Annotated in this window: 54 protein-coding genes and 1 pseudogene; 27 read left to right on the top strand and 28 right to left on the bottom strand. The window is 65.7% G+C overall.

What is annotated here, in order from left to right; all coding sequences use genetic code 11:
- Positions 1-1,040 (bottom strand): aminotransferase class I/II-fold pyridoxal phosphate-dependent enzyme (locus tag JNL31_RS06880; RefSeq protein WP_294971470.1); only part of this gene is annotated, 1,040 nt, incomplete at its 3' end.
- 87 nt (positions 1,041-1,127) lie between these two features.
- On the opposite strand from JNL31_RS06880, the gene JNL31_RS06875 reads away from it, so the two are divergent.
- Positions 1,128-2,003: a LysR family transcriptional regulator gene (locus JNL31_RS06875; RefSeq protein WP_294971467.1), complete on the top strand. Its 876-nt coding sequence runs from the start codon at positions 1,128-1,130 to the stop codon at positions 2,001-2,003.
- On the opposite strand, the gene deoD is transcribed toward JNL31_RS06875, so the two are convergent.
- From deoD to JNL31_RS06850, 5 genes are all read right to left on the bottom strand, one after another.
- On the bottom strand, positions 1,985-2,689 hold the full coding sequence (gene deoD, locus JNL31_RS06870) for a purine-nucleoside phosphorylase (RefSeq protein WP_294971464.1): 705 nt from the start codon (positions 2,687-2,689) through the stop codon (positions 1,985-1,987). The two genes, JNL31_RS06875 and deoD, sit on opposite strands and share 19 nt — an antisense overlap.
- A 281-nt stretch (positions 2,690-2,970) precedes the next feature.
- Positions 2,971-3,324 carry a DUF6455 family protein gene (locus tag JNL31_RS06865; RefSeq protein ID WP_294971463.1) on the bottom strand — a complete coding sequence of 118 codons (354 nt, stop codon included), beginning with the start codon at positions 3,322-3,324 and terminating at the stop codon, positions 2,971-2,973.
- A gap of 86 nt (positions 3,325-3,410) precedes the next feature.
- On the bottom strand, positions 3,411-3,875 hold the full coding sequence (locus tag JNL31_RS06860; RefSeq protein ID WP_294971462.1) for a hypothetical protein: 465 nt from the start codon (positions 3,873-3,875) through the stop codon (positions 3,411-3,413).
- Entirely contained in the window at positions 3,860-4,255 is a 396-nt protein-coding gene (locus JNL31_RS06855) for a hypothetical protein (RefSeq protein WP_294971460.1), read from the bottom strand. Before JNL31_RS06855 ends, JNL31_RS06860 begins: the two co-directional genes overlap by 16 nt.
- Before the next feature lie 71 nt (positions 4,256-4,326).
- Positions 4,327-6,279, bottom strand: coding sequence for a methylmalonyl-CoA mutase family protein (locus tag JNL31_RS06850; protein ID WP_294971457.1), 1,953 nt, complete (start codon positions 6,277-6,279; stop codon positions 4,327-4,329).
- Positions 6,280-6,465: 186 nt separating this feature from the next.
- Between JNL31_RS06850 and JNL31_RS06845 the strand changes: the two genes are divergently transcribed.
- From JNL31_RS06845 to JNL31_RS06825, 5 genes are all read left to right on the top strand, one after another.
- Positions 6,466-7,800 carry a 1-acyl-sn-glycerol-3-phosphate acyltransferase gene (locus JNL31_RS06845; protein ID WP_294971454.1) on the top strand — a complete coding sequence of 445 codons (1,335 nt, stop codon included), beginning with the start codon at positions 6,466-6,468 and terminating at the stop codon, positions 7,798-7,800.
- Positions 7,801-7,932: 132 nt separating this feature from the next.
- Positions 7,933-9,222 (top strand): crotonyl-CoA carboxylase/reductase, encoded by a 1,290-nt coding sequence (gene ccrA / locus JNL31_RS06840; RefSeq protein ID WP_294971451.1) that lies wholly within the window; start codon positions 7,933-7,935, stop codon positions 9,220-9,222.
- A gap of 131 nt (positions 9,223-9,353) precedes the next feature.
- Complete coding sequence (locus JNL31_RS06835) at positions 9,354-9,542, top strand: hypothetical protein (protein WP_294971448.1); 189 nt, start codon at positions 9,354-9,356, stop codon at positions 9,540-9,542.
- 38 nt (positions 9,543-9,580) lie between these two features.
- Entirely contained in the window at positions 9,581-11,113 is a 1,533-nt protein-coding gene (locus JNL31_RS06830) for an AAA family ATPase (protein WP_294971446.1), read from the top strand.
- Positions 11,114-11,198: 85 nt separating this feature from the next.
- Positions 11,199-11,435: an Lrp/AsnC ligand binding domain-containing protein gene (locus JNL31_RS06825; protein ID WP_294971443.1), complete on the top strand. Its 237-nt coding sequence runs from the start codon at positions 11,199-11,201 to the stop codon at positions 11,433-11,435.
- A gap of 134 nt (positions 11,436-11,569) precedes the next feature.
- Here JNL31_RS06825 and JNL31_RS06820 read toward each other — a convergent pair whose 3' ends face one another.
- Both JNL31_RS06820 and JNL31_RS06815 read right to left on the bottom strand, forming a co-directional pair.
- Entirely contained in the window at positions 11,570-12,631 is a 1,062-nt protein-coding gene (locus tag JNL31_RS06820) for a quinone-dependent dihydroorotate dehydrogenase (protein ID WP_294971440.1), read from the bottom strand.
- On the bottom strand, positions 12,628-12,966 hold the full coding sequence (locus JNL31_RS06815; protein WP_294971437.1) for a DUF952 domain-containing protein: 339 nt from the start codon (positions 12,964-12,966) through the stop codon (positions 12,628-12,630). The genes JNL31_RS06820 and JNL31_RS06815 overlap by 4 nt, the downstream gene beginning before the upstream one ends.
- Positions 12,967-13,161: 195 nt before the next feature.
- Here JNL31_RS06815 and JNL31_RS06810 point away from each other — a divergent pair, with 195 nt between their 5' ends.
- Entirely contained in the window at positions 13,162-14,616 is a 1,455-nt protein-coding gene (locus JNL31_RS06810; protein WP_294971434.1) for a bifunctional UDP-sugar hydrolase/5'-nucleotidase, read from the top strand.
- 86 nt (positions 14,617-14,702) lie between these two features.
- Here the strand turns inward: JNL31_RS06810 and JNL31_RS06805 are convergent, their stop codons facing one another.
- The 6 genes from JNL31_RS06805 to JNL31_RS06780 all read right to left on the bottom strand — a co-directional run bounded on the left by JNL31_RS06805 (position 14,703) and on the right by JNL31_RS06780 (position 20,110).
- Positions 14,703-15,413 (bottom strand): aspartate/glutamate racemase family protein, encoded by a 711-nt coding sequence (locus JNL31_RS06805; protein WP_294971433.1) that lies wholly within the window; start codon positions 15,411-15,413, stop codon positions 14,703-14,705.
- Between the two features lie 2 nt (positions 15,414-15,415).
- Entirely contained in the window at positions 15,416-16,129 is a 714-nt protein-coding gene (locus JNL31_RS06800; protein ID WP_294971478.1) for an ABC transporter ATP-binding protein, read from the bottom strand.
- Between the two features lie 42 nt (positions 16,130-16,171).
- Positions 16,172-16,957 carry an ABC transporter ATP-binding protein gene (locus tag JNL31_RS06795; RefSeq protein WP_294971432.1) on the bottom strand — a complete coding sequence of 262 codons (786 nt, stop codon included), beginning with the start codon at positions 16,955-16,957 and terminating at the stop codon, positions 16,172-16,174.
- Positions 16,954-17,961, bottom strand: coding sequence for a branched-chain amino acid ABC transporter permease (locus JNL31_RS06790; RefSeq protein ID WP_294971429.1), 1,008 nt, complete (start codon positions 17,959-17,961; stop codon positions 16,954-16,956). Before JNL31_RS06790 ends, JNL31_RS06795 begins: the two co-directional genes overlap by 4 nt.
- A gap of 4 nt (positions 17,962-17,965) precedes the next feature.
- Positions 17,966-18,835, bottom strand: coding sequence for a branched-chain amino acid ABC transporter permease (locus JNL31_RS06785; RefSeq protein WP_294971425.1), 870 nt, complete (start codon positions 18,833-18,835; stop codon positions 17,966-17,968).
- Positions 18,836-18,922: 87 nt separating this feature from the next.
- Positions 18,923-20,110, bottom strand: a complete 1,188-nt coding sequence (locus JNL31_RS06780) for an ABC transporter substrate-binding protein (protein ID WP_294971422.1) — start codon at positions 20,108-20,110, stop codon at positions 18,923-18,925.
- Between the two features lie 176 nt (positions 20,111-20,286).
- On the opposite strand from JNL31_RS06780, the gene JNL31_RS06775 reads away from it, so the two are divergent.
- Positions 20,287-20,997 carry a GntR family transcriptional regulator gene (locus JNL31_RS06775; RefSeq protein ID WP_294971420.1) on the top strand — a complete coding sequence of 237 codons (711 nt, stop codon included), beginning with the start codon at positions 20,287-20,289 and terminating at the stop codon, positions 20,995-20,997.
- Between the two features lie 1,560 nt (positions 20,998-22,557).
- Here the strand turns inward: JNL31_RS06775 and JNL31_RS06770 are convergent.
- Complete coding sequence (locus JNL31_RS06770; protein WP_294971418.1) at positions 22,558-23,478, bottom strand: fatty acid desaturase; 921 nt, start codon at positions 23,476-23,478, stop codon at positions 22,558-22,560.
- A gap of 193 nt (positions 23,479-23,671) precedes the next feature.
- Between JNL31_RS06770 and JNL31_RS06765 the strand changes: the two genes are divergently transcribed.
- Together JNL31_RS06765 and JNL31_RS06760 are read left to right on the top strand one after the other, a co-directional pair.
- Complete coding sequence (locus JNL31_RS06765; RefSeq protein ID WP_294971417.1) at positions 23,672-24,592, top strand: LysR family transcriptional regulator ArgP; 921 nt, start codon at positions 23,672-23,674, stop codon at positions 24,590-24,592.
- Between the two features lie 236 nt (positions 24,593-24,828).
- The gene (locus JNL31_RS06760) at positions 24,829-25,110 is read left to right on the top strand and encodes a hypothetical protein (RefSeq protein WP_294971414.1); all 282 of its coding nucleotides are present in this window, start codon (positions 24,829-24,831) and stop codon (positions 25,108-25,110) included.
- 46 nt (positions 25,111-25,156) lie between these two features.
- Here the strand turns inward: JNL31_RS06760 and JNL31_RS06755 are convergent.
- A pseudogene (locus JNL31_RS06755) lies at positions 25,157-25,403 on the bottom strand (transposase); the annotation flags it as partial.
- Positions 25,404-25,452: 49 nt separating this feature from the next.
- Positions 25,453-27,621 carry a catalase/peroxidase HPI gene (katG, locus tag JNL31_RS06750; RefSeq protein WP_294971411.1) on the bottom strand — a complete coding sequence of 723 codons (2,169 nt, stop codon included), beginning with the start codon at positions 27,619-27,621 and terminating at the stop codon, positions 25,453-25,455.
- 163 nt (positions 27,622-27,784) lie between these two features.
- Between katG and JNL31_RS06745 the strand changes: the two genes are divergently transcribed.
- Positions 27,785-28,678, top strand: coding sequence for a hydrogen peroxide-inducible genes activator (locus JNL31_RS06745; protein ID WP_294971409.1), 894 nt, complete (start codon positions 27,785-27,787; stop codon positions 28,676-28,678).
- Between the two features lie 9 nt (positions 28,679-28,687).
- On the opposite strand, the gene JNL31_RS06740 is transcribed toward JNL31_RS06745, so the two are convergent.
- Positions 28,688-29,755 carry a dipeptidase gene (locus JNL31_RS06740; RefSeq protein WP_294971406.1) on the bottom strand — a complete coding sequence of 356 codons (1,068 nt, stop codon included), beginning with the start codon at positions 29,753-29,755 and terminating at the stop codon, positions 28,688-28,690.
- Positions 29,756-29,883: 128 nt separating this feature from the next.
- Between JNL31_RS06740 and JNL31_RS06735 the strand changes: the two genes are divergently transcribed.
- The 5 genes from JNL31_RS06735 (at position 29,884) to JNL31_RS06715 (ending at position 34,073) form a co-directional block, all read left to right on the top strand.
- The gene (locus JNL31_RS06735; protein ID WP_294971404.1) at positions 29,884-30,249 is read left to right on the top strand and encodes a hypothetical protein; all 366 of its coding nucleotides are present in this window, start codon (positions 29,884-29,886) and stop codon (positions 30,247-30,249) included.
- A 93-nt stretch (positions 30,250-30,342) separates the two neighbouring features.
- Positions 30,343-31,710, top strand: coding sequence for a PepSY domain-containing protein (locus JNL31_RS06730; RefSeq protein ID WP_294971402.1), 1,368 nt, complete (start codon positions 30,343-30,345; stop codon positions 31,708-31,710).
- A 32-nt stretch (positions 31,711-31,742) separates the two neighbouring features.
- On the top strand, positions 31,743-32,243 hold the full coding sequence (locus JNL31_RS06725; protein ID WP_294971398.1) for a copper chaperone PCu(A)C: 501 nt from the start codon (positions 31,743-31,745) through the stop codon (positions 32,241-32,243).
- A 61-nt stretch (positions 32,244-32,304) separates the two neighbouring features.
- The gene (locus tag JNL31_RS06720; protein WP_294971395.1) at positions 32,305-32,805 is read left to right on the top strand and encodes a TrmO family methyltransferase; all 501 of its coding nucleotides are present in this window, start codon (positions 32,305-32,307) and stop codon (positions 32,803-32,805) included.
- A 59-nt stretch (positions 32,806-32,864) separates the two neighbouring features.
- Complete coding sequence (locus JNL31_RS06715; RefSeq protein WP_294971392.1) at positions 32,865-34,073, top strand: FAD-binding oxidoreductase; 1,209 nt, start codon at positions 32,865-32,867, stop codon at positions 34,071-34,073.
- A gap of 6 nt (positions 34,074-34,079) precedes the next feature.
- Here the strand turns inward: JNL31_RS06715 and JNL31_RS06710 are convergent, their stop codons facing one another.
- The 6 genes from JNL31_RS06710 to JNL31_RS06685 form a co-directional block, all read right to left on the bottom strand.
- Positions 34,080-34,235 carry a hypothetical protein gene (locus tag JNL31_RS06710; RefSeq protein ID WP_294971390.1) on the bottom strand — a complete coding sequence of 52 codons (156 nt, stop codon included), beginning with the start codon at positions 34,233-34,235 and terminating at the stop codon, positions 34,080-34,082.
- 379 nt (positions 34,236-34,614) lie between these two features.
- Positions 34,615-36,333, bottom strand: coding sequence for a methionine--tRNA ligase (gene metG / locus JNL31_RS06705; RefSeq protein ID WP_294971387.1), 1,719 nt, complete (start codon positions 36,331-36,333; stop codon positions 34,615-34,617).
- Between the two features lie 61 nt (positions 36,334-36,394).
- On the bottom strand, positions 36,395-36,937 hold the full coding sequence (locus JNL31_RS06700) for a cytochrome b (protein ID WP_294971385.1): 543 nt from the start codon (positions 36,935-36,937) through the stop codon (positions 36,395-36,397).
- A gap of 3 nt (positions 36,938-36,940) precedes the next feature.
- On the bottom strand, positions 36,941-37,507 hold the full coding sequence (locus tag JNL31_RS06695; RefSeq protein WP_294971383.1) for a YceI family protein: 567 nt from the start codon (positions 37,505-37,507) through the stop codon (positions 36,941-36,943).
- Between the two features lie 81 nt (positions 37,508-37,588).
- Positions 37,589-38,344 (bottom strand): SDR family oxidoreductase, encoded by a 756-nt coding sequence (locus tag JNL31_RS06690; RefSeq protein ID WP_294971381.1) that lies wholly within the window; start codon positions 38,342-38,344, stop codon positions 37,589-37,591.
- Positions 38,345-38,447: 103 nt separating this feature from the next.
- Complete coding sequence (locus JNL31_RS06685; RefSeq protein ID WP_294971380.1) at positions 38,448-39,086, bottom strand: hypothetical protein; 639 nt, start codon at positions 39,084-39,086, stop codon at positions 38,448-38,450.
- Between the two features lie 99 nt (positions 39,087-39,185).
- Between JNL31_RS06685 and JNL31_RS06680 the strand changes: the two genes are divergently transcribed.
- The 3 genes from JNL31_RS06680 to JNL31_RS06670 are packed head-to-tail and all read left to right on the top strand — an operon-like array spanning position 39,186 to position 41,332.
- Positions 39,186-40,226: an aldo/keto reductase gene (locus tag JNL31_RS06680; RefSeq protein ID WP_294971378.1), complete on the top strand. Its 1,041-nt coding sequence runs from the start codon at positions 39,186-39,188 to the stop codon at positions 40,224-40,226.
- Positions 40,227-40,283: 57 nt separating this feature from the next.
- Positions 40,284-40,853, top strand: a complete 570-nt coding sequence (locus JNL31_RS06675) for a hypothetical protein (RefSeq protein WP_294971375.1) — start codon at positions 40,284-40,286, stop codon at positions 40,851-40,853.
- A complete protein-coding gene (locus tag JNL31_RS06670) occupies positions 40,841-41,332 on the top strand; it encodes a lipocalin (protein ID WP_294971372.1) in 492 nt (163 codons plus the stop codon). Before JNL31_RS06675 ends, JNL31_RS06670 begins: the two co-directional genes overlap by 13 nt.
- Here JNL31_RS06670 and JNL31_RS06665 read toward each other — a convergent pair.
- Positions 41,329-42,186, bottom strand: a complete 858-nt coding sequence (locus tag JNL31_RS06665) for a helix-turn-helix transcriptional regulator (protein ID WP_294971370.1) — start codon at positions 42,184-42,186, stop codon at positions 41,329-41,331. The two genes, JNL31_RS06670 and JNL31_RS06665, sit on opposite strands and share 4 nt — an antisense overlap.
- A gap of 108 nt (positions 42,187-42,294) precedes the next feature.
- Here JNL31_RS06665 and JNL31_RS06660 point away from each other — a divergent pair, with 108 nt between their 5' ends.
- Complete coding sequence (locus JNL31_RS06660; protein WP_294971368.1) at positions 42,295-43,206, top strand: fatty acid desaturase; 912 nt, start codon at positions 42,295-42,297, stop codon at positions 43,204-43,206.
- A 20-nt stretch (positions 43,207-43,226) separates the two neighbouring features.
- Here the strand turns inward: JNL31_RS06660 and JNL31_RS06655 are convergent, their stop codons facing one another.
- Both JNL31_RS06655 and JNL31_RS06650 read right to left on the bottom strand, forming a co-directional pair.
- Positions 43,227-43,838, bottom strand: coding sequence for an NUDIX hydrolase (locus JNL31_RS06655; RefSeq protein ID WP_294971366.1), 612 nt, complete (start codon positions 43,836-43,838; stop codon positions 43,227-43,229).
- 8 nt (positions 43,839-43,846) lie between these two features.
- Positions 43,847-44,248: a DUF983 domain-containing protein gene (locus tag JNL31_RS06650; protein WP_294971476.1), complete on the bottom strand. Its 402-nt coding sequence runs from the start codon at positions 44,246-44,248 to the stop codon at positions 43,847-43,849.
- A gap of 190 nt (positions 44,249-44,438) precedes the next feature.
- Between JNL31_RS06650 and JNL31_RS06645 the strand changes: the two genes are divergently transcribed.
- Genes JNL31_RS06645 through JNL31_RS06630 form a run of 4 tightly spaced genes read left to right on the top strand, consistent with a single transcriptional unit; the run spans position 44,439 to position 46,439 of the window.
- Positions 44,439-44,966: an EF-hand domain-containing protein gene (locus JNL31_RS06645; protein ID WP_294971364.1), complete on the top strand. Its 528-nt coding sequence runs from the start codon at positions 44,439-44,441 to the stop codon at positions 44,964-44,966.
- 37 nt (positions 44,967-45,003) lie between these two features.
- Positions 45,004-45,612 (top strand): RNA polymerase sigma factor, encoded by a 609-nt coding sequence (locus JNL31_RS06640; RefSeq protein ID WP_294971363.1) that lies wholly within the window; start codon positions 45,004-45,006, stop codon positions 45,610-45,612.
- Positions 45,602-45,937 (top strand): hypothetical protein, encoded by a 336-nt coding sequence (locus tag JNL31_RS06635; protein ID WP_294971362.1) that lies wholly within the window; start codon positions 45,602-45,604, stop codon positions 45,935-45,937. Before JNL31_RS06640 ends, JNL31_RS06635 begins: the two co-directional genes overlap by 11 nt.
- Positions 45,938-45,941: 4 nt before the next feature.
- The gene (locus JNL31_RS06630) at positions 45,942-46,439 is read left to right on the top strand and encodes a periplasmic heavy metal sensor (protein WP_294971359.1); all 498 of its coding nucleotides are present in this window, start codon (positions 45,942-45,944) and stop codon (positions 46,437-46,439) included.
- Between the two features lie 35 nt (positions 46,440-46,474).
- On the opposite strand, the gene JNL31_RS06625 is transcribed toward JNL31_RS06630, so the two are convergent.
- The gene (locus JNL31_RS06625; RefSeq protein WP_294971357.1) at positions 46,475-47,863 is read right to left on the bottom strand and encodes a diguanylate cyclase; all 1,389 of its coding nucleotides are present in this window, start codon (positions 47,861-47,863) and stop codon (positions 46,475-46,477) included.
- A 135-nt stretch (positions 47,864-47,998) separates the two neighbouring features.
- Between JNL31_RS06625 and JNL31_RS06620 the strand changes: the two genes are divergently transcribed.
- From JNL31_RS06620 to JNL31_RS06610, 3 genes are all read left to right on the top strand, one after another.
- Positions 47,999-48,277, top strand: a complete 279-nt coding sequence (locus JNL31_RS06620; protein ID WP_294971356.1) for a DUF3572 domain-containing protein — start codon at positions 47,999-48,001, stop codon at positions 48,275-48,277.
- Between the two features lie 14 nt (positions 48,278-48,291).
- A complete protein-coding gene (locus JNL31_RS06615; protein WP_294971473.1) occupies positions 48,292-48,984 on the top strand; it encodes an HAD family hydrolase in 693 nt (230 codons plus the stop codon).
- Positions 48,985-49,089: 105 nt separating this feature from the next.
- On the top strand, positions 49,090-50,646 hold the full coding sequence (locus tag JNL31_RS06610) for a trimethylamine methyltransferase family protein (protein ID WP_294971353.1): 1,557 nt from the start codon (positions 49,090-49,092) through the stop codon (positions 50,644-50,646).
- The last annotated feature ends 198 nt before the right edge of the window (positions 50,647-50,844 follow it).

Raw genomic sequence — 50,844 nt, 5'->3', positions numbered from 1 at the left:
GCCTCGATGGCGAACTGGTGCGAGGTGGTGGCGCCGCGGTCGAAGGCGAAGACGGGGAGGCCGAGGTTCCGAAGTTCCGTCGCGAGGGCGCGGGCGAGGTCGACCATGGCTTTCGCATAGGCCGCGCCATGGTCGCGCCAGTCGAGGAGGGTGTAAGCGAGGGCAGCGGATTTGGCGGCGTCGAAGTTGGCGGTGAGGCCGGGGAAGGCGATGGCGTCGAGGGCCTTGGCGATCCCGGCGTCGTTGGTGACGATCAGGCCGCCGGCGGGGCCACCGAGCGATTTATAGGTGCTCATCGTCATCAGATGCGCGCCTTCGGTCAGGGGGTTGGCCCAGACGCCCCCGGCGATGATGCCGCATTGGTGGGCGGCGTCGAACAGCACCTTCGCGCCGACCTGATCGGCGATCTTGCGGACCTCGGCGACGGGGTGAGGGAAGAGATTCAGGCTGCCGCCGACGGTGATGATCTTCGGGCGGACGGCATGGGCGAGGTCGTGGAGCGCCGCAAGATCAAGGGTATAGCCGTCGGCGTTGATCGGTGCGTTGTGGGTGGTCAACCCGAAAAGCCCGGCGCAGCCCGCTGCATGGTGGGTGACGTGACCGCCGATGGTGGCAGGGGGCGCGATGATGCTGTCGCCGGGTTTGGCAAGGGCCATGAAGCCGTAGAGGTTGGCGAGAGCGCCGGAGGCCACGCGGATTTCGGCGTATTTCGCCTGGAAGACCTCGGCGGCAAGCTCGGCGGCGATGACCTCGATTTCCTCGATGGCCTCAAGCCCCATCTCGTACTTGTCGCCGGGATAGCCGAGCGAGGGGCGGGAGCCGATGCCGGAGGCGAGCGCGGCCTCGGCGCGGGGGTTCATCACGTTGGTCGCCGGGTTGAGATTGAAGCAATCCTGATCGTGGATTTCCCGGTTCTTCGCGATGAGTGCGTCGAGACGGGTGGCAACTTGCGTGGTCGGTTTCCCGGCGTCGGTGGCGAGGCGCTGGATGTAGGTTTCGCAGGCGGTGGGAACCCAGGGGCGGGGGGCGAGATGGGGCATGGCGGTCTCCTTTTGGGAGAGACTAGCCAGTAGGGGACTTGCGCACAAATCAGTTCTGCGGAAAATTAGGGTCAGGAAAGTTAAGCCATGCCTGTTGCGCCACCACCCCTGACCCGCCTGCCGCTGAACGCGCTGCGTGCCTTCGAGGCGGCGGCGCGGACGGGGGCGTTCACGCTGGCGGCGGCGGAGCTTGGGGTGACGCCGGGGGCTGTGACGGCGCATGTGAAGGCGCTGGAGGAGCGGCTGGGGGCGGCTTTGTTCGAGCGGCAGGCCCGGGGGGTGCGGCTGACGGCGCTGGGACTGGCGGCGGTGGAAGAGCTGACCGGGGCCTTCGACGCGCTGGCGGGGGCGGAGGCGCGGATGCGGGCGCTGGCGCTGCCGCGGGAGGTGCATATCGCCACGCTGCCCGCGATTGCGCAACTGTGGCTGTCGCCGCGGTTGCCTGCGCTTCGGGCGGCGGCGCCGGAGATTTCCGTCTCGATCACCGCGCTGGAGGCCCCGCCGAACCTCAAGCGCAGCCTGCACGACCTGAGCCTGTTTCCGGGGACAAGCGGGGGGCGGCTGGTGGCCGAGGATGCGCTGTTTCCCGTCTGCTCCCCTGCGCTTGCGGCGCGGTTGCGGCAGGTGGAGGATCTGGCCGGAGTGCCGTGTCTGTCGGACACGGCCTGGGACCGGGATTGGGAGGTCTGGCTGGCCGCAGCCGGAGCGCAGGTGGCGGTGCGGGGGCCGGTGTTCTCGCTGTACGCGCTGGCGGTGGAAGAGGCGGTAAACGGGGCGGGGGTGCTGATCGGGCACGGGCCGTTGGTGGCGGGGCATCTGGAGCGGGGCACGCTGGTCGCGCCATTTCCCCGGAGGGTCAGTCTGGCAGCGGGGTTCCGGCTGTGGTCCGCCCGGCCCATGCAGCGGGGTGGGGCGGTGGAGCGGGTCGCCGAGTTTCTGGCCGGTCAGGCGAAGGCGGCGTGAAGCGCGATCTCGATCATGGCACCGAAGCTGCGTTCGCGCTGGTCAGCGGGAAGCGCCTCTCCGGTGGTGATGTGGTCCGAGACGGTGAGGACCGCGAGCGCCCGGGCGCCGTGGCGGGCGGCGACAATGTAAAGCTCGGCGGCTTCCATCTCGACCCCCAGGCAGCCGTGGCGGAGGAGCTGTTCGGAAAGGTCGGGGCGTTCGTCGTAGAAGGTGTCGGAGGAGTAGATGCCGCCGACATGGACCGGGATATCCTTGGCGGTGGCGGCGGCGTAAGCCTTTGACAAAAGGCCGAAATCGGCGCAGGGGGCGAAGTTCAGCTCCTTGAAGATGGTGCGCGAGGGCGAGCCGACGGTGGAGGCCGTCTGCGCGAGGATCACGTCGCGCACCTTCACGCTTTCGGGCAGGGCCCCGGCGGAACCGATGCGGATCAGGGTCTTCGCGCCATAGTCGCGGATCAGCTCGTTGGCGTAGATTGACAGCGATGGCATCCCCATGCCGGAGCCGTGGATGGTGACGCGGTGGCCGTTCCAGGTGCCGGTGAAGCCGAGCATGCCCCGGACCTCGTTCACCAGGACAGCGTCCTTGAGGAAGGTCTGGGCGGCCCAGCGGGCGCGGTAGGGGTCGCCGGGCAGAAGCACGGTTTCGGCGATCTCGCCGGGTTTGGCACCAATGTGGAAAGTCATGACTGTGTCTCCGTGCGGGAAGCGCGGGGCCGGACCCTGCATCCCGTCATTTTCCTGCCTTGCGTGGGTCGTCCGCAGGCCTTCGTCATTTGAAGGCAAACGAAATGACCAACGTGCCATTAATGGGCTGCGCGTCGCGCCCCGGCAAGAGAGGAAAAATCCGGGTGGCGTGGAAGCGCAGTGACGCCAAGTGCGGGATGCGGGTTCGGGGACCCGACATCCCGGACATCAGGGCGCAGCGACAAGCCTGCGCCGGACAGGCCCGCCGAAGGTCATTGACTCTACTGTGCGCTCAGAGTGCCGAAGGTGGCGCGGTTGCCACAGAAATGGGTCTCGGACGGCTGCGCCTTATCGCCCTTCGCCAGCACATGCGCGCAGGCGGCGCGGTCGGCGCACTGGCCGCAGACGGTGAGAAGATCGACCCATTGGCTGTGATCGCGTTTGAGCTCCACTTCGGAGAGGCCGAAGATCTTGCCCATGGCGGCGACCCTTTCGCTGATGTCGCGGGGCATGCGCAAGAAGCCGAGCACTTGCTCACGGCTCATGCCCAGGTCATCGAGGTCGCGGTCGGACAGGGAATTGACCTCCTGAACCTCGTGCAGGCGATCAATGAGAGAGCGGATACGTTCGAACATGGCGGACTCCGGGGCTGGCCTGAAGTCTGGATAGGATCGGCACGGGCCGGGAGCCTTGATTTGTGTCAAGCCGTTTCGGGCGCGGGTCACTTATCTTGATTGATTTCAATCAGGCTGTTCCTGGTTTCGTCCCAGGTCATGAGGAAGGTTCCAGGTTCGGGCTTGTTCAGAAGCGCGCCCGCGATGGTGACTTGCAGGAGCTGGTCGTTGCCCTCGGGGACAAGCGACCAGCCTTGCACGATCAGGCTATGCTGCGCTTCGCCCACGAAGACATTGAGTTCGCAGCCGATGATGTCGGCGCAGAACATGCCGGGGGCGGTTGAGCAGGAAAGCCTGGCGCTGTCCAGGATCGCGGCCGCATCGCCGGTGCCACGGAGACGGGCTTCGGTCACGGCGTCATCCGGGACGAAAAGGTTGCCGCCCTGCGCCGTGCAGGCGGCGGCGTGGTAGTCAAGCAGCACTTGCAGGGCTTGCGGGCGGGTCGTGTCAGTCAGCGCCGGGGTGGTCGTCAGGGCGAGGAGCAGGATCGGGCGGATCATTGGATCTGCCATTCGCCATTGCCCCAGAGGAAGTGTGTGGTTCCGCCAGAGTCGTTCGGGGCGGTGAGGTATGTGATGCCGTTTTCGGTTTCGGTATCCCAGTCGTGCAGCGTGAAGCTGCCGCGTTCCCCGTCGATTATCGTGTCGACGCTGCAACCCTCCGTGCCGCAGTAGAAGCTTGCGCTTGTGGAGCACTGGAATGTTCCGCTGTCGATGACCCAATCAGGGGTGCCGTCACCATTCAGATCGCGTTGGGTGACGGCCTCAGGTCCGGCGGTGAAGGTGCCGTCGCAGACGGTGCGGGCCTCGTCGATGATGGCAGCGACTTCGGGCGGCCAGTCCTGTGCGAGTGCGGGCGTGGCGAGGAGGATCAGGGCGAGGGCGTGGCGCATGGCGGGCCTTTCCAGTTGCGATCTGCCCAGTGCTAACGCTCGGGCCAGACTGCTGGAAAGGCAGGAAAACCCTATTCGGCGGCAACCGGGGTGGGGTCGGCCAATGCCACGAGGTCCAGCATGATGCGGTTCAGCTGGAAGTCCTTGGGCGTGTAGACTTGGGCCACGCCCATTGCCTTGAGGGTCTTCGCGTCGTCATCCGGGATGATGCCGCCGACGACGAGGGGTTGCGACAGACCCGCGTCGCGCATCCGCTCCAGCGTCTCGCGGATCAGGGGCAGGTGGCTGCCGGAGAGGATGGAGAGGCCGATGACGTCGGGTTGTCTGTCAGTGGCGGCGGTGACGATCTCCTCGGGGGTCAGGCGGATGCCGTCATAGGTGATCTCCATCCCGCAGTCGCGGGCGCGGGCGGCGATCTGCTCGGCGCCGTTGGAATGGCCGTCGAGGCCGGGCTTGCCGAGGAGGAGGCGGAGCGGGCGGCCGAGTTTGGTGGCAACCTGTGCCACGGCGTCGCGGACGGGTTCCAGGCCTTCGGTGCGGTTCGAGGGGTGCTGGCTCACGCCGGTCGGGGCGCGGTATTCGCCGTAGAGGTTGCGCATGGCGCCGCCCCATTCGCCGGTGGTGACACCCGCCTTGGCGCAGGCGATGGAGGCGGGCATGATGTTCTCGCCCGTCTGCGCGGCCTGCCGCAGCGCGGCGAGGGCATCCGCGACCTTGGCCGGGTCGCGGCTGGCGCGCCAGTCGGCGAGGCGGGCGCATTGGTCGGCTTCGGCCTTGGGATCGGCCTGCATGATCGCGCCGTCGCCGGTGGCGAGGGGGGAGGGCTCGGTGGTGGTGAAGCGGTTCACGCCGACGACGGTGGTCTCGCCGGATTCGATCTTCGCCAGGCGGTCGGCATTGGCCTCCACCAGACGGGATTTCATGTAGGCGATGGCGGCAACAGCGCCACCCATCGCGTCGATATGGGCCAGTTCCTCCAGCGCGCCTTTCTTCAGCGCGCCGACCTTGCGATCCACGGCAGGGTTGCCGTCGAAGAGGTCGTCGTAGTCCAGAAGGTCGGTCTCGTAGGCGAGGATCTGCTGCATCCGGAGCGACCATTGCTGGTCGAAGGGGCGGGGAAGACCCAGCGCCTCGTTCCAGGCCGGAAGCTGGACGGCGCGGGCGCGGGCGTTCTTGGACAGGGTGACGGCCAGCATCTCAATCAGGATGCGGTAGACGTTGTTTTCCGGCTGCTGCTCGGTGAGGCCGAGGGAGTTGACCTGGACGCCGTAGCGGAAACGGCGGTGTTTGGCGTCGGTGATGCCGTAGCGGGTTTCGAGGAGTTCGTCCCAGAGCGCGGTGAAGGCGCGCATCTTGCAAAGCTCGGTCACGAAGCGGATGCCGGCATTGACAAAAAACGACATTCTGCCCGCCATTGCGGGGAAATCCGCCGGGGAAACTTTCACTTTCAGATCATCCAGCACGGCGCAGGCCGTGGCGAGCGCGAAGGCCAGTTCCTGTTCCGGCGTGGCCCCAGCCTCTTGCAGGTGGTAGCTGCACACGTTCATCGGGTTCCATTTCGGGAGGTGGGTCCCGGTGTAGGCGGCGACATCGGTGATCAGCCGCAGCGAGGGCTGCGGCGGCAGGATGTAGGTGCCGCGCGAGAGGTATTCCTTGATGATGTCGTTCTGGACGGTGCCCTGAAGGGCCGCGACGTCGGCGCCCTGCTCCTCGGCCACGGCGATATACAGCGCCAGCAGCCAGGGGGCGGTGGCGTTGATCGTCATCGAGGTGTTCATCTGGTCGAGCGGGATGTCCGAAAAAAGCGCCCGCATGTCGCCGAGATGGGCGACGGGGACCCCCACCTTGCCGACCTCGCCCCGGCTACGCGGGTCATCGCTGTCGTAGCCGGTCTGGGTGGGCAGGTCGAAGGCGACGGAGAGGCCGGTCTGCCCCTTGGCCAGGTTGGTGCGGTAGAGCGCGTTCGAGGCCGCGGCGGTGGAATGGCCGGCATAGGTGCGGAAGAGCCAGGGCTTTTCGGTCATGGTCGCCTCGTGAGTCGCATCGGTAATTTTATTGCGTCACGGACGGGATACGCGACAGATCATGCCAATGTCAATCGCTGCGCTGCGGCGACGGAGGTGAGCGGGGGCCAGCCCCCGCACCCCCGGGATATTTGCACCAGTATGAAAGGCATTGTGAGAGCATGGGTTCCGGGTAGTCTTCCAGCCATGTTCGGCACAGTGGTGGTTCCGGTCTGGCTTCTGATCCTGATCCTTGGCTTCGCCGCGATCAGCTTTGCCACGCATTTCCTGTTCCCGTCCGTGCGCTGGTTCTTCCGGCGGCGGGCCGAGAAGGCGCTGGCCCGGCTGAACGCGCGGCTGGACCGCAAGATCGACCTCTTCAAGCTGGCGCAGCGGACGGACATGGTGGCGCGGCTGGCCTATGACCAGAAGGTGGTCGAGGCGGCGATGGCGCATGCGGCAGAAACCGGGGTGCCGGGGGAGGTCGCCTTCGAGGAGGCGCAGCGCTATGCCCGCGAGATCGTGCCGGGGTTCTCGGCGACGGTCTATTTCGGCTTTGGGACCAGGGCGGCGAAATGGCTAAGCCGTCTCTTGTTCCGAGTGCGGGTCGGCAAGATCGACAAGGAACTGGAGCAGCTTGATCCGAAAGCGACGGTGATCTTCGTGATGAACCACCGCTCGAATGTCGACTATGTACTTGTGACATGGCTGGTCGCGGGGCGGTCGGCGGTCAGCTATGCGGTGGGGGAATGGGCGCGGGTTTGGCCCTTGTCGGCGCTGATCCGGTCGATGGGGGCCTATTTCATCCGGCGCGGCAGTCGCAACGCGCTCTATCGCAAGGTGCTGGCGCGCTACGTGCAGATGGCGACCGAGGAGGGGACGACACAGGCGATGTTCCCGGAAGGCGGGCTGTCGCTGGACGGGCGTGTGGGTCCGGCGAAGCTGGGGCTTCTGAGCTATGTCGTCGAGGGCTGGCAGCCGGACGACCGCGATGTGGTTTTCGTGCCGGTGGGGCTGGCCTATGACCGGGTGCTGGAGGACCGGGTGCTGGTCGAGGCGGGGAAGGCGGGGACGCGGCGGTTCAGGAACCGGCCGCTCTGGGTCGCTTGGCATGCGGCGCGTTTCCTCTGGGCGCGGTTCCGGGGGCGGACGAAAGGGTTCGGCACGGCGGCGGCGGGGTTTGGCGCCCCGGTCCATCTTCGCGCGCACCTGGCTGACGGCGGGACGGTCGAAACATTGGGCGAACGGCTGATGGTGGCGATTGCCGCGGTCGTGCCGGTCTTGCCGGTGCCGCTGGTGGCGAAGGCGCTGGGCGAGGGTGCGGCCACGCGCGAGGAACTTCTGGCGCGGGTGGAGGCCCTTGTTGAACGGCTGAAACTGGCGGGAGCAGTACTGAAGCTTCCGCCGCAGGGGATTTCGGCTGCGCTTGAGGAGGGGCTGACGCCGTTGATCCGTCGCGGGCTGGTGACGGGGGCGCTTCAGCCGGTGGCGGCGGAGCGGGCGGTTCTGGACTTTTACGCGGCTTCGGTTCCCGAGGCCTAGGCGCTGCTGCGACGCGGCGGACATAAAATTTCAATATTACCCATACGGACTATTGCAAAGTTGCGCGATGGGGGTTTATCTGCGGGCAAGAGCGCAGCGATTCTGCGGCGCGGCATCAGGCTGGAGGCTTAGTTGGCTTTGGACACGCAAACCGCACCCGCGATCTATGACGCCCCGAAGAAAGATCTGTACGAGATCGGCGAGATGCCCCCAATGGGTCATGTGCCGAAGCAGATGTACGCCTGGGCGATCCGCCGCGAACGCCATGGAGCCCCGGAAACCGCGATGGAGCTTGAGGTCGTCGATACCTGGAAGATCGACAGCAACGAGGTTCTGGTCCTCGTGATGGCGGCAGGCGTCAACTATAACGGGGTCTGGGCGGGGCTGGGGCAGCCGATCTCGCCGTTCGACGGGCACAAGGCGGCGTACCATATCGCGGGCTCGGATGCTGCGGGCATCGTCTGGGCGGTGGGCGACAAGGTGAAGCGCTGGAAGGTCGGCGACGAGGTGGTGATCCATTGCAACCAGGACGACGGCGACGACGAGGAATGCAACGGCGGCGACCCGATGTTCAGCCCTAGCCAGCGCATCTGGGGCTACGAGACGCCGGACGGGTCGTTCAGCCAATTCACCCGGGTGCAGGCGCAGCAGCTGATGCCGCGACCGAAGCACCTGACCTGGGAGGAAAGCGCCTGCTACACGCTGACGCTGGCGACGGCCTACCGGATGCTCTTCGGTCATGCGCCGCATGACCTGCAGCCGGGGCAGAACGTGCTGGTCTGGGGGTCTTCGGGGGGCCTCGGGTCCTATGCGATCCAGCTGATCAACACGGCGGGGGCCAACGCGATCGGGGTGATCAGCGACGAATCGAAGCGCGACTTCGTCATGTCGCTGGGTGCGAAGGGCGTGATCAACCGCAACGAGTTCAAATGCTGGGGACAGCTGCCGAAGGTGAACTCGGAAGAGTACAACACCTGGCTGAAAGAGGCGCGGCGCTTTGGCAAGGCGATCTGGGACATCACCGGCAAGGGCGTGAACGTCGACATGGTGTTCGAACATCCGGGCGAGGCGACCTTCCCGGTGTCGAGCCTCGTCTGCAAGAAGGGCGGCATGGTGGTGATCTGCGCCGGAACCAGCGGGTTCAACTGCACCTTCGACGTGCGCTACATGTGGATGCACCAGAAGCGCCTGCAGGGCAGCCATTTCGCCCATCTGAAACAGGCGGCGGCGGCGAACAAGCTGATGTGCGAGCGCAGGCTCGACCCCTGCATGTCCGAGGTCTTCCCCTGGGCCGAGATTCCGCGGGCGCATACGCTGATGTGGAAGAACCAGCACAAGCCGGGCAACATGGCGGTGCTCGTGCAGGCCCCGCGCACGGGCCTGCGGACCTTCGAGGACACGCTGGAGGCGAGCAAACAGTAATTGAGTCAACCTTTAACAACGAATTCACCCATCGCCTGATTATCTGTGCTTAAGTGACTTCGCCATGGCCTTCGGGTGCCGGTTTCGGGACCCGAAAGCCATGGCAGCACAGTTGTCCGGCCGAGGGTTACATGCGTCACGAATGGGTCTTTGACGTTCTGTCGGATCTTCTAACCTACGCGACCCAGAACGGCTTGCCCCGCCTCGCGGCGAAGGTTTCCGAAACCATCGACGTGGCGCGCAGCGAGACTGTTGCAGGGGACGGTGGGCCGGACGAACCTCCGCAATCGCCGCCGACGAGGGGCAGGCGGATGCACTGACACTACCGCTTGGGTCGCGCAGGGGATATGGTCGCAGGATGCAGGCCACCGCGCTGACCTTTTCCGACGACCAGGCCGAGGCTTACGACCGGCTGGCGGCTGCCTTTCTGGGTGCCGGGATCGACCTGGCCGAGAGTGAGTTGCGGCCTGCGGCCGAGGGGCGGACCTCGGTGTTGGCGGTGGTGGGAAAGGCCGGGTCGGGCAAGACCATGCTTCTGGCCGAACTCTACCGGGGCCTGAAGGCCGCAGGGGTCGACGTGGTTTCCGGGGATTACGAGGGGCGCAGGCGCAAGGACCGGCGGACGCTGGCAATCCTCGCTCCGACCAACAAGGCGGCGTCGGTGTTGCGGCTTCGTGGTGTCCCGGCGACGACGATCCACCGCATCCTCTACACCCCGGTCTATGCCCCGGAATACGAGAAGATTGCCGAATGGCTCGCAGGCACCGGGACGCGGCCCGTGGTCGAGGGGATGACTGAGGTCGCGCTGGACCGGGCTTATGCCTTCTATCAACAGATCGCTTCGATTCCCGGGGCACTGGCGGCCGCAGGGTTGAAGGGCAGCGATTTCATCACCGGGTGGAAGCGGCGGGAAGAGCCGCTGGATGTGGGCTTCGTGGATGAGTCGTCCATGCTGGACGAACGCCAGCTCGACGACCTTCGCGAAATCTTCCCGACGCTGGTGCTGTTCGGCGATCCGGCGCAGCTGGCGCCAGTGGGTGCGTCGGGGGAGATGGTGTTCGACAAGCTGTCCGAGGGGCGGAAGCTGGTACTGCACCGCATCCACCGGCAGACCGAGGACAACCCGATCCTGGACCTTGCGCATGCGCTGGGCGACGCGCGACTGGGGTTCGAGGAGTTCGAGGCTCTGGTGCAGGAGAAGGCCCGTGCGGATGACCGGGTGGTTTGGGCCGAGCGGGTGGAAGCGGGGCTGATGGCGCGGTCCCCCGTGCTGGTCTGGCGCAATGTCACGCGGGTGCGGCTGATACAGGCTTTCCGCAACGCCTATGGCGCGCCGGAGGACCAGCTGCTGCCGGGAGAGCCGCTGATCTGCGACGGGATCGAACTGCCCTTGAAGCACCGCAAGAGGCGGATCGACCTGGAAGCGCGCGGGCTGATCAAGGGCGCGCAGGTGATCTATCTGGGCGAGGGTAGTCGCCCCGGCTTTGCACGGCTTCATGTCGTGGGGGCGGAAGAGCCCCAGGTCAGCGCGGCGAGCATCATCAAGATCGAGAAGCCGGACGAGGAGGAGCCTTTCATTCCGCATGCCGCAACGATGGGGGCGGCCTTCCTGCACGGGGCGGCGGTGACAATCCACAAGGCACAGGGGTCGCAGTGGGAGGAAGTGCAGGTCTTTGCACCCGACCTTTATGCCGCCGCGCAATCGGGGCGGAGCGAAGCGGGGGTGCCTCTGTGGAAGCGGCTAGCCTATGTCGCGATCACCCGGGCGCAGCACCGGCTGTTCTGGGTGGTGCGGAACCGGCTGGCGCGGCCGTCCGGACCGCTTTCGATCGACGATCTGAGGCGGGAGCCGTCGCCGCTGGCGCTGGGCGAGATTGAGCCGGGGGTCTGAAAATCCTCGCCAAAAAAATTTGGACTCGGGCTGTTCAGCTTCCGGTGCTTCTCGCCTATCTTTCCGCCAAAGAAGGAGCGTTCCCATGGCCCTGGTTTTCGTCCAGTTCCGCTGCACCCCCGGCCAGACCTATGCGGTGGCCAATGCGATCTGGGACCGGGAAGTGGTGAGCGAGCTGTATTCCACCAGCGGCGACTATGACCTGATCGCCAAGGTCTACATCCCCGAGGATCAGGATGTGGGGCACTACCTGTCGTCGAAGCTGTTCGATATTCCGGGAATCCAGCGGACGCTCACGACGATGACCTTCAAAGCTTTCTGATTGCCTTCGCGATCGGGCAAGGCGTTCTGATCTCCATCGCGCTTGGGCGACGTTCTGAGGCGGACACGCCGGGGGCGCTTCGTCCCCAGAGCCCCAGACCATACTGGTGCAAGGATGAGAGGGCTTGCGCGGCTCTATAGCCAGGCGCTGCGACCGGTGCCGACAGCCATCGCGACATTGGCAAACCCGTCGCGGGCAAGCGCCGCGTCGAGGCCGCGAGCGATCTCGGGCACCAGCGAAATGCCCCGGAAAACCATCGCGGTGTAAAGCTGCACCGCAGAGGCCCCGGCGCGGATCTTCTGGTAGGCCTCTTCGGCCGAAGAGATGCCGCCGACGCCGATCAGCGGCAGCAGTCCGTGCGTCATTTGAGATAGCTGCGCCAGGACGCGAGTAGACTTTTCGAACAACGGTGCACCGGAAAGGCCGCCTGCTTCGCCCTTGCTTGCAGATTTCAAACCTTCGCGCGACAGCGTTGTGTTGGTGGCGATGATGCCCGCGATGCCGGAGGCCAGCGCGACCTCGGCGATCTGGGCAAGGTCGTCGGCGGTCAGGTCGGGGGCGATCTTCAGGAAGACGGGGATCGGCACGGGCAGGGCGGCCCGGGCGTCCATCACTCCGGCAAGAAGGGCGGCGAGGGCGGCGGGGCCTTGCAGGTCGCGCAGGCGTTCGGTGTTGGGGGAACTGACGTTGACGGTCGCGAAATCGACGTGCGGGCCGCAGGTGGCAAGCACCCCGGCGAAATCTGCGGCGCGGTTTTCGCTGGCCTTGTTCGCCCCGAGGTTCAGGCCCACCGGGACCGGCCCGCGCGGGCGTTGTGCCAGGCGCTGGCCGATGGCCTCGGCCCCCTGATTGTTGAACCCGAAGCGGTTGATGGCCGCGCGATCCTCGGTCAGCCGGAAGAGGCGCGGTTTCGGGTTGCCGGGCTGGGGCAGGGGGGTGGCGGCGCCGACCTCGACGAAGCCGAAGCCGACGCGGGAGAGGGCGGCGAGGGCGGTGGCGTTCTTGTCATAGCCCGCCGCAAGCCCGACCGGGTTCAGAAGCGGCATCCCCGCCAACGTGACATGCAGCCGGGGCAGGTCGACCGGGCCGGGCAGCGGGGCCAGGCCAGAGCGCAGCGCCATGAGGGAAAGCGCGTGAGCGCGCTCGGGGTCGATGCGGTGCAGGAGCGAGAGCCCGACCGATTCAAGCAGGCTCACAGCAGGCCCTCGGGAAAGATGTGGCCGGTGGCACCGAGCGGCAGGGATTTGTCCCAGACCACCTCGTCAAGCCTGAGCGCTCGGTAGAGATGCGGGAAAAGCTGCCCGCCACGCGAGGGTTCCCATTTCAGCGCCGCGCCGAGCCGGTCGGGGTTGAAGGCCACCAGCACCAGATCGCTTTCGGTCGCGAACCATTTCGCGGCGGTTTCCGCCACCTGGGCAGGGGTGGAGAAATGGATGTAGCCATCGGCCAGATCGACCGGCGCGCCAAGGGTTTCCCCTGCGGCGCGGAAGGCATCCCATTCGGGGCGGCGGAAGATCTTCAGGATCAGCATGGGCGCGGCATAGCGGCTGGCGCGGCTTCTGGCAATGCTCTGGCAGACGTCACGCCTGTGTCACCCGGCACGGTGATGTTCCTTTGACACCAGCGCCCTGCGCGGCGCAGAGTCCAGGGATTCGGTAGCCAAATCGAGGAGAGAGTAGCGATGCGTGGAATTTCCAGACTGGCATTTCTTGCGGCAGTTGCGGCAATGCCCGCCGGGGCCGAGACGGTCAAGCTTACCCTTCTGGGCGTGGGTGATGTCTATAACTTCGAGGAAGAGGATGGTCGCGGCGGCTTTGCCCGGCTGAACGCGGTGGCGAAGGCGGAACGCGCGGCGAACCCGAACACGCTCTACCTCTTCAACGGCGACATGCTGAGCCCGTCGCTGGCTTCGGGCTTCGACAAGGGGCAGAATACCATCGACTTCACCAATCTGGTGCCCTTCGACCTGGCGGTGCCGGGCAACCATGAATTCGACTTCGGGCCGGAGAATTTCTACGAGAAGATGAAGGCGTCGAAATACCCCTGGGCCGCAGTCAACATCACCAAGGACGACGGCTCGCCCGTGGAGGGGCTGAACGGGGTGATGGTGAAAGAGATCGCGGGTCTGAAGATCGCACTGATCCCTGTGGCGCAGGACACCTCGCCCGAAGTCAGTTCGACCGGCAGCCTGAAATTCCTGCCCACGGTCGACAGTGGCATCGCGGCAGCGGAGAAGGCCATCGAGGAAGGGGCCGACCTGGTGGTGGGCGTCGTGCAGACCGACATGGAGAACGACCGCAAGCTGATTGCGAGCCATGCCTTCGACGTGATCCTGTCGGGCGACGACCATTCCTATGCAACGGCCTATGACGGGGTGACGGCCTATGTCGAGACCTCGGTTGATGCGCAACTGCTGACCCCCGTAGACCTCATGGTCGACATCAAGGTGACAGAGGATGGCAAGCGGGAAATCAGCTGGACGCCGACCTTCCGCTTCATCGACACGGCGACGGTGACGCCAGACCCCGAGACGGCGGCGTTGGCGGATGCCCTGCGCGCCAAGATGGACGAGGCGCTGAATGTCGAGATCGGCACTCTGGAGGCGCCCTTGGACAGCCGCCGCAACGTGGTGCGGGCCGAGGAATCCACCATGGGCAACCTGATTGCCGACGGAATGCGCGATGCGACGGGCGCGGACATTGCCATCATGAACGGCGGCGGCATCCGCGGCGACACGACCTATGACGCGGGCCGGAAGCTGACCCGCCGCGACATCCTGACCGAGCTGCCCTTCGGCAACACGACGGTCGTGACCGAACTGCCGGGGTCGCAGGTGCTGCTGGCGCTGGAGAACGGGGTGAGCCAAGTCGAAAAGGGTGCCGGGCGCTTTGCGCAGGTTTCCGGTCTGACCTATGTCTTCGACGCGGCGGCCGAGCCGGGAAGCCGGATCAGCGAGGTGATGGTGGGCGGCGCACCGCTGGAGGCCGACAAGCTCTACAAGGTCGCGGTCAACGACTACATCCTGGGCGGGGGCGATGGCTATGCGGCGCTTGGCGGAGGGAGAATCCTTACCGACGGGCCGACCGGGCAGCTCGTGGCCAATGACGTGATGGCCTATGTCGAGAAGCTGGGCACGGTGAAGCTGGCCGTCGAGGGCCGGATCAAGAAGCTGGGGCAGTAGTGGCGTTCCATCTGTCCGCCATGAGGGGTGACGGGTGCTATCCCGTTGCCCCCTGCGGGCGGGGGGGGGCCGCGGCCGATGCGCCGTCAGGCCGTCGCCCGCAGTTTCTGGACGCTGGCCGGGGCGTAGCCACCCAGGCGCGAGGTGCGCAGGCCAAGGCCGACCATCGCCTCGGCCAGCCGCACGGCGCAGGTGACGCCGTCGAGCACGGGCAGGCCATGCTCATCCGCCAGTCGGTCGGCCAGGTCGGCCATTCCGGCGCAACCAAGGACGATGGCTTCCGCCCGGTCTTCTTCGATGGCCCGGCCGATCTCGGCACTGATCCGGTTGCAGGCATCCGATCCCGGATGTTCCAGTTCCAGCACGGCGACCTCTGACGACCGCACCCGGGCACAGCGGGCCGCAAGCCCGTATTTGTGCAGGTTGTGCTCCAGCGCCGGGACGGATCGGGCCAGCGTCGTGACAACCGAGAACTTGTTCGCAAGCATCGAGGCGAAATGATAGGCGGCCTCGCCGATCCCGATCACCGGGCGGTCGGTCAGGCACCGCGCGGCGTCAAGGCCGGTGTCGTCGAAGCAGGCGATGATCACCGCGTCGAAGCCGGGCGCGGTCTGGATCAGGTGCAGCAAGCCCGGCACGCTGAGCGCTTCGTCGTAGTAGCCCTCGATGGAGACCGGGCCGCTGGCGGGGTTCATCGCCATGATCTCGGTGCCCGGGCTGGCGGCGCCCTTGGCGGCGATGCCGATCTTTTCGGTCATCGAGGCGGTGGTGTTCGGGTTGATCACCAGAAGGCGCATTTCTATAGCTCCCCGCCCAGGTAGGCGGCCTTGATCCGGTCGTCGTGCATCAGGTCCTTCGAGACGCCGGACAGCACGACCTGGCCCGTCGACATGGCGTAGGCGCGGTTCGAGATCGACAGCGCCATCCGGCTGTTCTGTTCAACCAGAAGGACGCTGACCCCCTCGTCCCGGCTGATCGCCACGATGGCGCGGGCGATGTCCTGCACCAGCTTCGGCGCGATGCCGAGCGAGGGTTCGTCGAGGAGGAGGAGCTTGGGCTTCGCCATCAGCGCGCGGCCGATCACCATCATCTGCTGCTCGCCGCCCGAAAGGGTGGAGGCCTGCTGGTGGAAGCGTTCCTTCAGGCGGGGGAAGCGGGTGAGGACGCTTTCCAGCGTCGCCTCGATCCCCTGCTTGTCGGTACGGGTGAAGGCCCCCATGAGGAGGTTGTCCTTCACGCTCATCAGCGGAAAGACGCGGCGGCCCTCGGGGACCATGGCGATCCCGCGCTTGACGATTTCGGCGGCCGGGCGCCCGTCGATCCGGTCGCCGAGATAGCTGATCGTGCCGGACTTGATCTTGCGAAGCCCGGTGATGGCGCGGAGGATCGAGGACTTGCCCGCGCCATTGGCCCCGATCAGGGCGACGGTCTCGCCCTCCATCAGGTCGATGGAGACGCCTTTCAGCGCGTAGACGTGGTCATAGTACAGCTCGACATTGTCGAAGCTGAGCATCTTGCGGGCGGGTTCCAGGTTGGTCGCTGGCTGGGTCATGTCTCACATCCCGATGGCGGCGTCTTCGCTGCCGAGATAGGCCTCGATCACGCGGGGGTTGGCCTGGATTTCTGCCGGAGTGCCCTCGGCGATCTTCTCGCCGAAGTTGATGCAGACGATCCGGTCGGAAATCTTCATTACCGCCGGCATGTCGTGTTCGACCAGCAGGACCGTCAGCCCGCGTTCGTCGCGCAAGCGGCGGACAAGCGCGACCATCCTCATCGTCTCGTCATGGTTCATACCCGCGAAGGGTTCGTCGAGGAGTATCACCTCGGGCTGTGTCGCCAGCCCGATGGCCATGCCCAAAGCGCGCAGGTGCCCCTGCGGCAGGTTTGAGGCGGTTTCGTTGCGGATCGCCTGAAGGCCGAGGAAGTCGATGATGTCATCCGCCGACTTGCCGAACTCCGCTTCGTCCGCCTTGGCCTGGCTCGACCCGAAGAAGAAGCCCAGAAGCGAGGCCTTGGAGCGCAGGTGATGCGAGACGATGACATTCTCGCGCACGGTCATCGACTTGAAGATCGTCGTCTCCTGGAAGGTCCGCACCACCCCCATCCGCGCCACCTTGTGCGGCGGCAGGCCGGAGATCTTGGTGCCCTTGTAGATCACCTCGCCCGTCGTCGGCGTGACGAACCCGGCGATCTGCTTGAACAGCGTGGATTTCCCCGCCCCGTTCGGGCCGATCACCGACAGGATCTCCTGCGGTGCGACGTCGAAGCTGATGTCGTTGTTGGCCGTCAAGCCGCCATAGCGCTTGGTGACGCCCTTCACTTGCAGGATCGGCGCGGTCATTTGCGGCCCCCTTTCCGGTCCAGAAGGCTGAGGACGCCGTTCGGCAGCACCAGCATCAGCGCGATCAGCGCGCCGGAGTAGATGAGGAGCTGATACTCCTTGGCGACCGACAGCAGGTCCCAGCCGAAGTAAAGGAGGAGGGTGCCGAGCATCGGGCCGAACACGTAGCCAAGCCCGCCGAGGAAGCAGTAGAGCATGAAGTTCACGCTGTCCTGCACCACGAAGGACGACGGGTAGATCGACTGCGAGATGGCGACGAAGATCGCGCCTGCCAGCCCGCCGAAGAAGGAGGAGATGGCATAGGCCAGCACCCGCAGCATTGCGGTGTTGACACCGATAGAGGCCGACAGTTCCTCGTTCTGCTGCAAGGACCGGCAGAGATGCCCGAGGCGGGAGTTCACGATGCGCCAGAGGACAAGGTAGGTCACGACCATCAGGACGGCGGCCATCAGGTAAAAGGCAAGCTTCGGGTTCTCCAGCGTGGCAAAGTCGGGGATGATCGTCAGGCCGAAGATCGACAGCTCGCCCGGCAACGGGATCGAGGTGATCCCCTTTGCGCCGTTGGTGATCGGCAAGGCGAGGGCGGTCAGGCGGGCGACCTCGGTCAGGACCAGCGTGACCATGGCGAAGTAGACGCCCCGCAGCCGCAGGATCGGCAGGCCGATCAGCACCGACACAGCCGCGCAGAAGACGCCTGCCAGCGGCAGGGTCAGCCAGAAGCTGATCCCGTGTTGCGTGATCAGGATCGCCGAGACATAGCCCCCGGTCAGGGCATAGGCACCCTGGCCGATGTTGATCCGGCCGATGTAGAAGGTCAGCCAGACCCCGGCGGCGGCTACCGAAAGGAGCGCGACCGAGGTCAGCGTGTAGTAGAAGTCCCAGCGTCCGGTCAGGGCGATGAAAGCCGGAACCAGGACGAAGACGCCCACGAGGAAGGCCAGAACGCCGAGAAGGCGCGGGGTGGAGATGCGGCTCGGGGCCATGGCTTGCGTTTGATCGGTCATCGGCTCAACCCCAGGGCTTGCCCATCAGGCCCTGCGGCCGGATGGCGAGGAAGATCATCAGGGTGACGAAGATCACCAGGTAGGTGACGTCGCCATAGGCGGCGAGGACGGTCAGGCCGATGCTCTCCATCATCCCGAGGATGAACCCGCCCGCGATGGCGCCGGAAATCACCCCGGCCCCGCCTATCATGATCATGAGGAAAGCCTTGACAGAGGTCGGCCCGCCCATGCCGAGGTTGATGCCAGTGATCGTGACCAGCAGGCCCCCGACGAGGCCCGCAAGCATGGCCCCCAGGGCGAAGCCGATCATCGAATAGCGGTCGACGTCGACGCCCATCAGCTGCGCGGCCATCCGATCCTGCGCCAGGGCGCGCATGGCACGACCGGTGCGCGAATACTGCATGAAGAGGATGAAGCCGACGATCAGCGCGATGGCAAGCACCGCGATCAGGATGCGGTCATAGGGCATGATCAGCCGCATGTCCCAGTTGAAGACGCCATTCACCACCTTCGGCACCCCGCGCTGCTTTTCCCCGAAGAGGAGAAGGATCACCGCGTCGAGGAAGAAGGCGATCCCTGCGGCCAAGAGCATGGTGGATTCATCGCGCTTCGATTTGCGGATCACGGGGCGGAACAGAAACCGCTCGATCAGCGCCCCCATCACCGCCAGCACCAAGGCCGAGGCGATCAGCCCGACGATGAAGGGCAATCCAAACTGGGCCACAACTGTGTAGGTCACGAAGCCGCCGAAGACATACATCTGCCCGTGGGCGAAGTTCAGCACGTTCATCAGCGAGAAGATCAGCGTCAGGCCAAGCGCGATCAGGGCATATTGCGCGCCAAGATAGAGGCCGTTGGCAAGGATCTGTTCCATCAGGGCGGTCCTTTGCGACGAAGACATGAGGGCCCGGTCCGGGAGCGTGCCCCGGGCCCTCGCAAGACTCTGAACCGTCGTCGGGTCTTAGTCGACCTGCGCGACGAACAGCGTCTCGAACTTGCCATCCTTGAACTCGTTCACCACCAGCGGCACCGAGACCTGGCGCTTCTGGCCGAACGAGGTGGTGCCGACATAGCTCAGCTTGGCATCGCCCACCATGAACGGGTTCGGCGCGCTGAACGTGTCCATCGTCTTCTTGAACTCTTCGACGTTGTCGATGGCTGCCGGGTTCGCCTTCAGCGTCTCGATGATGTATTCCAGCGCATAGACCTTGGTGTTCGACTCGTCGTTGTATTCGCCGAACATGTCGGTGTAGCGCTTCACGAATTCCTTCATCGCATCGCTGGCCAGCTCGGGCGTCGACGCCCCGCCGACCGAGATGAAGCCGTTCGCCAGCTCGCCCGCGCCTTCGGCCAGCACCGCGGCATCCTGCGCGGTTTCGGTGGAGATCAGGCCGGTATAGCCCAGTTCCCGCGCCGACCGGATCAGTTGCGGCGCGTTGGCGGGCGAGACGCCCGACAAGACCAGAAGGTCCGGCGCGGTCTGGATCACCGGCAACAGGACCGGGGTGAAGTCGGTCGTGTCCATCTGGTAGGTCACGGTGTCCGACACCACCTCCAGCCCCAGCGCCTTGGCGGCGGCAGAGCCGGAATCGCGCTGCGACAGCGGGTCGGATTCGTTGCCGGCGATGAAAGCAACCTTCTTCACGCCCTTGTTTTCCATCAGGTATTTGTAGATCGCCGGGCCCGACTGGTAGTTCGCCACCATCCCCAGGATCGCGTTGGAGGCGGGTGCGGTGTACAGCTCTTTCGGGAAGGCATAGGGGAAATACATGATCCCGTTCTGCTCGGCCACCGGGCGGACGGCCGCAGCGCCGTCATCGACGTTCGGGCCGACGACATAGTGGATGCCGTCCTGCGCCATCTTCTCCATGCCCGCGATGGCGCGCTTGGGGTCCTTCTGGTCGTCGAAGGGGACGATCTCGATGTCATAGGTGACATCACCGATCTTGACCCCGCCCAACTCGTTCAGCCAGGCCGCCCGGGTTTCCATCGAGCGCTGGTTGGAAATCCCCCAGGCCGCTGCCGGGCCCGAGGTGACGCCGACGAAGCCGATCTTCAACTTGGCATTCTCGGCCCAGGCCGAGGTGGTTGCCGCTACGGCAAGTACAAGAGACAAGCCGGTCGTTGCGAGGAAATTGCGTCTCTTCATTCTGGTGACTCCCTGTTGTTGGTCTGCGGAATGCGAGTCCGTGACAGGTCGATTGACGAACGTGCTGACAAAATTGTCAACAAAAAAGTTATGCATGGTTCACGATGTGCCCCTTGAAGGCGCCGCTTGTTCCCCTGTAGCGTAGAAAGCGGTCACTTTTGGAACGGGCATCTGGCATGGGCACCCTCGGCACTGTCGCCGAACAGGACGCGCGCGACGACGAACTTGGCGAGGAAGAGATCGTCGAGCGAATTTTCGAGGCGATCATCGACCAGCGCCTGCCACCCGGCACCAAACTGTCCGAGGCTGCGCTCTGCGAGGCGTTCGGGGTCGGTCGCATGCGGATCCGGCAAAGCCTGCTCCTGCTTGCCAGCCGCGAGGTGGTGGAACTTCTTCCGAACCGGGGCGCCTATGTCGCCTCGCCCTCGGCCGAGCAGGCGCGCGAAGTATTCGAGGCCCGCCTGATGATCGAGCCGAACGTGGCGCGGCTGGCGGCGGAGCGCGCAACGGACGAGAGCCTGAGGATGCTGGACCGGCATCTCCGGCTGGAGCACGAGGCCCACCACGGCAACAAGCGCCGCGATGCGATCCGGTTGTCGGGCCAATTTCATGTCCTGCTGGCCGAGATTGCCGACAATGCCGTCACGCTGCGCATGGTGAAGGAACTGGTCACGCGCACTTCGCTGATCATCGGCATCTTCGGCAGCCCTGGCGTGTCGAACTGCCGGGACGAGGATCACGACGAGATCTTCGAGGCGTTCCGCACCCGCGACCCGGAGGCGGCAGCGCGGCTGATGTCGGCTCATCTGCGTCGGATCCAGGAGAATCTGGAGCTGAGCGGGCCGGCCGAAGGCGCGAGCGATCTGGTAGCGATCTTCCGGAAATAGGGTGGCGGGGGACGTGCGGTCCCGTTATGCCTTGACGAAGCCGAGGCGGCTAACGCGGTTGGTGGATGATGCGGGCCGAGGCCTTCCAGGCCAAAGCCCTGATCTTCACTGCCATCTTTGAACGAGCAACCTTGAACAATGCATCTCGGTTTCGAGATGCCTTACGCGTTGGTATCGTCCAGACCTGCCCTCGAACCGATGGCGAGCCGGTCATCACCATCGTTGAAAGGTGATCCGGCCAAGGAGCTTGGGGGCGGGCAGGGACTTGTTGCAGGTGACTGCCCGCGGTGCGCTGCAGGACCTCCGGTATCCGGCGTTCTTGCGGGGTGGCATGACTGCGACAGCACGACGGCCGACGATGACGCCGTGGCGTCCCAGACAGCACGTTCATGCTCGCGCCGACCTGGGCGGACGCCGCGCCGCATTTGCCTTGTCGGCCACTCGTGCCGATCGACGGGGCCTCCCGCGTTATGGAAGAATTGAATCAGATCGCCGGCGAACCCCCGCGCTGGAGCACGTCACTGCGTCTGTGCCAGGTCGGGGACTTGCAGATCGGGGGTGTTGGCGTGCTCACGCCGCGCAGCCGAACCCGGATTTACGCGATACGGCCCCGGACCCCATCGGTGCAACAGAGCCATGAGCCTGCCGATCAATCGATCTCGCGGGCTAGTTTACCAGCCTCAGTCGAACCGGCCGGGCCTCCGCAACCGCGACTTTCCGTCTCAGATCATGAACGCGCATTTCGTGCTCCCGGAATGCGACCTCTGAACTCAACCCGGCACGAACAGAGGCGATGGATCGCAGGAAGTCCTCGTAGATCTGGGTCTTCAGCATGTCGATTTCTTGGAGCGATGTTTGCATCTTGGACAAACCTTTGGAGCGGGAGCCCCAGTCATTTGTCTTCAAAGATGGCGAAATCGGGGCGTTGAAATCCTGTCAAAGACCGCAAGATTGGTTCCAAACCCGCCGAGGATACCCAATCCTCTGTCCTGTCGGCGCCACGCTGGCGCATTGCGGGCAAGCCTCAGATCCTGACTCCGGCCTCCAGAAGGGCATTTGGCCGTGACCAGACGCCGACCGGCCGTTCGCAGGAATTTGCCACGAACGACCGTCAGGCAAGACCAGGTCGTCTCAAAGGACGCATGACAACCCTTGGATTGTAAACGATTTTCCAATTTTCGTGAGGCGACGCTGTAATTCGTCGCTCCGGCACGCAAAGCCGGAATTCTGAGCCGCGGAAGGGGAATAACGCGGCCAGAACCCGCTTGGCGAACATACACTAACTACATAGCACCTACTTCTCATATGACCAAAGTTATGCAACTAATGCACGATTAGCAACACTTATATTACTCGCCTAGCGAAACGGTTTGTTCGCGTCTTGGCACAAGTGACAATTCCTGCATCCACCCAATACGGGCGCGTCGGCCGTGTATTGTTTCCGATTCGGCGCGGGCCTACCTGGAGGGTGCAGGCGCTGAGCCTGCTTTTTCCCTGCCTCTGGTGCGAGTCGCGCCACCGGCCCGGGCAATCCGGTGCCACGTTGCGATCGGCCAGGAGCTACGAGGACGCATCCAGTGCCCGTTCAACGGTCTGGCGATCGTTTGCGCGCACGGCAGAGGGCACTCGCCGGTAGCTCGGATCCCTGCTCAGTTCCTGATGCGCAGTGTGCAGATGTCTGGCCGGGATCTGCGGGAAGAGATGATGAACCAGGTGATAGGAGTCGTTGCGCGGAAAGAAGAGCAGGCGCACGATCGCCGGTGCCAACACATTGCGCGAGGCCTCAAGCTCGTCTTCCGCGCCGACCAGCCCGGCATGGTCCAGGCAGTCGGTCCAGAAGTTGAGCGTCGGATAGACGTAGAACCACGGCAGGATGACGAAGATCAGCGCGGCCAGCGGTGCGAAAAACAGATAGACGGCCATCAAGGCGAGGAGCAAGAGCCGCATGCCCAGGAAAAGCCGGCCATCCTCGGCCGAGAGGTTGATGCTGGTGTAGAGCGGCAGATGTCGCCCGGTCAGCGGGACGATGAGATGGCGCACGACCGTCCGCGGGCTGATCGGATCATGCAGCCCGAACTTCTCGATCAGGCCGAATTCCGCATCGTTCTCGTAGTCGCCGTTATTCGCATGATGCGACAGATGGTCGTCGCGATATTTGCGGAAGGATTTCATCAGGATCGCGGTACAAAAGCGCCCGATCGTCACATTGTCACGCCGCTGTTCGGCGAAGGTCGCGTGGCTGCATTCATGGACAATGTTGTTGATGCCCCGCAGCCGGGTCCCGATGAAGGTGGCTGTGGCTGCCATGGCCGCCACCGTCCAGGCCGAAAGCGGAAGTGACAGCAGATGGCTGCCGAGCAGGATCGCCGCAAATATGAGACCGACATATGCAGAAACGATCGACCAGGCGACTATCCGGGAGTAGCGCTTCAGACCAAGGAACCGCCGGATATACGTTCTTCTCAAGACCTGACCAGACATGCGCCCCCCTGAATTTTGCCTCAACTCTAGCGAGATTGTTGAACAAACCAAATGGTTTCGCCCAATTGTTTATCGCTTCGCTACTGCACATGAGCGCAGCTAATGCAAAATCAGCGCTCGCCTTTGCGTTGCAGGGGCATGTGCGATATGCTGCATTGTGGCGCATAAGCGTTCCTTATGCTGAGAGGCGAGAATGCAACGCTTTGACTATGATTCACTGACGATCCTGGCGGCTGTGGTTCGCGAAGGAAGCTTCGAAGCGGCGGCAAAGTCGATGAAAGTGACCCAATCCGCGGTGAGCCAGCGAATCAAGCAATTGGAGGAAAAGGTCGGCGTGGTGCTGGTCGCGCGGGGCCGACCCTGCGTGCCGACGGAAGCCGGTCTGCAATTTTTCCGTCACGTCGAACAGGTGAGCCTCCTGCAGCAGGAATTGGCCGAGCGCATGCGCGCCCTTGTCGGAGGCGAGGAGACCGTTGCCGCCACGATCCGCATCGCGGTGAACAACGACAGCTTGGCAACCTGGTTTCCAAAGCTGATCAGGCTGGCAACGCAGGAGCTTGGCATCCGCTTTGACATCCTGCCGGACGATCAGGAACACACCGAATCCAGTCTCAGGTCAGGGGACGCACTGGCCGTCATAACGACGCTGGAGACCCCGGTTCAGGGCTGCAAGATCATCTCGCTGGGGTCGATGGACTATGTGGCAGTGGCCTCGCCCGAGCTGTTTCAGCATTATTTCGCAACCGGCGTTTCCCTTGAAACGCTGCGGAATTCCGTCTGCGTGGCCTTCAATCGCAAGGACACGATACAGGATCAGTGGATGGCCCTCTGCTTCGGGGCGACGGTTCCGCTTTCGACGCACTATGTCCCGTCCTATGAAGGGTATCTTTCCTGCTGCCTGAACGGCGCCGGATGGGGGCTCGTGCCCAGCATTGCGGGCAACCCCTACATCAGACGGGGTGAACTGGTGGAGTTGAGCCCTGGCAAGAAGGTCAGCGTCGCATTGCATTGGCAGGCCGGCATGCAGTCGAGCGAAATCCTAAGCCGGCTCGGCAACCTGGTGCTGGACGTCGCCCGCGAACATCTTGCCCCGGACCGCTTCCGCCCGGACTGACCTGCCTGGGTCGATCCCGGACAAGGGTGAGCGCTGCATCGCGTTCTCACCCCATCCCCGACGCATTGAGGCCACATTGATCCTCAAGATCGGACGTGACGGACCAAGTTGCCGACGTCGGGTGCATGGTATGCGAGGAGAGAACCTTGTTAACTTCCGCAAGGGCAAATCGGGATAGTGGCCCCCGCCTGCGCCGTGTCGACCCGGCGCCTCCGCGTTTGGCCTTGCGCACCGCGATGGATGAAAATGGCGGCCAGGAGGTCGTGCCCCTCGGGATCGAGGTTCGGCAGCGACTGGTGCTGGGTGCCCTGATCGACGAATTCGGAGGCGAGGCATCAGTCACCGCGCTGACCCGCTTTCTGTCGCACCACTTTGGCTGGACGCCTCCCGCTCCGGGACCGGGGTTGATCGAGGTCCTTCGAGCCCTTCACCGACTTGGCGCAATAAGCCTGGAAGCCAACGGCCAAAGCGATTTCATCGTCCGGCTCCTGCCGGATGGTACAAGGCTTTGCGATTGATCCTACGGGGATAGCTTGCCGGACGTTCGACCGGGGTTGCGGTCCCGGAGGCCAGCCTTTCCATTCTCCGGGCGAAGACGCTCTTGTCGCTCGCTCGCTTCCGGCGGTTGCAATGCGTCTTCGGCGCGCCATACTCGCTAGGCGCATCGCACCACCGCAAGCCATAGCGATTGCTGAAGACTATCCCGCTCAGGACCCGCGTCATTGACGCGCGGTTTGCCATGGCCCTTCAGGATGAACGGTTGAAGCCGCGCCAACCGATTGAACGATCCCGACTTGGACTGACGCCCGATCTGCGGAGTTCGGAAGGGCCCGGAGTATTCCCCGGGCCCCCCTGTGATCTCAGGCGTGCAGGTCGAAGCGATCGGCTTCCATGACCTTGGTCCAGGCCGCGACGAAGTCCGTCACGAACTTCGCCCGGTTGTCATCCTGGGCATAGACCTCGGCATAGGCCCGCAGGATCGAGTTCGAGCCGAACACCAGGTCGGCACGGGTGGCCGTCCATTTCACCGCGCCGGTCTTGCGGTCGGTCAGCTCATACTCGTTCGCGCCTTTCGGCACCCACTTCAGGCCCATGTCGGTCAGCCCGGTGAAGAAGTCGGTGGTCAGCGCGCCGACGCGGTCCGTGAACTGCCCGTGCTTCGTACCGCCGTGGTTGGTGCCGATCATCCGCATGCCGCCGATGAGGACGGTCATCTCGGGTGCGGTCAGCCCCATCAGTTGCGCCCGGTCGAGCAGCATTTCCTCGGCCGAGACGACATAGTCCTTCTTCATCCAGTTGCGGAAGCCGTCGGCCAGGGGTTCCAGCACCGCGAAGCTGGCGGCGTCGGTCTGGGCGTCGCTCGCATCGCCGCGACCGGCATGGAACGGTACGATCACGTCAAAGCCCGCCGCTTTCGCGGCCTGTTCCACGCCCAGGTTCCCGGCCAGCACGATCACGTCGGCGACCGAGGCCCCGGCGGCCTTCGCGATGGGTTCCAGCACCGAGAGCACGCGCGCCAGACGGGCGGGCTCGTTGCCTTCCCAGTCCTTCTGCGGGGCGAGCCGAATCCGGGCACCGTTCGCACCGCCCCGCTTGTCCGAGCCGCGGAAGCTGCGGGCGGAATCCCAGGCGGTGGTGACCATGTCCGACACCGAAAGGCCCGATGCCGCGATCTTGGCCTTGACGGTGGCCACGTCCCAGGCGGTCGACCCCGCCGGAACCGGATCCTGCCAGATCAGGTCTTCCTGCGGCACCCAGGGGCCGAGGTAGCGTTCGATCGGACCCATGTCGCGGTGGGTCAGCTTGAACCAGGCGCGGGCGAAGACTTCCGAGAAATAGGCGTGGTCGTCGCGGAAACGCTCGGCGATCTTGCGGTAGGCCGGGTCGAACCGCATCGCCATGTCGGCGTCGGTCATCATCGGCATCCGGCGGATCGAGGGGTCTTCCACGTCGACCGGCATGTCCTCTTCGGCGATGCCGATCGGCTGCCACTGCCAGGCACCGGCGGGCGATTTCTGCAGCCACCAGTCATACTTGAACAGGAGGTCGAAGTAGCCGTTGTCCCATTTCGTCGGGTGCGTCGTCCAGGCGCCCTCGAGGCCCGAGGTCACGGTGTCACGGCCGACCGAACGGGTGGAGTTGATCATCCAGCCAAGCCCGCCTTCGGCCAGATCGGCGCCTTCCGGGTCCGGGCCGACCAGCGCGGCGTTGCCGTTGCCATGCGCCTTGCCGACAGTGTGGCCCCCGGCGGTCAGGGCAACCGTCTCTTCATCGTTCATCGCCATTCGGGCAAAGGTTTCGCGCACGTCGAGGGCGGTCCTCGTCGGGTCGGGCTTGCCGTCAACGCCTTGCGGGTTGACGTAGATCAGGCCCATGACCACGGCGGCGAGCGGGTTTTCCAGCGAGGCGCGGTCTTCCTTGGTCGGATAGCGAAGATCGGTGAGCCATTCCTTTTCCGATCCCCAGTAGGTGTCCTTTTCCGGCGCCCAGATGTCTTCGCGGCCAAAGCCGAAGCCAAAGGTTTTCAGGCCCATGGATTCGTAGGCCACGGTCCCGGCAAGGACCATCAGGTCGGCCCAGGACAGGCGGTTGCCGTATTTCTTCTTGATTGGCCAGAGAAGGCGCCGCGCCTTGTCGAGGTTGGCGTTGTCGGGCCACGAATTCAGCGGCGCGAACCGCTGGTTGCCGCTTCCGGCCCCGCCACGGCCATCGGCCATGCGGTAGGTCCCGGCGGCATGCCAGGACATGCGGATGAAGAGCCCGCCGTAGTGGCCCCAGTCGGCAGGCCACCAGTCCTGGCTGTCGGTCATGAGCGCCGTCAGGTCGCGCTTCAGTGCCTCGAAGTCGAGCTTCTTGACTTCTTCCGCGTAGTTGAACCCGGTCAGCGGGTTCTCCTTGCTGTCATGCTGGTGCAGGATGTCGAGGTTCAGCGACTTCGGCCACCAGTCCATCACGGTGGTCCCCGTTTCGGTGATCGCCCCGTGCATCACCGGGCATTTGCCGGTGCGTCCCGTGTCATTGCCATCCATCTTGCTCTCCTCGTCTGGCTGAATGCGGCGGCGAAAACGCGGCACCCGCCATGTCCGTGCGGACCTGGTGGGCGACTCGTGCGTCTTCCTTGTGGATCATGGCTAGCACCCTGCGACGATAATCGGAATTTTCATTTTCCAATCGTCGCGATATGAAAAACATATGGCACAGATCACCATGAAGCACCTGCGATATTTCGACGCGCTGTCCCGGCACCGCCATTTCGGGCGGGCCGCCGAGGCTTCGTCGATCTCGCAGCCGGCGCTGTCCTTGCAGATCAAGGAGCTGGAGGAGCTTCTGGGGGCGGCCCTGGTCGAGAGGGGGGCGCGGCAGATCAGCCTGACGGGCCTGGGCGAGGAATTCGCGTTGCGCGCGCGCGATGTCCTGCGGGCGGTCGACGAACTGGGCGCCCTTGCCCGGGCGTCGGCCGGGCCGTTGTCTGGCCGGTTGCGGCTGGGGGTGATTCCGACGGTTGCTCCGTACCTTCTGCCTCGGCTGATGCGGGCAGTTTCGGACCGCTATCCCGAGCTGGATCTGCGCCCGCGCGAGGCGGTGACGCCGAAGCTTATGCGCGACCTGGCCGAGGGGCGGCTTGACCTTGCGCTGGTGGCCCTGCCGATCTCGGAACCCTCGCTGATCGAGCATGTGCTGTTCGACGAGGAATTCCTGCTGGTCCGCAATGCACTGGATGCGCACCTGCCCATTCCACCGGTGACGGAGCTTCCGGCGATGCCGCTTCTGCTGCTGGAGGAAGGCCACTGTTTCCGCGACCAGGCCATCGCGGTCTGCAAGCTGCCCCCGAGCCCGATGGGCGAGGCGATGGAGGGCTCGTCGCTGGCGACTCTGGTTCAGATGGTGGGCGCGGGGATCGGGGTGACGCTGATCCCGGAGATGGCGGCCGAGGTCGAGGGCCGCTCGGCCCCGGTCGCGCTACACCGTCTGCCGGACCCAAGCCCACGCCGGACACTGGGTCTGGTCTGGCGGCGGAGCGACCCGCTGTCGGACCGCTATTCCGAACTGGCCGCGGGGCTGAATGAGGGGCTGGCGGCGAAGTGACCGACGGCGCTATGCGCCCCATGTGCGTTCAAGGAGCCGCAGCCAGTTGCCGTGGGAGATCTTCCTGATCAGCGGTTCGCCCAATCCCATGCCGCGCATCGCGGCGACAAGGACGGGCAGGCCCTCGGCCCCGCCGATGTCTTTCGGCGTTGTCGCGCCATCATAGTCCGAGCCGATCCCGACGCTGTCTTCGCCCGCCAGTGCCAGCATGTGTTCGATATGCCGCTTGACCGGGTCGAGCGTCATGTCGGCATTGTCGCGGCCATCGGGGCGCAGGAAACAGGTCGCGAAGTTGAGCCCCGCCATCCCGCCGCTTTCGCCGATGGCGCGCAACTGCCAGTCGGTCAGGTTGCGGCTGGAATGCGTGATTGCATGGGCGTTCGAATGAGTCGCCACCAGCGGCGCGTCGGTCAGCTTCGCCACGTCGAGGAACCCGGCCTCATTCAGGTGGCTGAGGTCGAGCATGATCTTCAGCCGGTTGCATTCGCGAACGAGATCGCGGCCAAGCGGAGTCAGGCCGGGCCCGGTGTCGGGCTGCGAGGGGAAGCGGAACGGCACCCCGTGGCCGAAGATCGTCGGGCGGCTCCAGACCGGCCCCAGCGAGCGCAGGCCCATGGCATGGAACAGATGCAGCGCGTCGAGGTTCGGCCCGATGGGCTCGGCGCCCTCGAAATGGATCACCCCGGCGACGACGCCCTCGCCCATGGCGGCGCGGATTTCGCCCGCCGTTCGGCACCAGCGGAACCGGCCCTCCGAGGCACGCTCCATCCACAGAAGATGTCCGAGCATTTCCACGGCAACCGGCTGGGCCGCGGCGTGGTCGATCAGGTCCGGCAGGGGCAGGTCATAGGGCGGATTGTCCATCGCGGCATGGAGCAGGTCCATGCCTTCCACCTCTGGCGAGGGAATGTAGACCGCGAAGAAGCCGCCCGCGAAGCCGTGGGCCAGCATCCGGGGCAGGTCCAGGTGGCCCGCGCCTTCGCCCTGCAACCAGAGCCTGTCGCGCGCTTCGCCCGCGGCGGCGATCTTCAGGACGATGTCGTTGTGGCCATCGAAGACGGTAACGGGATCAGACATGTCGGGGCTCCTTCCGCGTGGGCGCAGTCAATCCGGTTTGTTGGCGGCTCGCAAGCCGGGCGCATCTGCGACAGGACATCTGCGGTCAGGTGGTTGACGGCAGGGGCGACTTGCGCCATGCCGGGCGCATGCTGGTCAAGGCCATCCTCAGCCTGCACCGGGCAGCGCTGGTCGCCGCCCTTGCCGTCGCGCTGGTCGCGACGGGGTTCGGCCATCGTCTGCCGTCCGACCAGGAGGAAGCCCTTGCCTTCGCGCTGGCGAACGGGCTGACGGCACAGGACTTCTGCGGCGACATGCCGGGCGACGCCGCGAAGACGGGCCTGCATTGCCTGGCCTGCCAGATCACCGGCGGTTCCGACCTGCCGAGCGCAGTGCAACTGCAGATCGACCATGACCTGACCTTTGCCGCGACAAGCATTGTCCCGCGGGAAAGCCGGGCGCTGGCGCGGGTGCTTGACCCCGGCCGCCTGCCGCAGGGTCCGCCTACCGCCTGACGGCGGCGCCCATTCCCGTATCGACGCCGCCTTCCCGTGCCGCATGCAGGCGCTAGCGCCTTGTGTACTTCCACGCGAACCGAAGGCATCCCGATGTCCACCGAGACACAATCCCCGAACCATCTGTATTTCGCCGTCTGGCGCTGGCACTTCTATGCCGGGCTCTATGTCATCCCCTTCCTCATCATGCTCGCCACCACCGGGCTGATCATGCTGTGGATCGCCGTCCTTACCGGGATCGGCGACGAGAAGCTGACCATCCCGCGCGGCGACCATCTGTTGCCGGTCAGCGCGTTGACCGCCGCAGCCGAGGCCGCCGTGCCCGGATCGACGGCCACCCAGTATGTCGCCCCGCTGTCGCCCGACCATGCCGCTGCCGTCGCCGTGGCCGCCGGGGAGACCAGCACCGGCGTCACCCTGAACCCCTACACCGGAGAGGTGCTGAACCAGTTTCCCTGGCGGGCCGGGTGGTACGACTTCCTGACCGACATCCACGGCTCGCTCCTGATCGGCGATGTCGGCGACTGGATGATCGAGGCGGCCGCGAGCCTGGGGCTTCTGCTGACCATCACCGGCATCTACCTGCACTGGCCGCGCGAGGGCTGGGGCAAGGCGCTGACGGTGCAGACGGCGGCAAGGGGCCGGGCCTTCTGGAAATCGCTGCACGGGGCGCTTGGTCTCTGGGTCAGCCTGCTTATGGTGCTGTTCCTGATCTCGGGCCTGAGCTGGACCGGGCTTTGGGGAACCAAGTTCGTGCAGGCCTGGTCGACCTTTCCGGCGGAGAAATGGGACGCGGTGCCCCTGTCGGACGCGACCCATGCCAGCATGAACCACGGCGCCGCCAAGGAAGTGCCCTGGGGCCTGGAGCAGACGCCGATGCCGGAATCGGGCTCGCTGGCTGGAACCATGGCGATCCATGGGCCGGTGACGGTGGACAGCGTCGCGGCTTTCGCCGACGGGCTGGGCTTTGCCTGGCGCTACCAGCTGAACCTTCCCGCGAACGAGACGGGGGTCTTCACGATCAGCCATGACAGCATGTCGAACGACGGGCCTGACCCGACGGCCGACCGGACGATCCACATCGACCGCTATACCGGCAACGTTCTGGCCGATGTGCGTTATGCCGACTATTCGCCTTACGCCAGGCTGATGGCCTGGGGGGTCGCGTTCCACGAAGGCGACCTGGGCCTGTGGAACATCGCGCTGAACACCGGCTTCTGCCTATCGGTGATCCTGATGGCGGTTTCCGGCCTGGTGCTGTGGTGGAAGCGTCGTCCTGCGGGCGCGCGACTTGGGGCTCCACCCCGGCCCACCCAGATTCCCTATGCCAAGGGGGCTATCCTGGTGATGCTCGCCCTGTCGCTGGCCTTCCCGATGCTGGGCCTGACGCTGCTGGCCGTGATCGTGCTGGACCTTGTGGTCCTGACTACCCTGCCGCCCCTGAAGCGGCTGGTGAACTGATGTTTTCCCTTTCCTCAAACCGGAGTAGACCGATGAAACGCATCCTGACCTTCGCAGCTTCGCTGCTGCTGGCTGTTCCTGCCCTTGCCCATGAGGTGAAGGTCGGCGACCTGGAGATCATTCACCCCAATATCCCGCAGCCCGCCGCCTCGGCCAAGGCTGCCGGGGGATTCCTGGCGATCAGCAACGAAGGGACCGAGGCCGACCGGCTGATCGGGGTCGAGGCGGATTTCGCCGCCAAGGCGGAGACCCATGAAAGCAAGGTCGACGAGAATGGCGTCGGCACGATGGAGCATGTCGATGCCGTCGAGATCCCGCCCGGCCAGACGGTGAACCTGGAGCATGGCGGCTATCACATCATGTTCATGGGCCTGACCGGTCCGCTGACCGAAGGCGAGATGCGCAAGGTGACGCTGATCTTCGAGCATGCGGGCCGGGTGGAGGTTGAGTTCATGATCGACCCGCCGATGGGCGAGGACATGGGCGACATGGACCATTCCACGATGGACATGGGCGAAGGCTCGGGCGGCTGAGGCTTGCGCACGCGCCCGACCTGCCGCAGCATGGCGCCGAGGCAGGTCGGGGGCGGCTGGAATGAGCGAGGCATCGCCGGGAATAGCCGCGCGTCCGGGTGAGGTCGCGCTGAGCTTCGATCCAGCCCGGGTGGCGGACGACGCGCATCTGCGGTTCATCGGTCGACTTCGCAGCCCCTGGTCGCGGGGCAACTGCCCAAAGAACCTGCGCGAGGCGCGGGAGGCGGGGGGTGATTTTCGGGCGGAGATCGACCCGCCGTTCCGGCCCGGGCTGCAGGGGCTGGCGCCGGGTATGCCGTTGATGGTGCTGTATTGGACCGGGTTGGCGCGGCGCGATCTGATCCTGCAGAGCCCGGCGCATCGCGACGGACCGACAGGTGTCTTTGCCCTGCGCTCGCCCGCGCGGCCCAATCCTGTCGCCGTGGGGGTGGTGCGGCTTCTTGCACTGGATCAGACGGCGGGCATGTTGGAGTTTGATGCGCTCGACGCCTTCGACGGGACGCCGCTTCTGGACATCAAGCCCTGGTTGCCCTCGGTCGACGTTCCGCCTGCACAGGAGTGATTTACCCTTGCCGGAAGCTGGGATAGACCCTCCGGCGAGAGCTTGGAGCGCGGACAGACATGCAGGGATTTCAGACGGAACCGAAGCACGACAGCTATGATGTGGTGATCATCGGCGGCGCGATCATGGGGTCGTCGACGGCCTGGTGGCTGACGCAGATGGGCTTCACCGGCCGGGTACTGGTTGTCGAGCGCGACCCGTCTTACGAGCAGGCGGCGACCACGCTGAGCTTTTCCTGCATCCGCCAGCAGTTCTCGACCGAGCTGAATATCCGCATCTCGCAGTTCGGGGCCGGTTTCGTGCAGAACCTGCGGCAGCGGATGGGCGGCGATGACCGGGTGCCGGAGCTGAAGATCCAGAATTTCGGCTACCTGTATCTTGCCGACGATGAGGGGTTCGCCGATGTGCTGCGCGCCAACCAGAAAGTGCAGGTGGCGGCGGGGGCGGGGACACGGTTGCTGACACCCGACCAGATCGCGGCAGAGTTTCCGTTCATGACGGTAGACGACCTGGTGCTGGGCAGCCTGAACACGGTCGACGAGGGCTATTTCGACGGATCGACCGTCTTCGACTGGTTCCACCGCAAGGCCCGCGAGGCGGGCGTGGAGTATCTGGCGGACGAGGTGGTGGGGCTGGATGTGTCTGGTGGGAAAGTCACCGGGGTCCGGCTGAAATCAGGCCGGACGGTGGCTTGCGGGACGGTCGTGAACGCCTCTGGCACACGGGGGGCGAAGGTGGCGGCTATGGCGGGGATCGCGATCCCGATCGAGCCGCGCAAGCGCTTCAACTGGGTGATCCAGGCGGAAACGCCACTGGACCGGCCCTTGCCGCTGACCATTGATCCCTCGGGCGTTTTCGTGCGCGAGGTGGGCGGCGGGACCTACATGGCGGGGGGGCACGCCGATGTGGACCCGGCAGTGGCGTTCGACGACTTCGCCATGGACTACGGGCTGTGGATGGATAAGATCTGGCCCAATATCGCCACGCGCATCCCGTCTTTCGAGGCGGTCAAGGTGATCAGCGATTGGGCGGGGCAGTATGACTACAATTGTCTCGACCAGAACGCGATCACAGGGCCGCATCCTGAGATCGGCAACTTCCTGTTCCTGAACGGGTTTTCAGGCCATGGATTGCAGCAGTCGCCCGCGATGGGCCGAGCGACCGCCGAGTTGATCGTGCATGGCGGCTATCGCACGCTGGATATGACCGAGTTTCACTATGGACGCATCGCCGAGGGGCGCGCGCTGGTGGAAGGCGCGATCATCTGACGACGGTCAGTCGGTTTCAAGCAGCGCGGTCGGGGACTGGACAGAGATCAGGTCCTTGGGCGCAAAGACGAAAACCAGAACGCCAACGTACACGGCAAGGAACAGGGCTACGGCAGCATAGGTTCTGGCAGGGCGGGTACGCGACGGCAGAACATGTGTCATGTCGGGCTCTCCTGAGGTGGCAGCGACTCGGGTCCGATGCGGGGACACTACCACCATTGCGTGTGGTTCGGTTTCCGAAGTTTTGCGGATAGGCGGAATTTCTTCCTTCCGGGCGGTAGGTTTGGCAAATATCCGCCCGGTATTCTGCCGTTTCTGCGGCTGCAAACGAACCTTTTTCTGCGGCGCACAGGCGCGTGACAATCACGATTCGCTCGGTCGGGAAACTCGCGCGCAAGGCTTTGACAACGCTGGGTTAAACGGGGCGGCGTCGGAAGGGCGGGCTTTCAGGTGGCGTCTCCGGCCCGGCCCCGGGCAAGAGTGCGGGCCGGATCGGCGTACAGCGGGACGATGCAGTTGCAGAAAGTCGGCGGAACGTCGCCTAGCTTCTGACGCCCGAGAACCGGCTCTGCCAGTCGGTACGCTCTTCGTCGGTGATCTTGCGGAAAAGGTTTTCCGGGACCGAGAAGCCATGACCGGCGGGCAGGGTCCGCATCGCGGCGGAAATGTCGGCGGGCCAGGTCCAGTCGTCCGAGCCCATGGCCTGCATCATCGTCGCCGATGCATCCGGGATGAAGGGCGCGGACAGGATCGCGTAGACGCGGATCAGGTTCAGGGCGAGGCGGACGATGGCCTGGGCCTGTTCCGGGTCGGTCTTGACGACGGACCAGGGCGCGGCGGCTTGCAGGTATTCGTTGCCGATCACCCAGATCGCCCGCAGCTCTGACGCGGCCTTGCGGACCTCCATCTGCTGCATGAAAGCGGTGTAGTCGGCGATCCGCGCGCCGAGATCGGCGATAAGGGCGGTCTCCAGCGGGTCGAAGCTGCCCCCGGCGGGGACTTCGCTGCCGAATTTCGACACGGCGAACTTGGTCACGCGGGAGACGAGGTTTCCGAGAACGTCGGCGAGGTCCTTGTTCACCGAGGCCTGGAAATTCTCCCAGGTGAATTCGCTGTCGGCACTTTCCGGCGCGTGGGAAAGAAGCCACCAGCGCCAGTAGTCGGACGGCAGGATCGAGAGCGCCTGGTCCATGAAGACGCCGCGGCCTTGCGAGGTGGAGAACTGGCCGCCGTCATAGTTGAGGTAATTGAAGGACTTGAGGTAGTCGACCAGCTTCCACGGCTCACCCGAGCCAAGAATGGTGGCGGGGAAGGAGAGGGTGTGGAAGGGGACGTTGTCCTTGCCCATGAACTGATAATAGGTCACGTCCGAGGCGCCCTTGTCGGTGCGCCACCAGCGCTCCCAGTCCGCATCCGGCTTGCCGTTGGCGTCGGCCCATTCGGCGGTGCAGGCGATGTATTCGATGGGGGCGTCGAACCAGACGTAGAAGACCTTGCCCTCCATCCCCGGCCAGGGCTGGTCGCCCTTTTTGACCGGGATGCCCCAGTGAAGGTCGCGGGTGATGCCCCGGTCTTGCAGCCCGTCGCCGTCGTTCAGCCACTTCTTCGCGATCGAGGTGGTGAGGATCGGCCAGTCGGTCTTTGAATCGATCCAGGCCTCCAGCTTGTCGCGCAAGCTCCTCTGCTTGAGATACAGGTGCTTGGTCTCGCGCACTTCCAGGTTGGTCGAGCCGCTGATCGAGGACCGCGGGTTGATCAGGTCGGTCGGGTCAAGCTGCTTGGTACAGTTCTCGCACTGGTCGCCGCGCGCCGCCTCGTACCCGCAGTTCGGGCAGGTGCCAGTGATGTAGCGGTCGGGCAGGAAGCGGTTGTCGTCGATCGAGAACACCTGCTTTTCGCTGACCTCGGCGATCAGGCCGTGTTCGTCGAGCTTGCCCGCGAAATGCTGGGTGAGCTTGTGGTTGCGCTGGCTGGAGGAGCGGCCGAAATGGTCGAAGGACAGCCGGAACCCGGCGGCAAGGTCCTTCTGCACCTCGTGCATCTCGGCGCAGTAGACCTCGACCGGCTTCCCGGCCTTGGCGGCGGCAAGCTCGGCGGGGGTGCCATGCTCATCGGTGGCGCAGATGAACATCACCTCATGCCCCATCGCCCGGTTGAAACGGGCGAAAAGATCGGCGGGCAGCTGGGAGCCGACGAGGTTCCCGAGATGCTTGATCCCGTTGATGTAGGGAATGGCCGAGGTGATGAGGATGCGTGCCATGTCTGCGCCTTGCCTGAGTCCGGCGATTGCTTAGCCCAAGCGCGGGAAAAGGGCCAGCGGGCTACGACCTGCCGCGGATCATCCGGGTAAGCGTGCCGTCGCCTTCCCACTGCCGCTTCAGCGCGCCGAGGATGTGGAGGGCGATGAGGGCCATCAGGAGCTTGGTCAGGATGTCGTGCAAGCCGAACCAGAAGGCCTCGCTCTCCTCGGATGCTTCGACAATTGGGGGGACGGTCCAGCGGTCGGCGATCATCACGTCGATGCCGGTGGCGGAGCTTCCCGCCCAGCCGGTCAACGGTATGGCGACAAGGAGAAGATAGAGCGCCCAGTGCACGGCGCGGGCGGCCCAGAAAAGGGCGGTGCGGGGTCCGAGCGGCGGTGGCGGGGGGCTGGCGATGTGCCAGGCAATGCGGATCAGGATCAGGGCGAGGACGAGGAAGCCCAGGGTCTTGTGCAGCCCGTACAGCCAGAGGTTGGCAAGGCCGGGCTCGATGCTCTCGATCTTGAGGCCGAGGGCGAGCTGGCCGATGACGAGGACCATCATCGTCCAGTGGATGACGCGGGTGACGAGGCCGAATTCGGCGGGGCCGTTCCGCAAGGCCATGCGTCAGCCCTGCGCGTCGATGCGGGCGGTGATGATGATGCGAACCTCGTCCCCCACCATGTCGGACCAGCCGGTTGCCCCGAAGTCCGAGCGGTTGACATGGCCGGTGAGCTTGACCGTGAGGTGGTCGAGATCGCCCTTGGCGCTGCCCTGCGGGCGGAAGATCTGGGCGCGCAGGGTGACGGCCTTGGTCACGCCGCGAATGGTAAGGTTGCCGGTGACATCGGCGGCCGCGCCCGCACGCTTGACCGAGGTGCTTTCGAAGGTCATCCGGGGATGGTCGCGGGCATCGAGAACCTTCGGTCCCTTCAGCGCCTGGGCGGCAAAGGGGAAGCTGGCCTTGGCCCCGGTCACGTCCAGCGCGACCGCGACGGTGCAGTTCACCACATTGTCGAAGTCGAGGCTGAGATCGGCCTTCTCCAGCGGGATCGAGCCGGTGATCAGATCGGGGCCGAAATCGGTCTCGAACGCTACGGTCGAGGCCGTGGGATCAAGGGCGTAGTCGGTGGTTGCGGCCTGCGCGGGCAGGGTGAGAAGGATGGCTAGGACAAGGACGGCAAGACGGTGCATGGCGGCCTCCGGTGAGCTGTGGCGGGAGATGTAGCACCGGAGGCGAATTTGGCAAATTCATCGCGACGAGGGGGCATGGCCCTACTGCGCGGTGTAGCCGCCGTCGACCAGGTGATAGGAGCCGGTGATGAAGCTGGCCTGATCCGACAGAAGGAACAGGACCAGCGCGGCGACCTCTTCAGGGGTGCCAAGACGGCCCTGGGCGTGCTTTCCGGCGAGGAAGTCCTGCGTGGGCTGATCGAGGTGCTTGTCGATCAGCGGCGTATGGATGAAGCCGGGGCCGACCGAGTTGATGCGGATGCCTTTCTGGCCATATTCCAGCGCGGCCGACTTGGTCAGGCCGACGACGCCGTGCTTGGCCGCGACATAGGCCGGGCTCATGGCAAAGCCGACGCTGCCGAGGATCGAGGCGATGTTCACCACTGCCCCGCCGCCGCTGCGTTCAAGGGCGGGGAGGCCGAAGCGCAGGCCGTAGAAGACGGCGTTCAGGTTCACCTCGATGACCTGTTTCCAGCTGTCGACCGGGTAGTCTCCGGTCAGGGCCGAGGCGCCGCCGATGCCCGCGTTGTTGACGAGGAGATGCAGGCCGCCGCCCCAGCTTTCGGCCGTGGCGACCAGGCTTTCGATGACGGCCGGATCGGCGACGTTGCCCCCTGCGGCGCGGGCCTTGCCTCCGGCGGCTTCGATGTCCGCCACGACGCGGGCTGCGCCGGTGTCGTTCAGATCCTGCACCAGGACCTTCGCGCCCGAGGCGGCGAGGGCTTTGGCGACGGCCTCGCCGATGCCCGAGCCCGCGCCGGTCACGAGGGCGGTCTTGCCGGGGAAGGTGATCTCCATGGTGTTCTCCTTGCTTGGTTCTGGGGAAGGAAGGCGCGATCCGGGAAAAAGTTCCATGATCCGGGTCAAGTGGGGCGGGCAGGGCGGGTGAATTTTTGGGCGGTCAGAGGTCAGGCAGGGGCCTTGGCTCCAGCTCCTCGGTTTTCGGGCGGGTGCGAAGCGACCAGCCGGCAGGCGGCAGGAGCCGGGCGCGGAGGCGGGTGAGGGTGAAGCTTTCCTCATCCGACCAGAGGAGCGCGCGGCTGGGGGCGGGGGACAGGTGCCAGCGGCTTTCCACCCCCTGCGCGCCGCCGGTGCCGGGCAGGAGCAGGAGCCCGAGAGGCGGCACGCCCCCGTCGCGGCGGGCAGCCTCGGCCCCGGTTTCCGCGGCAAGGTGCAGGCGGCGGATCGGGGTGAGGGCGGGAGGCGTGAGAAGCTCGGCGATGACGAGGGGCGCGGCGCCGGAGCGCAGGGCCTCTTCCGCGGGCCAGAGCAGGCAGTCGTCGCGCGGGGCCTGGACCAGGATCAGGCGGGCGGGATCGGCCAGGGGCTGCAGGCCGGCGGCATTCAAACGTTCGGCGACCCAGCCGGGGCGGATCCAGATCACCGGTCCCTGGCATCGGGCCATGATCCGGGCGGCGAGCATCAGGCGCGAGGGGCCGCAGAATTCATGCACCCGGCCCCGTTGCAGGGTCAGATCGCCCGCCAGGGGTTGCAGGACCGGACCCCGGCGGAGGCTGTGATGGAGACTGGGAAGACTCATGCGGAAAAGCTATATTGTTCCCTAAATGTTCTCAAGCCTGACCCTTTGCCCGGCTGCCGATCCGGCCTAGCCTTGCGTCCCGACGGAAGGAGCCCCGCGATGCAGACCCTGACCCTTGGCAAGACCGGCCTCACGGTTTCCGCGCTGTGCCTTGGCACGATGACCTGGGGCACGCAGAACACGGAAGATGAAGGGCACGCGCAGGCCGACCTGGCGCTGGAGCGGGGTGTCACCTTCTGGGACACGGCGGAGATGTATCCGGTGAACCCGGTGCGGGCGGAAACCGTGGGCCAGACCGAAGAGATCATCGGGTCATGGCTGGCGTCGCGGGGCGGGCGGGACCGGCTGGTCCTTGCGACCAAGATTGCAGGCAAGGGCCAGGTGATCCGCCCCGGCCAGCCGATCAGCGGAGCGACGCTGCGGGCGGCGGTGGAGGCGAGCCTGAAGCGGTTGAAGACCGATTACATCGATCTCTACCAGCTGCACTGGCCGAACCGAGGCAGCTATCATTTCCGCCAGGCATGGCGCTATGCGCCTGCCGGGATCGACAAGGTCGCCGAGACCGCGAACATGACCGACATCCTGACCACGGCGCAGGCGCTGGTGGCGGAAGGCAAGATCCGGTCCGTGGGCCTGTCGAACGAAAGCGCCTGGGGGGCCGCGCGCTGGCTGCATCTGGCCGAGGTTCATGGCCTGCCGCGCATGGCGACGGTGCAGAACGAATATTCCCTGCTCTGCCGTCAGTTCGATACCGACTGGGCCGAACTTTCGGTGGTGGAGGACATGCCGCTCCTGGCCTTCTCGCCCCTGGCGACCGGGCTTCTCAGCGGCAAGTACGCGGGAGACGTGATCCCCGAAGGCTCACGCAGAAGCCTGAACCCGGACCTGAGCGGGCGGATCACGCCGCGGGTATTCCCGGCGGTGGCGGCCTATCTGGGCTTGGCGGCGCGGCATGGGCTCGACCCCTGCCAGATGGCGATTGCCTTCTGCCGGACGCGACCGTTCACGACGATCCCGATCATCGGGGCGACGACGCTGGAACAACTGGCCACCAACATCGGTGCGGCGGAGGTCACGTTGTCGTCAGAAGTGCTGGAGGACATAGCGGAAACCCACCGGGCGCATCCCCGTCCCTATTGACGGGACTTGCGGCGCGCGAGGCTTCAAGGCACTTCTGGGCCCCAACCGGAGAACCCGATGCGCCGTCTGCCCCTTGTTGCCGTTCTTGTCTGTGCCACGGGCCTTCTGGCGGCCTGCCAGCCATCGCTGTCGGGCAAACCGCCTGCGGTGGGTGCGCCGAATGCGGTGACGGGGGAAGCGATCGAGGTGACGGCGCTCGACGCCATGCCGGGCGAAGCCGGGGCGACCCCGGCTGCGGCGGAGCCTACTGCGGCAGGGACGGAAAAGGCCGCGGCACAGGGGGCGCCCGCAGCCCCGGAGCCCGAGGCCGCGCCCGCACCGAAGGCGGAGACGGAAGGTGCCGGGCCCGCGCCCAAGCCTGACATGACCGAAGCGCCGGTGACGCCGAAATCGGAACAGCAGCTGGCCTGCGAGAAGAAGAAGGGGCGGTGGGCGAAGATCGGCAAGGGCGATGCGCGCGCCTGCGTGTTCCAGACCCGCGATGCGGGCAAGCGCTGCGAGCGGGAAAGCCAGTGCGAGGGCGTCTGCCTGGCGCGGTCCGGCACCTGTTCGCCGTTCAAGCCCCTCTATGGCTGCAACGAGATTTTGCAGGACAATGGCGCGCGGGTGACACTGTGTCTCGACTGACGCTGGTCGCGGCCCTTTTGCTGACAGCCTGCGTGGCGAAACCCGCGCCGACCCCGGCCTTCCGGGCGGCGTCGGCTCCGATCTGGTCGGCGGCTGCATTCCAGCCGGGGCAGGTGGCCGGGGTCTGGCGGCAGGTGGCAAGCTTCCAGCCGGACGGCGCGACCTGCCGGGCAGGGGGCGTCGAAATGACGCCGGAGGGGGCAGGGCTCCGGCTTTCTGGCACGCTTTGCCTGGCGGGCCGGGCCGAGAAAGTGTCCGGCGCAGCGCCGATGGTCGGGCCCGGTCGCCTGCGGATCAAGGGCGAGGACTGGTGGGTGCTGTGGGTGGATTCGGGCTACCGCACGCTGGCCATCGGTACGCCCTCCGGCCGCTTCGGGCTGATCCTGGACCGGGGTGCGATCCCGGCGGACCGGCTGGCTGCCGCACGGGAAATCTTTGATTTCAACGGCTACCGAACCGAAGCTCTTACCGCACTTTAGCGAACCCGGTCCATCAGCCCCTGCAGGTGGGCGACCATGTCGCGAGCGCCAACCTCGGCTTCGCGCACCAGAAGGTCGAAATGCTGGGAGATGGTCTCGACCCGGGCAGAGTCGCGGAAGGCAAGGTAGTGACGGCCGAGGTAGATCACCGCCAGAAGCGGACCGAAAACGGTGATCGGGGCGGAGAAGAGCTTGCGCGCGTCGAAGAGGCACAGGCGCAGCGAGGGGTAGAGCTGGTCGCAGAGCCGTTGCAGGTGGTCAAGCTGGGTCAGGCGCGTCTCGGCCGGGAGGCCCTCGTAATAGCCGGTAGCGGTGGCGAAGGCGGTCAGTTCGTGCATCGGCAGGGCAATTTCATAGTCCGACCCCGAACCGCGCATCCATTTCAGCCGGTCCTCGAAGGCGCCGATGGCCTGTTCGGCGGTGCGGCCAAGCTGGGGTTCGTATTCCCATTCCACCACCGCGCGGGTCTTCAGCATGTCGGGCAGGGTGGCCGGGACATGGCGGATCTTGTAGCCCGCGGCTTCCTGGTGCCAGGTGAATATGCGCTCGTCGATCAGCGCGCGGGGGGCTTCGGTGAGCGAAAGCGAGGCGGCCAGCAGATCGGCGATCGGCTCGGGGCGACCGGAAAGCCCCAGAAGCCAGTCTGCGCTGATGCCAAGCGCCCGGGCGCAGTCGGCGGCAAGCTGGGCGTTCGGCAGCCGCGTGCCGGGCTTCAGGAGTGCCGAGACGGTCGAGCGGTCGGTGCCGGTCCGCCGGGCAAGCTCGGCCTGCGAGACGCCTCGCGCCGCCATCGCCTCGGTCAGGCGGGCGCGGAACAGGGGGGCTAGGTGGCGCTTGTCGATTTTCTGTATCATTTGTTGACTTAACAGAACGAAAGTGACGTTCAGTTGACATTATCCCAAATTACGCAGCATGACAGCCCCTGCTATTCTGGCATCAGAAAAAGCAGATTGGGCAAAGCCTTGCAGACCGAATTCCGGGCCATCGAATGGCCGACCCTGTTGTTGTTCGTCGTGAGCTATGCGCTCTGGGCCGCAGGAACCACCATCCTCTGGCAGCTGTCACCGACCTTGGCGATCCTCGCCGCGGGCCTTGCCATTGCGCAGTTGTCATCACTGACGCATGAGGTCCTGCACGGCCATCCGTTCCGCTCGCAATTCTGGTCCGAGGCGCTGGTCTTTCCGGCGACGTCCGTGTTCATCCCCTATCTGCGCTTCAAGGATACCCACCTGCAGCACCATAACGACCCGGCGCTGACCGACCCCTATGACGACCCGGAATCGAATTTCTTTGACCCCGCCGCCTGGGCCCGGCTGTCCGCACCGATGCAGGTGTTGCTGCGGTTCAACAATACGTTGTTTGGTCGGATGCTGATCGGCCCGTTCGTCGGGACCGGGATCTTCCTCGCGACCGACTGGCGATTGGCGCTGCAGGGCGACCGGCGGGTGCTCCTCGCCTGGGCGCTGCACCTGCCCGGGCTGGCACTGGTCTTCGGCTGGCTCTGGGCGGTCGGGCAGATGCCGGTCTGGGCCTATCTGGTGGCGGTCTACATCGGCACGGCGCTTCTGAAGATCCGTACCTATCTGGAACATCGCGCGCACGAGGCGGCGCGGGCGCGGACGGTGATCATCGAAAGCCGGGGGCCGCTGTCACTCTTGTTCCTGAACAACAACTTCCATGTCGTGCATCACATGCATCCGGCGGTGGCCTGGTACAAGCTTCCAGGGCTTTATGCGGCGCGGAAGGACCACTACCAGCGCCGGAACGAGGCCTATGTCTACCGCAGCTATGCCGAGATTTTCCGGCGCTACCTGTTCACGCCGAAAGACCCGGTGCCGCATCCGGTTTGGCCGGTGCGGAAGTCAGGGGACTGAGGCGTAGGGTCGAAGCGGCGTCAGAGGATCCGGCGGAACTGGGGCGTGGTGCCGGAATTGTCGAAGAACGGCACGCCGGGCTGGTCGCCGCCGGCCACCAGAGCCGCCACCTCGGCCAGAACGACCTCGGTGATGAAAGGCAAGTCCAGCGCGCGGGCCTCGGGCAGGGGCAGCCAGCGCAGGTGCTGAAGCTCACCGGAAGCAGCGGCGAAATCATTGCCGTCGCCATCGAGGCTGTCGGCATGGGCCAGGAGGAAGCGGGCGTCGAAGCGCCGGGTGCGGCCGGGCGGCGTGATCGCGCGGAAGATGAAGCGCAGCGAAGGATGCTCCATCGATGCGAGGTTCAGACCGGTTTCTTCGGTCAGTTCGCGCAGGGCGGCAGCGACCAGCACCTCGGCAGCAGGTGCATCGTTTGGCACCATAAGCATGAGGCGACGCGCGCAGTCGGACGACAGGAAACCCGGACGGGCCGCCGCGTGGTCCTCGGGATCGACGCGGCCGCCGGGGAAGACGAACTTTGACGGCATGAAGACCGCGCCTTCGCCGCGCTGGCCCATCAGGACCTGCGGGCCTGCGCTGCCCTCGCGCCAGAGGACGACGGTCGCGGCGGGACGGATCGGCTCGTCAGTCATGTCGGGGTTCAGTCATTTGGCCGGGTGCCGAAGCCGTGCATCCGGTTGGCCCATTGCAGCGCCACCAGCGCGCCCTTGAGCCTGGGCAGCAGGTAGAGCGATAGCGCCACCGTGCCGATGGTGAAGCCCACGGCCATGACCAGGGGTTCCGGCCGCCATTTCATGTAGGTGAACAGCAGAACCGGCGCGAGCAGGTGGCCGACGATCAGGATCGTCAGGTAGGCCGGGCCATCATCGGCGCGGTGGTGGTGCAACTCCTCGCCGCAGACGGGGCAGGCGTCGCGCACCTTCAGGTAGCCGCGCAGCATCGGGCCCGCCCCGCAGTTCGGGCAGCGCCGCCGCCATCCGCGCAGCAGGGCAGGTTTCAGGGGGCGATCTTCGGTGTCGGTCATGGGCGTGGTGTCGGTCATCGTCATCGGAGGGTGTCCTGCGCTGCGGGCCTTGGCAAGAGCAGAGTACATAGCCACTGACCAACTTCTTTCACAGAGCAAAGACCGACCTGTGCCCAGATGTCGCAAGAACCTGCGACGGAAACCGGAAGCTGGTCCGTGTGAGTGGGCAGAAGGGTCGGAAAAGCGGCCCTGAGGCAAGGAGAAGAAGATGTCTGCACCGAAGAAGACTGCTGTCGCGACGCTGGCGCTGATGGGCGCGCTGATGGGCGGGATCGCCCTGGCCCAGGACGACGCGCCGGACATGCCGCCTCCGGGCGGTCCCGGTGGCCCCGGCGAGGGCCGTGGCGCGATGCTGGCCGAGATGTTCGACACCATCGACGCAAACAAGGATGGCAAGGTCACGCAGGAGGAACTTGCCGCCCATCGCAAGGCAGAGTTCACCGCCACCGACACGAACGGCGACGGGGCATTGAGCTCCGAGGAACTTCAGGCCCGGATGCTGGCGCAGATGCTGGCCCGGCAAAGCGCGCGGATGATCGACAACATGGATGACGACGGCAACGGCACCCTGTCCGAGGCCGAGATGGACGAAGGTCCGGTCGCGCGGAACTTTGCGCGGATCGACACCGACAATGACGGGGCGATCTCGAAGGAGGAGGCTGCGGCCATGATGCAGCACCACAAGAAGCGCGGCCACGGCGGCGGCTGGGGCGGCTGGGGCATGGGCGACAACTGAGCCTTTGCCGCGCGACGTTCCGGCGATAAGCAGGGGCATGACGATGGCCTTCGATGCGCAGGGGGAAGCCTCGGATGAGGCGCTGATGGTGCTCTATGCCAATGGAGACCGTCACGCGGCGCTGGCCTTGACCCGGCGCGTCACCCCGCGCGTCCTGGCTTATGCCGCGCGGCTTCTGTCCGGCGACCGGGCCGAGGCCGAGGACGTGGCGCAGGAGACCATGCTGCGGCTCTGGCGGGTGGCGCCGGAGTGGCGGCAGGGTGAGACGAAGGTGACGACCTGGGCCTACCGGGTCGCCACCAACCTCTGCATCGACCGCCAGCGTGCGCGGGGCCGTAGGCGGCAGACGGCGCTGGACGATGCGCCCGAGGTGGCCGATGGCGCGCCGGGAGCCGAGGGGCAGTTGATCGAGGCGGGTCGGATCGCGGCGCTGGAGGCCGCGCTGGCCGACCTGCCCGAGCGGCAGCGGCAGGCGGTGGTGCTGCGCCACCTGGAAGGGATGACGAACCCCGAGATTGCGGCGATCATGGAGATCGGGGTGGAAGCGGTGGAAAGCCTGACCGCGCGCGGCAAACGCGCGCTGTCGGCGCTCCTTGCGGGCCGGAAAGAGGCCCTTGGCTATGAGGATGACGGACATGCAGGATGATCTTGACGACCTGCTGGCATCTGCGGCGCGGCGGCCCGTCGCACCCTCCGAGGCGCTGATGGAGCGGGTGCTGGCCGATGCGCTGGCCTTGCAACCAGAGCCGCAGGCGCTGCGGGCCGCGGCTCCCATACCGCGACCGGGATTCCTGGCGCGGCTTGCCGCCGCGATTGGCGGGCCGCCTGCGCTGGCGGGACTGGGCACCGCGGCGGTCTTCGGACTGGCGCTGGGCTATCTGAGCCCGACCACGATGGACTACCTGACCGGGGCCTCCGCCGACACGGCGGAGTTCTTCCCCGGAGCCGATTTTCTGACCACGGAAGGCTGACGCGATGACCGACCCCCAGACCAATCCGCCAGGCGTGCCCCCGGTTGGCCCTGGCCCCGTGTCTCGCGGCGTCAAGATCGCGCTGGCGCTGTCGGTGGCGCTGAATCTTGCGGTCGCAGGGCTGGCAGTAGGCGCCTGGCTGGGCGACGGGCCGCACCGGGGAATGCCGCGCGACATGTCCTTCGGCCCGTTCAGCGAGGCGCTGGACGATGACGACCGCCGCGCGATCCGCCGCGTACTGCTGGAGCGGCTGGGCGAGTTCCGCGAGCAGCGCGAGGCCGTCAAGGCAGAGTTCGAGACCCTGCTGACCACCTTGCGGGCCGAGCCTTTCGACCCGGCGGCGATGACGGCGGCGCTTGCGGCGATCGAGACCCGCAATGCAGAGCGGCTGGAACTGGGCCGCAGCCTGATCGAGACGCGGCTGATCGAGATGTCGGCCGAGGAACGCCGGGCCTTTGCCGACCGGCTGGAGCGGGGCCTGCATCGCGGAAAGAAGGACTGATCCGTCCGGGCTGGTCCCATGCCCCGGATCGGGCGTCAGGCGGCGCTGCGCCGGTAGGTGACCTGGTTCCGCCCGGCGCCCTTCGATTCCAGTAGCGCGAGGTCGGCCTGTTCCACCAGGCCTTCGACCGCGAAGCTGGCCTCGCCCCCGCCGCCCGCGACGGCGACGCCGATCGACACGGTGACGCGCAGCTCCTCACCCGAGAGAAGGCGGATCGGATCGTCGTCCATCACCTGGCACAGCCTCTCGGCCACGCGCCGGGCGTTGGCCATCGAGCTGCCCGGCAGGATCGCCAGGAACTCCTCGCCGCCGATCCGGGCCAGCACATCGGTTTCGCGCAGGTTCGCGGTCAGCCGCCGCGCCACCTCGACCAGGACCTGATCTCCGGCCGCATGGCCGTAAAGGTCGTTCACCTGCTTGAAGCGGTCGAGGTCCATTACCATCACGGCAAATTCCGTCCCCTCCTCCCGTGCGCGCGTGGCGACGGCGGTAAGCTGGGGCGCGGCGAAACGCCGGTTGTACAGCCCGGTCAGGGGATCGCGCATCGCAAGGCGCAGGCCGTCCTGCATCCGTTCGCGCCGCCGGTCGGAATGGCGCTTGCGGCGCAGGAGCCCGCGGGTACGGAGCGCCAGCTCCTCGCCGGTCACGCGTGGACCAACGGCATCGTCGGCCCCGAGGTCGAAGGCCATCGCAGCCTCGTCCCCCTCACCGGCAGGGCCGAGGACGCAGACGGCGGCATGGCGTGTGGCCTGGTGGCTTTTCAGTTCCGACAAGAGCCTCAGCGTGGCGGACGGGTTGCAGCCATCGTCCTGCAGGATGAAGACCTCGGGCAGGCAGTCGCGGCTCTGGCCGGCCGCAATGTCTGCAAGCGCCTCGCGCCGCGAAAGCACGACCAGCCGGTCGCGCAACTGCGGTGCCAGCGCATCTTGCAGCGCCTGGGCCCTGGCTGGCTGGCTGGCGACCAGGGCAATGGTACCCTGCGGCTCGAACAGGGTGGCAGTTTCGGCAAGGCCCGCCAGGGCCAGCGCATCCGGCGCAGCAAAGTCGCTTTCCGACTTCAGCCGCAAGAGGTTGCGCAGGCGGGCAAGCAACACGCGTTCATTCGCTGGGCGGTCCATCACGTCGTCCGCACCAGCGGCGAAGGCGGCAAGCCGTTCGGTGGCGGCGCCCGTGGTTGTAAGTGCGATGACGGGAATGTCGCGGCAAGCGGGGTCGCGGCGCAGGCGCTGCAGCACCTCAAGCCCCGAGATGTCGGGCAGGCCCAGATCGAGGAGGACGAGATCGGGCCGTTCCTCGCGCGCGATTACCAGGCCAGTCGCGCCGTCCGCAGCAAGGATCGGGTCATAGAACGCGGCCGAAAGCCTTGCTTGCTGGACGATCCGGTTGGCCGCCACATCGTCGATGATGAGTATCCGTGCGCTCATCTTCCGGTGCCGATTTCTTTCCTTGCCGATAGGTAAAGACTGGCGGCAAGAAGGTTAAGAAATCCTTTCCGTTTCCCGCCGGGAGGGCATATTTCCGGTGCAATGGCCGTTTCGTGCCAGGGGAGGACAGGCGAAATGCAACCTGAAGCTGCACAGATCCTGGCGCTGCAAGCGCTGGGGTGGATTGCCGCAGAGGACGACGTGTTCCCGCTGTTCCTGGGCGCTACCGGGGCGAATCTGGGCGAGTTGCGGGCGCGGGCCGCCGATCCTGACTTTCTGGCCGCGGTTCTGGATTTCCTCTTGCAGGATGACCGCTGGGTGGTTGCCTTCTGCGATGCGGGAGGCCATCCCTACGGCGCACCGCAATCGGCCCGCGCGGCCTTGCCGGGCGGTGCGGTGGTGAACTGGACCTGATGGGTGGAATGGCAATGATCGACGGGCTCTTGTTCGACAAGGACGGAACGCTTTTCGACTTCCGCGTCAGCTGGGGGCGCTGGGCGCAGGGTTTTCTGACCGGCATCGCCACGGACAAAGCGCATGCCCGTCGACTGGGTCGCGCCATCGGGTTCGACCTCGACAGCGGAGCTTTCGCGCCCGACAGCCCGGTGATCGCCGCGACGGCGGCAGACATTGCCGCGGCTCTTGCCCCCGAGCTATCGGGCGTGTCGGTCGAGGATCTGACCGACCGGATCGACGCCAGCGCAGGTCAGGCGCCGATGTCCGAAGCGGTGCCGCTGCGACCGCTCCTGTCCGCCCTGCGGGCCGCGGGTCTGCGGCTGGGAGTGGCCACCAACGATTCCGAGGTGCCCGCGCGGCAGCATCTTGCGAACCATGGCATCACTGACTGTTTCGACTTCATCTCGGGCTATGATTCCGGCCATGGCGCGAAGCCCGGGCCGGGCATGTGCCTGGCCTTTGCACGCCAGCTGGGGCTGGAGCCGTCGCGGGTTGTCATGGTGGGCGACAGCCGACATGATCTGGACGCGGGGCGCGCGGCGGGGATGCGGACCATCGCGGTGCTGACCGGGATTGCGAAGCGCGAGGAACTGGCCCCGCATGCCGATGTCGTACTGGCCGACATCGGGGCGATCCCGGGCTGGCTTTCCAGCCTCGAAGCCTGATCTCGCAGCAAGAAAGCGCGAAAACGACCAGTTTGCGTCGCAAAATCGGCGATCATCTCAGGTCAGCTTCCGTCATCCTTGGGCCAGGACAACGGAGATGCGACGATGACCGATGAGCCAGCCCGTAGAAAGCGCGCCGGGGGGCGGGCGGGGATGAAGGTCCGTGCGGGCTCGGCGGTGATCGACCAGATGCCCTGGCGGATCCCGGTGAACCCCGACGCGCCGGTGGAGCCACTGGACGCTGACGGAGTGCAGCGGGTCCACAAGACGGCGATGCGCATTCTTCGCGACATCGGGATCGAGTTCCTGAACCCGGAAGCGGTGGAGCATCTGAAGAAGGCCGGCTGCACCGTAAACGGGACCAACGTCCGGATGGACGAGGATTTCGTGATGGAGATGGTGGCGCGCGCGCCCGAAAGCTTCACCATCACCCCGCGCAACCCCCAGCGCGAGTTGATCATGGGCGGCAAGCACATGCTGTTCGTGAACGTCTCCTCGCCTCCGAACGCTTGGGACATGGAGCGCGGCAAACGCTCGGGCGACTTCGAGACGTTCAAGGAATTCATGAAGCTGACGCAGTATTTCAACTGCATCCACGTCGCCGGGGGCTATCCGGTGGAGCCGGTGGACATCCATGCCTCGGTCCGGCACCTCGACTGTCTGTATGAAAAGCTGACGCTGACCGACAAGGTTGTCCACGCCTATTCGCTGGGAGCGGAGCGGGTGGAAGACGTGATGGAGATGGTCCGCATCGCGGGCGGGCTGACGGAGGAGGAGTTCCAGGCGAAGCCCCGGATGTACACCAACATCAACTCGGTCAGCCCGTTGAAGCACGACTATCCGATGCTGGACGGGGCGATGCGGATGGCCAAGCGGGGCCAGCCGGTGGTGGTGACGCCCTTCACGCTGGCGGGCGCGATGGCACCGGTCACGATGTCGGGGGCGGTGGCGCTGTCGATTGCCGAGGCCTTGGCGGCGGTAGCCCTCCTCCAATACATCGCGCCGGGGTGCCCGGTAGCGATCGGGACCTTCACCTCGAACGTCGACATGAAGTCCGGCGCGCCGGCCTTCGGGACGCCGGAATACATGCGGGCGACGCAGATGACCGGGCAGCTGGTGCGGTTCTACGGCGTGCCGCTGCGGTCGTCGGGGGTCTGCGCGGCGAACGTGCCGGACGGGCAGGCGATGTGGGAGACGTCGAACAGCCTCTGGGCGGCGGTGCAGAGCCGGACCAATATGGTCTACCACGCGGCGGGCTGGCTGGAGGGCGGGCTGATCGCCTCGCCTGAAAAGTTCATCATGGACTGCGAGGTCCTGCAAATGATCCAGCGCTATTTCGAGGAGGTCACTTTCGCGACGCGGGACGAGGACCTGGCTTTCGACGCGATCCGGGAAGTTGGCGCGGGGGGGCATTACTTCGGCATCCAGCACACCCAGGACCGCTACCAGCACGCCTTCTATGCGCCCTTCGTTTCGGACTGGCGGAACTATGAGGCTTGGGCTGCGGACGGGTCGGTCTGGACGGTGGAACGGGCGCACCGGATCTACAAGCAGATCCTGGCGGAGTTCGAGGCGCCGGAGATGAACGGGGATCATCTGGAGGAGTTGCAGCGGTTCGTGGCGCGGCGGAAAGAGGAGGGCGGGGCGCCGACGGATTTCTGAGTGTCCACGGTGGACAGATTTTTCGATCAAGCAATATCAATGGGTTGGTCGCGGACATTCAGGGTTGGTTAACTCAAGTTCCAACTGCAACACTTTTGGCGGCGAGAGCGATTTCTTCGGCGAGGGCTTGGGTGGGGGTTTTCCATCCGAGGGTTTTGCGGGGGCGGTCGTTCATGAGTTTGGCGATGTGGTCGAGAT

This window comes from Tabrizicola sp., from assembly GCF_016792905.1.
In the GTDB taxonomy this organism is placed as follows: Bacteria; Pseudomonadota; Alphaproteobacteria; order Rhodobacterales; family Rhodobacteraceae; genus Tabrizicola.
The sequence above is the reverse complement of the archived record's forward strand: the minus strand, read 5'-3'. Positions and strand labels throughout refer to the sequence as shown.

Bases quoted from the DNA above. Each gene is read 5' to 3' on its own strand.
- JNL31_RS06875 (WP_294971467.1), top strand. From the start codon at position 1,128: ATGCCTGTTGCGCCACCACCCCTGACCCGCCTGCCGCTGAACGCGCTG.
- deoD (WP_294971464.1), bottom strand. From the start codon at position 2,689: ATGACTTTCCACATTGGTGCCAAACCCGGCGAGATCGCCGAAACCGTG.
- JNL31_RS06865 (WP_294971463.1), bottom strand. From the start codon at position 3,324: ATGTTCGAACGTATCCGCTCTCTCATTGATCGCCTGCACGAGGTTCAG.
- JNL31_RS06860 (WP_294971462.1), bottom strand. From the start codon at position 3,875: ATGGCAGATCCAATGATCCGCCCGATCCTGCTCCTCGCCCTGACGACC.
- JNL31_RS06855 (WP_294971460.1), bottom strand. From the start codon at position 4,255: ATGCGCCACGCCCTCGCCCTGATCCTCCTCGCCACGCCCGCACTCGCA.
- JNL31_RS06850 (WP_294971457.1), bottom strand. From the start codon at position 6,279: ATGACCGAAAAGCCCTGGCTCTTCCGCACCTATGCCGGCCATTCCACC.
- JNL31_RS06845 (WP_294971454.1), top strand. From the start codon at position 6,466: ATGTTCGGCACAGTGGTGGTTCCGGTCTGGCTTCTGATCCTGATCCTT.
- JNL31_RS06835 (WP_294971448.1), top strand. From the start codon at position 9,354: ATGCGTCACGAATGGGTCTTTGACGTTCTGTCGGATCTTCTAACCTAC.
- JNL31_RS06830 (WP_294971446.1), top strand. From the start codon at position 9,581: ATGCAGGCCACCGCGCTGACCTTTTCCGACGACCAGGCCGAGGCTTAC.
- JNL31_RS06825 (WP_294971443.1), top strand. From the start codon at position 11,199: ATGGCCCTGGTTTTCGTCCAGTTCCGCTGCACCCCCGGCCAGACCTAT.
- JNL31_RS06815 (WP_294971437.1), bottom strand. From the start codon at position 12,966: ATGCTGATCCTGAAGATCTTCCGCCGCCCCGAATGGGATGCCTTCCGC.
- JNL31_RS06810 (WP_294971434.1), top strand. From the start codon at position 13,162: ATGCCCGCCGGGGCCGAGACGGTCAAGCTTACCCTTCTGGGCGTGGGT.
- JNL31_RS06805 (WP_294971433.1), bottom strand. From the start codon at position 15,413: ATGCGCCTTCTGGTGATCAACCCGAACACCACCGCCTCGATGACCGAA.
- JNL31_RS06800 (WP_294971478.1), bottom strand. From the start codon at position 16,129: ATGCTCAGCTTCGACAATGTCGAGCTGTACTATGACCACGTCTACGCG.
- JNL31_RS06795 (WP_294971432.1), bottom strand. From the start codon at position 16,957: ATGACCGCGCCGATCCTGCAAGTGAAGGGCGTCACCAAGCGCTATGGC.
- JNL31_RS06790 (WP_294971429.1), bottom strand. From the start codon at position 17,961: ATGACCGATCAAACGCAAGCCATGGCCCCGAGCCGCATCTCCACCCCG.
- JNL31_RS06785 (WP_294971425.1), bottom strand. From the start codon at position 18,835: ATGGAACAGATCCTTGCCAACGGCCTCTATCTTGGCGCGCAATATGCC.
- JNL31_RS06780 (WP_294971422.1), bottom strand. From the start codon at position 20,110: ATGAAGAGACGCAATTTCCTCGCAACGACCGGCTTGTCTCTTGTACTT.
- JNL31_RS06775 (WP_294971420.1), top strand. From the start codon at position 20,287: ATGGGCACCCTCGGCACTGTCGCCGAACAGGACGCGCGCGACGACGAA.
- JNL31_RS06770 (WP_294971418.1), bottom strand. From the start codon at position 23,478: ATGTCTGGTCAGGTCTTGAGAAGAACGTATATCCGGCGGTTCCTTGGT.
- JNL31_RS06765 (WP_294971417.1), top strand. From the start codon at position 23,672: ATGCAACGCTTTGACTATGATTCACTGACGATCCTGGCGGCTGTGGTT.
- JNL31_RS06760 (WP_294971414.1), top strand. From the start codon at position 24,829: ATGGATGAAAATGGCGGCCAGGAGGTCGTGCCCCTCGGGATCGAGGTT.
- katG (WP_294971411.1), bottom strand. From the start codon at position 27,621: ATGGATGGCAATGACACGGGACGCACCGGCAAATGCCCGGTGATGCAC.
- JNL31_RS06745 (WP_294971409.1), top strand. From the start codon at position 27,785: ATGGCACAGATCACCATGAAGCACCTGCGATATTTCGACGCGCTGTCC.
- JNL31_RS06740 (WP_294971406.1), bottom strand. From the start codon at position 29,755: ATGTCTGATCCCGTTACCGTCTTCGATGGCCACAACGACATCGTCCTG.
- JNL31_RS06735 (WP_294971404.1), top strand. From the start codon at position 29,884: ATGCTGGTCAAGGCCATCCTCAGCCTGCACCGGGCAGCGCTGGTCGCC.
- JNL31_RS06730 (WP_294971402.1), top strand. From the start codon at position 30,343: ATGTCCACCGAGACACAATCCCCGAACCATCTGTATTTCGCCGTCTGG.
- JNL31_RS06725 (WP_294971398.1), top strand. From the start codon at position 31,743: ATGAAACGCATCCTGACCTTCGCAGCTTCGCTGCTGCTGGCTGTTCCT.
- JNL31_RS06720 (WP_294971395.1), top strand. From the start codon at position 32,305: ATGAGCGAGGCATCGCCGGGAATAGCCGCGCGTCCGGGTGAGGTCGCG.
- JNL31_RS06715 (WP_294971392.1), top strand. From the start codon at position 32,865: ATGCAGGGATTTCAGACGGAACCGAAGCACGACAGCTATGATGTGGTG.
- JNL31_RS06710 (WP_294971390.1), bottom strand. From the start codon at position 34,235: ATGACACATGTTCTGCCGTCGCGTACCCGCCCTGCCAGAACCTATGCT.
- metG (WP_294971387.1), bottom strand. From the start codon at position 36,333: ATGGCACGCATCCTCATCACCTCGGCCATTCCCTACATCAACGGGATC.
- JNL31_RS06700 (WP_294971385.1), bottom strand. From the start codon at position 36,937: ATGGCCTTGCGGAACGGCCCCGCCGAATTCGGCCTCGTCACCCGCGTC.
- JNL31_RS06695 (WP_294971383.1), bottom strand. From the start codon at position 37,507: ATGCACCGTCTTGCCGTCCTTGTCCTAGCCATCCTTCTCACCCTGCCC.
- JNL31_RS06690 (WP_294971381.1), bottom strand. From the start codon at position 38,344: ATGGAGATCACCTTCCCCGGCAAGACCGCCCTCGTGACCGGCGCGGGC.
- JNL31_RS06685 (WP_294971380.1), bottom strand. From the start codon at position 39,086: ATGAGTCTTCCCAGTCTCCATCACAGCCTCCGCCGGGGTCCGGTCCTG.
- JNL31_RS06680 (WP_294971378.1), top strand. From the start codon at position 39,186: ATGCAGACCCTGACCCTTGGCAAGACCGGCCTCACGGTTTCCGCGCTG.
- JNL31_RS06675 (WP_294971375.1), top strand. From the start codon at position 40,284: ATGCGCCGTCTGCCCCTTGTTGCCGTTCTTGTCTGTGCCACGGGCCTT.
- JNL31_RS06665 (WP_294971370.1), bottom strand. From the start codon at position 42,186: ATGATACAGAAAATCGACAAGCGCCACCTAGCCCCCCTGTTCCGCGCC.
- JNL31_RS06655 (WP_294971366.1), bottom strand. From the start codon at position 43,838: ATGACTGACGAGCCGATCCGTCCCGCCGCGACCGTCGTCCTCTGGCGC.
- JNL31_RS06650 (WP_294971476.1), bottom strand. From the start codon at position 44,248: ATGACCGACACCACGCCCATGACCGACACCGAAGATCGCCCCCTGAAA.
- JNL31_RS06645 (WP_294971364.1), top strand. From the start codon at position 44,439: ATGTCTGCACCGAAGAAGACTGCTGTCGCGACGCTGGCGCTGATGGGC.
- JNL31_RS06640 (WP_294971363.1), top strand. From the start codon at position 45,004: ATGACGATGGCCTTCGATGCGCAGGGGGAAGCCTCGGATGAGGCGCTG.
- JNL31_RS06635 (WP_294971362.1), top strand. From the start codon at position 45,602: ATGCAGGATGATCTTGACGACCTGCTGGCATCTGCGGCGCGGCGGCCC.
- JNL31_RS06630 (WP_294971359.1), top strand. From the start codon at position 45,942: ATGACCGACCCCCAGACCAATCCGCCAGGCGTGCCCCCGGTTGGCCCT.
- JNL31_RS06625 (WP_294971357.1), bottom strand. From the start codon at position 47,863: ATGAGCGCACGGATACTCATCATCGACGATGTGGCGGCCAACCGGATC.
- JNL31_RS06620 (WP_294971356.1), top strand. From the start codon at position 47,999: ATGCAACCTGAAGCTGCACAGATCCTGGCGCTGCAAGCGCTGGGGTGG.
- JNL31_RS06615 (WP_294971473.1), top strand. From the start codon at position 48,292: ATGATCGACGGGCTCTTGTTCGACAAGGACGGAACGCTTTTCGACTTC.
- JNL31_RS06610 (WP_294971353.1), top strand. From the start codon at position 49,090: ATGACCGATGAGCCAGCCCGTAGAAAGCGCGCCGGGGGGCGGGCGGGG.